The 57,671-nt window shown below is 67.5% G+C and carries 35 protein-coding genes (1 of these 35 running past the window's edge); 14 read left to right on the plus strand and 21 right to left on the minus strand.

The genetic code is table 11. The annotated features are described in order from the left end of the window. Positions 1-359: 359 nt before the first annotated feature. The 6 genes from AAHM44_RS07815 to AAHM44_RS07840 all read right to left on the minus strand — a co-directional run bounded on the left by AAHM44_RS07815 (position 360) and on the right by AAHM44_RS07840 (position 7,823). Positions 360-1,703: a Gfo/Idh/MocA family protein gene (locus AAHM44_RS07815; RefSeq protein WP_342249592.1), complete on the minus strand. Its 1,344-nt coding sequence runs from the start codon at positions 1,701-1,703 to the stop codon at positions 360-362. Between the two features lie 23 nt (positions 1,704-1,726). Beyond that, entirely contained in the window at positions 1,727-2,872 is a 1,146-nt protein-coding gene (locus AAHM44_RS07820) for a Gfo/Idh/MocA family protein (RefSeq protein WP_342249593.1), read from the minus strand. A gap of 29 nt (positions 2,873-2,901) precedes the next feature. After that, the gene (locus AAHM44_RS07825; RefSeq protein ID WP_342249594.1) at positions 2,902-3,345 is read right to left on the minus strand and encodes a cupin domain-containing protein; all 444 of its coding nucleotides are present in this window, start codon (positions 3,343-3,345) and stop codon (positions 2,902-2,904) included. Positions 3,346-3,423: 78 nt separating this feature from the next. After that, positions 3,424-5,364, minus strand: coding sequence for a glycoside hydrolase family 97 protein (locus AAHM44_RS07830; RefSeq protein ID WP_342249595.1), 1,941 nt, complete (start codon positions 5,362-5,364; stop codon positions 3,424-3,426). 146 nt (positions 5,365-5,510) lie between these two features. Beyond that, the gene (locus AAHM44_RS07835) at positions 5,511-6,233 is read right to left on the minus strand and encodes a GDSL-type esterase/lipase family protein (RefSeq protein WP_342249596.1); all 723 of its coding nucleotides are present in this window, start codon (positions 6,231-6,233) and stop codon (positions 5,511-5,513) included. A gap of 255 nt (positions 6,234-6,488) precedes the next feature. Next, on the minus strand, positions 6,489-7,823 hold the full coding sequence (locus tag AAHM44_RS07840; protein WP_269575598.1) for an MFS transporter: 1,335 nt from the start codon (positions 7,821-7,823) through the stop codon (positions 6,489-6,491). Between the two features lie 207 nt (positions 7,824-8,030). Between AAHM44_RS07840 and AAHM44_RS07845 the strand changes: the two genes are divergently transcribed. Together AAHM44_RS07845 and AAHM44_RS07850 are read left to right on the plus strand one after the other, a co-directional pair. Beyond that, positions 8,031-9,524, plus strand: a complete 1,494-nt coding sequence (locus tag AAHM44_RS07845; RefSeq protein WP_446745969.1) for a L,D-transpeptidase family protein — start codon at positions 8,031-8,033, stop codon at positions 9,522-9,524. Between the two features lie 20 nt (positions 9,525-9,544). Beyond that, positions 9,545-9,850 carry a hypothetical protein gene (locus AAHM44_RS07850; protein WP_221416224.1) on the plus strand — a complete coding sequence of 102 codons (306 nt, stop codon included), beginning with the start codon at positions 9,545-9,547 and terminating at the stop codon, positions 9,848-9,850. A gap of 127 nt (positions 9,851-9,977) precedes the next feature. Here AAHM44_RS07850 and AAHM44_RS07855 read toward each other — a convergent pair whose 3' ends face one another. From AAHM44_RS07855 to AAHM44_RS07885, 7 genes are all read right to left on the minus strand, one after another. Beyond that, positions 9,978-11,183, minus strand: a complete 1,206-nt coding sequence (locus AAHM44_RS07855) for an MFS transporter (protein WP_342249598.1) — start codon at positions 11,181-11,183, stop codon at positions 9,978-9,980. A 34-nt stretch (positions 11,184-11,217) separates the two neighbouring features. Next, a complete protein-coding gene (locus AAHM44_RS07860) occupies positions 11,218-12,273 on the minus strand; it encodes a LacI family DNA-binding transcriptional regulator (protein ID WP_342249599.1) in 1,056 nt (351 codons plus the stop codon). Next, entirely contained in the window at positions 12,273-13,826 is a 1,554-nt protein-coding gene (locus AAHM44_RS07865; protein WP_269575602.1) for a tryptophan halogenase family protein, read from the minus strand. The genes AAHM44_RS07860 and AAHM44_RS07865 overlap by 1 nt, the downstream gene beginning before the upstream one ends. After that, positions 13,823-15,373, minus strand: coding sequence for a tryptophan halogenase family protein (locus AAHM44_RS07870; protein WP_342249600.1), 1,551 nt, complete (start codon positions 15,371-15,373; stop codon positions 13,823-13,825). The genes AAHM44_RS07865 and AAHM44_RS07870 overlap by 4 nt, the downstream gene beginning before the upstream one ends. Positions 15,374-15,484: 111 nt before the next feature. Next, the gene (locus tag AAHM44_RS07875; RefSeq protein ID WP_269575604.1) at positions 15,485-18,601 is read right to left on the minus strand and encodes a TonB-dependent receptor; all 3,117 of its coding nucleotides are present in this window, start codon (positions 18,599-18,601) and stop codon (positions 15,485-15,487) included. Positions 18,602-18,690: 89 nt separating this feature from the next. Then, complete coding sequence (locus AAHM44_RS07880) at positions 18,691-20,976, minus strand: beta-glucosidase (protein WP_342249601.1); 2,286 nt, start codon at positions 20,974-20,976, stop codon at positions 18,691-18,693. A gap of 314 nt (positions 20,977-21,290) precedes the next feature. Continuing rightward, positions 21,291-22,172 (minus strand): transglutaminase-like cysteine peptidase, encoded by an 882-nt coding sequence (locus AAHM44_RS07885; RefSeq protein ID WP_342249602.1) that lies wholly within the window; start codon positions 22,170-22,172, stop codon positions 21,291-21,293. 414 nt (positions 22,173-22,586) lie between these two features. On the opposite strand from AAHM44_RS07885, the gene AAHM44_RS07890 reads away from it, so the two are divergent. The 5 genes from AAHM44_RS07890 to paoC all read left to right on the plus strand — a co-directional run bounded on the left by AAHM44_RS07890 (position 22,587) and on the right by paoC (position 40,158). Beyond that, complete coding sequence (locus AAHM44_RS07890; RefSeq protein WP_342249603.1) at positions 22,587-24,251, plus strand: ShlB/FhaC/HecB family hemolysin secretion/activation protein; 1,665 nt, start codon at positions 22,587-22,589, stop codon at positions 24,249-24,251. A gap of 80 nt (positions 24,252-24,331) precedes the next feature. Beyond that, the gene (locus tag AAHM44_RS07895) at positions 24,332-36,208 is read left to right on the plus strand and encodes a beta strand repeat-containing protein (protein ID WP_342249604.1); all 11,877 of its coding nucleotides are present in this window, start codon (positions 24,332-24,334) and stop codon (positions 36,206-36,208) included. Positions 36,209-36,367: 159 nt separating this feature from the next. Next, on the plus strand, positions 36,368-37,015 hold the full coding sequence (gene paoA, locus AAHM44_RS07900; RefSeq protein WP_269575609.1) for an aldehyde dehydrogenase iron-sulfur subunit PaoA: 648 nt from the start codon (positions 36,368-36,370) through the stop codon (positions 37,013-37,015). Next, positions 37,012-37,962: an FAD binding domain-containing protein gene (locus tag AAHM44_RS07905; RefSeq protein WP_342249605.1), complete on the plus strand. Its 951-nt coding sequence runs from the start codon at positions 37,012-37,014 to the stop codon at positions 37,960-37,962. The genes paoA and AAHM44_RS07905 overlap by 4 nt, the downstream gene beginning before the upstream one ends. Before the next feature lie 3 nt (positions 37,963-37,965). After that, on the plus strand, positions 37,966-40,158 hold the full coding sequence (gene paoC, locus AAHM44_RS07910; protein WP_342249606.1) for an aldehyde oxidoreductase molybdenum-binding subunit PaoC: 2,193 nt from the start codon (positions 37,966-37,968) through the stop codon (positions 40,156-40,158). A 220-nt stretch (positions 40,159-40,378) separates the two neighbouring features. On the opposite strand, the gene AAHM44_RS07915 is transcribed toward paoC, so the two are convergent. Both AAHM44_RS07915 and AAHM44_RS07920 read right to left on the minus strand, forming a co-directional pair. Next, complete coding sequence (locus AAHM44_RS07915; RefSeq protein WP_269575612.1) at positions 40,379-41,158, minus strand: alpha/beta hydrolase; 780 nt, start codon at positions 41,156-41,158, stop codon at positions 40,379-40,381. Between the two features lie 33 nt (positions 41,159-41,191). Continuing rightward, positions 41,192-42,022, minus strand: coding sequence for an alpha/beta fold hydrolase (locus AAHM44_RS07920; RefSeq protein ID WP_342249631.1), 831 nt, complete (start codon positions 42,020-42,022; stop codon positions 41,192-41,194). 285 nt (positions 42,023-42,307) lie between these two features. On the opposite strand from AAHM44_RS07920, the gene AAHM44_RS07925 reads away from it, so the two are divergent. Together AAHM44_RS07925 and AAHM44_RS07930 are read left to right on the plus strand one after the other, a co-directional pair. Then, positions 42,308-45,328: a sensor histidine kinase gene (locus tag AAHM44_RS07925; protein WP_342249607.1), complete on the plus strand. Its 3,021-nt coding sequence runs from the start codon at positions 42,308-42,310 to the stop codon at positions 45,326-45,328. Beyond that, positions 45,321-45,968: a response regulator transcription factor gene (locus tag AAHM44_RS07930; protein WP_342249608.1), complete on the plus strand. Its 648-nt coding sequence runs from the start codon at positions 45,321-45,323 to the stop codon at positions 45,966-45,968. The genes AAHM44_RS07925 and AAHM44_RS07930 overlap by 8 nt, the downstream gene beginning before the upstream one ends. A gap of 24 nt (positions 45,969-45,992) precedes the next feature. Here AAHM44_RS07930 and cydX read toward each other — a convergent pair whose 3' ends face one another. From cydX to AAHM44_RS07945, 3 genes are read right to left on the minus strand one after another with little or no spacing between them, the layout of a single operon-like run. Then, complete coding sequence (gene cydX / locus AAHM44_RS07935; protein WP_184165302.1) at positions 45,993-46,100, minus strand: cytochrome bd-I oxidase subunit CydX; 108 nt, start codon at positions 46,098-46,100, stop codon at positions 45,993-45,995. A gap of 12 nt (positions 46,101-46,112) precedes the next feature. Continuing rightward, positions 46,113-47,258, minus strand: coding sequence for a cytochrome d ubiquinol oxidase subunit II (gene cydB, locus AAHM44_RS07940; protein WP_342249609.1), 1,146 nt, complete (start codon positions 47,256-47,258; stop codon positions 46,113-46,115). Between the two features lie 27 nt (positions 47,259-47,285). Continuing rightward, on the minus strand, positions 47,286-48,860 hold the full coding sequence (locus AAHM44_RS07945; protein WP_446745968.1) for a cytochrome ubiquinol oxidase subunit I: 1,575 nt from the start codon (positions 48,858-48,860) through the stop codon (positions 47,286-47,288). A gap of 136 nt (positions 48,861-48,996) precedes the next feature. Between AAHM44_RS07945 and AAHM44_RS07950 the strand changes: the two genes are divergently transcribed. Continuing rightward, complete coding sequence (locus AAHM44_RS07950; RefSeq protein ID WP_342249610.1) at positions 48,997-50,520, plus strand: ABC transporter ATP-binding protein/permease; 1,524 nt, start codon at positions 48,997-48,999, stop codon at positions 50,518-50,520. Then, on the plus strand, positions 50,517-52,097 hold the full coding sequence (locus AAHM44_RS07955; RefSeq protein WP_342249611.1) for an amino acid ABC transporter ATP-binding/permease protein: 1,581 nt from the start codon (positions 50,517-50,519) through the stop codon (positions 52,095-52,097). Before AAHM44_RS07950 ends, AAHM44_RS07955 begins: the two co-directional genes overlap by 4 nt. Positions 52,098-52,489: 392 nt before the next feature. Here the strand turns inward: AAHM44_RS07955 and AAHM44_RS07960 are convergent, their stop codons facing one another. Then, positions 52,490-53,167 carry an OmpW/AlkL family protein gene (locus AAHM44_RS07960; RefSeq protein WP_342249612.1) on the minus strand — a complete coding sequence of 226 codons (678 nt, stop codon included), beginning with the start codon at positions 53,165-53,167 and terminating at the stop codon, positions 52,490-52,492. 125 nt (positions 53,168-53,292) lie between these two features. Between AAHM44_RS07960 and hemN the strand changes: the two genes are divergently transcribed. Next, the gene (gene hemN / locus AAHM44_RS07965; RefSeq protein WP_342249613.1) at positions 53,293-54,615 is read left to right on the plus strand and encodes an oxygen-independent coproporphyrinogen III oxidase; all 1,323 of its coding nucleotides are present in this window, start codon (positions 53,293-53,295) and stop codon (positions 54,613-54,615) included. A 24-nt stretch (positions 54,616-54,639) separates the two neighbouring features. Further along, the gene (locus AAHM44_RS07970; protein ID WP_342249614.1) at positions 54,640-55,386 is read left to right on the plus strand and encodes a Crp/Fnr family transcriptional regulator; all 747 of its coding nucleotides are present in this window, start codon (positions 54,640-54,642) and stop codon (positions 55,384-55,386) included. Here AAHM44_RS07970 and AAHM44_RS07975 read toward each other — a convergent pair. Then, complete coding sequence (locus AAHM44_RS07975) at positions 55,373-55,804, minus strand: hemerythrin domain-containing protein (RefSeq protein WP_269575621.1); 432 nt, start codon at positions 55,802-55,804, stop codon at positions 55,373-55,375. The genes AAHM44_RS07970 and AAHM44_RS07975 overlap by 14 nt on opposite strands. A gap of 186 nt (positions 55,805-55,990) precedes the next feature. On the opposite strand from AAHM44_RS07975, the gene AAHM44_RS07980 reads away from it, so the two are divergent. Then, positions 55,991-57,262, plus strand: a complete 1,272-nt coding sequence (locus AAHM44_RS07980) for a serine/threonine protein phosphatase (protein ID WP_342249615.1) — start codon at positions 55,991-55,993, stop codon at positions 57,260-57,262. Between the two features lie 66 nt (positions 57,263-57,328). On the opposite strand, the gene AAHM44_RS07985 is transcribed toward AAHM44_RS07980, so the two are convergent. After that, on the minus strand, positions 57,329-57,671 hold the final stretch of the coding sequence (locus AAHM44_RS07985) for a right-handed parallel beta-helix repeat-containing protein (RefSeq protein ID WP_342249616.1). Its footprint extends 16,508 nt past the window's final position; only the last 343 of its 16,851 coding nucleotides appear in the window; its start codon lies off the right edge, out of view; the stop codon is at positions 57,329-57,331.

Below are 57,671 nucleotides of genomic sequence, written 5' to 3' on the forward strand. Positions count from 1 at the left end.
TGGCGAACGCCATCACCGCCAGCCCCGCCGCCAAGCCCACCGCCCCCGCCGCCAGGAAGGGCTTGCGCCGCCTCCTCCGGTGCGCGAAGCGCCCCGCCCGCCCCCCCCCCCCCCCCCCGCCCCCCCCCCCCCCCCCCCCCCCCCCCCCCCCCCCCCCCCCCCCCCCCCCCCCCCCCCCCCCCCCCCCCCCCCCCCCCCCCCCCCCCCCGCCCCCCCGCCCCCCCCCCCCCCCCCCCCCCCCCCCCCCCCCCCCCCCCCCCCCCCCCCCCCCCCGGGGGTCACGAAGAGAGACATGCACCCCATGAACGAAGAAAAAGCGTGATCCCGACTCCCGAGCCAGGATCACGGAGGGGAGTCGTTCAGATGGCGTATTTCGCCCGCTGCGGCCGGCTGAGCATCGCGTTTGCCGCATCGTCCCCGATGAACTTCTCGGCCTTGGGATCCCATTTCAGGCGCCGCCCGGTCTTCATCGCGACATGATGGAGCAGGCAGGTCGAACAGGCGCGGTGGCCGATCTCGGCGGGCGCGCTGACCGGTACCCCTTTCAGGATCGCATCGAGCCAGTTCCGGTGCTGCTCGGGCGCCTTGTAGAGTTGCACCTCGTTCGGGCCGATCACGCTGTCGAGGATCTTCGCATCGCTCGCGCTGAGCGGCACGTCGGCGGGTTTGGATGGGTCGGACGAGGAGACCGCGCCGGTGCGCTGGACGAACACCCAGCCCTTGTCGCCGATGAACTTCACGCCATTGGGCAGCGCGCCCGAGATCGTCATCGTCACGCCATTGGCATAGCGGGCATGCGTCTCGAACGGACCGTGCACGTCCCACAGGCCGGATTTGGGGAATTCGGCGCTGCCCCAGATCTCGACGAGCCCCGAATGCTCCATGTCCATGCCCCAATGGGCGATGTCGACATGATGCGCGCCCCAGCCGGTGATCATCCCGGCGCCGAACTGCTCCATGCGCAGCCAGCCGGGGCGATCCTCGAAGCTGTTCTGCGGGTGGACGCGGATCTCGGTATAATATTGCTCGGACGTGGTCCCCAGCCAGGCGTCGTAGTTGAGGTTCGGCGGGATCGGCATCCGCGGCGCCTCGGGTCCCGAAGGATCGCCCGGCAAGCCGATCTCGACATGCCTGAGCTTGCCGACCCGGCCGTTGCGGACCAGCTCGCAGGCACGGTGGAACTGTGGCCAGGGGTCCTGCCCGCGCTGCTGCGAGCCGATCTGCAATATCCTGCCCGACTTCTTCACTTCGTCCGCCACCCGCCGACCCTCGGCGATGGTCAGCGAGGCGGGCTTTTGCAGATAGACATGCTTGCCCGCCTGCACCGCATGCACGGCGAGCGGCGCGTGCTGGTGGTCGGGGGTCGAGATCAGCACCGCGTCGATGTCCGTCGCGGCGAGTAACTCGCGATAGTCGGTATAGCCGCGCGTACCGGAGTAATTCTTCCCCGTGCTGGCGGCGTAACGGTCATCGACCAGCTGCATGCCCGCGCCCAGCCGCTTGGTGTCGACATCGCACACCGCGACGATCTGGGCGTCGGCGTGCTTGTGGATCTCCTTCATGTCATGGACGCGGCTGATCCGGCCGACACCGATCGCGCCCACCGCAACACGGTTGGAGGGAGCATTCCGGCCAAACACGCTGGACGGCACGATCATCGGCGCCGCTACCGCTCCGATCGCCTGGCGTCTGGAAAGCCGCATGCCCCTCTCCTCATCTTCGTGGTTCAGGCCGTGATGGGCCTCGTCGCGTTCTTCTGTGCGGTGAGCACCAGCTCGGCGGCGAGCAGGGCCTGATCCTGGTCCTGCGCCACGCTCGAGCGCTCGACGATGTCGGTGATGAATTGCGGGCCGAAGGGCAGCGGCATCTTCGAGCAGTCGATATAGCGCACGCCCTGCTTGTCGCAGATCAGCAGGTGGTTGCCGCCGGGGCGCCCGGAGATATCAACGTACTTGCGCAGCTCGATATAGCCCTCGGTACCGAGGATGAAGAGCCGGCCGTCGCCCCAGGTCGGCAGGCCGTCGGGCGTGTACCAGTCGACTCGGACATAGCCGGTGCCGCCGTCGCCGGTCAGCATCATGTCGCCGAAATCCTCGAAGCCCGGCTTGTCCGGCCATTTGAGGTTGCCGGTCTGCGCCGCGACGACATGCGCGGTCTTCGAACCGGTGTAGAACAGGAACTGCTCGGCCTGATGGCTGCCGATATCGGTGAGGATCCCGCCATAGCGGTTCTTGTCCCAGAACCAGTCCGGCCGCCCGGCCCCGACACGATGCGGCGCGAGGTTCACCGTCTGGATCACCTTGCCGATCCGCCCCTGCTGGACGAGCTCGCCGGCATGGACCGCGGCGCGAACTTCCAGCCGCTCGGAATACATGATCGCGAACTTGCGCTTCGTCTCCGCGATCGCCTTGCGAACCTCGGCAAGCTGCTCGAGGCTGGTGATCGCCGGCTTGTCGCCCAGATAGTCCTTGCCCGCGCGCATCGCCTTGATGCCCAGCGGCGCGCGCAGATCGGGGATCGGCGCGCCGACGATGAGCTGGATCGACTTGTCGCCCAGGATCTCGTCCTCGCTGCGGGCGAGCTTCACGGCATTGCCATAGCGCTTGCGGAAGGTGTCGACCTGCTTCGGATCGGCCGAGAAAAAGGCCCAGAGCACGCCGCCGCCGCGGATCATCGCGTCGGTCATCGAATAGATATGCGCATGGTCGAGCCCGATCACGCCGAAATCGACCCGGTGCTTCACCCCAGGCTCCGGCCCGGTAGGCGCGGCATTCTCGGACGGCGCATTGCCCGAGCTCTGCGACTGGGCGAGCACTTCGGGGGGCAGCATCGCGGCAATGCCGGCCATGCCGAGGATCGAACGACGGTCCATGTCACGCACTCCTGTCATTTCACCCCGCGTCAATTCGGCGGCGTCGCGGCGGTCTTCCAGTTGATAACGTGATAGGTCGCCGGGGTCCCGCCCGCATTGCGCAACGCATGTGGCGCATTCGACGCATTGAAGATCACCGAACCCGGCCCAAGCCGCTCCCATTTGCCGCCCGACAGCGTCTCGACGGTGCCGGTGTCGACGATCACCAGCTCCTCGTTCGGATGGGTGTGCGGCGGGTGCGAGGACAGGCCCGGATTGAGCGTGGTGACGTGCATCTCCAGCTCGGACAGCGTCGCGGTCGGCTGGCGGACGAGATTGCGGATCTCGCCGACATCGGTCTTCTGGACCGTGAGCTTGTTCCAGTCCCACACCGTCGGCCCAAGCAGGTCATGCTGCTGGGCAAGCGCGCTGGCACCCCATCCGCAGAGCAATGCCGTGCTTGCGACGAACACATCCCTTTGCGTGATTCGCATCACCACTCTCCTCGTCCGCGCGGTCGTTCGCCGCTTGGGACAAGGGAGTGATAACCGCAATTGTCCGAGTTTTGAACTCTATTTTTCGAACATGGCCACTGCACCGCCATGTGCCGCGAGATCGAGCGTCAGCGTCTCTCCGTCCGCCACTCGCTTCTCGGTGAGGACCGGTGCATCCGGCTGGGCGCCATCCGCCCAGAGCCGCATCACTCCACCCCTAGGCCCGAGAAAATCGAGCGACACAGTGACCTTGCGCGCGGTCTCGCTGTTCATCGCGCCGAGATACCAGGTCCGGCCCTTGCGGCGGGCGAGCACGATATACTCCCCCGTCTCGCCCGCCAGATAGCGTGTCTCGTCCCAGCTCGCCGGCACCGCCTTGATGAAGTCGAACCCCGCGGGACTCGCAGCATAGGTATCCGGGCTGTCCGCCACCGCGGCGACCGGGGACAGGAACACCACATACATCGCCAGCCCATGCGCCCGCGTCGTCTGGACGAACGGCAGGTCGTTCCGGATGCGGAAGGCCTCGGGCGTCACGTTGCGGAAGCCGCCCGGCGTATAGTCCATCGGGCCGATCAGCCCGCGGGTGAAGGCGAGCATGACGTTGTGCCGCGACGTCGCCCGCTTGCTCCACTTGTTGTACTCGGCCCCCATCACGCCTTCCTGCGTCATGAAGTTCGGCCAGGTGCGTGCCAGTCCGCGCGGCGGGAACGCGCCGTGGAGATCGACCATCAGGTGATGCCGCGCCGCCGCGCCGAGCAGCTTGGTGTACCAGTTGACCATCCACTGGTCGTCCCGGTCCATGAAATCGACCTTGATGCCGGCAACGCCCATCTTCTCGTAGAGCGCGAGCGCATCCTCCATCTGCTCGTCGAGCGCCTGCCAGTGCATCCACAGCCACAGCCGCACCTTCTTCGACTTCGCATAGTCGGCGACTTCCTGGAGGTTCAGCGCATCGGCCCATCTGGTGATGTCCACACCCGGGCGGCGCACCCCGCCCCCGCCGGCCCCGGCGTACCAGCCCTCGTCGATCATCGTATAGGGCAGGCCATTGGCGGCGGCGAAGTCGATCAGCGCCTTTGCGACCGCAGTGGTGCTGCGCTGGCCGGGGAGCGACGCGATCACCGGCCCGCTCCACCAGTCCCAGCTCGTCAGGCCCGGCTTGATCCAGCTGGTGTCCTCGATCCGGCTCGCGCTCGAGAGGTTGCTGACGAGATTGCTCTCGTTGAGCTTGCCGAGCTGGTTGGCGAGCATGACCACCCGCCACGGCGTGACGATCGGGCTACCGACACGGCTGTGCACCGCGATCCGGTAATCGTCAAGCGAGGGCGACAGCTTCACCTGCAGCCCCGCCCCGCCGTCCCCGCGCCCGGTCAGATACATGCCCGCAAAGTCGATCAGGTCCGCTTCGGTGATCGCGAAGGCGGCCTTGCCGCTCTCACAGGCAAAGGGGAGATCGAACAGATTATGGTCGCGCAGATGCGGCACGTCGACAGGGTCGAACTCGCCCTCATGGCTCGATCCGAATTTGCCGACATTGAAGCCCCAGCATTTGTAGCTGGGTGGGAAATAGAAGCCGGTGCGATCATAGCGGACGATCGCCGCCGCGGTCTGTGGCTGGACGGGAACGACCGTGCGGAACGCAACGCCGTCGTCATAGGCACGCAGCACGATGTCGAGCCTGCGCTTCGCCCCCGCCTTCTCCTGGAAGTGCACGGTGAGCTGGTTGTAATGGTCGTGCCCCTCCGAGGCGGTACCCGCCACGATCGGATAGCGCGCATCGGCGCTGGCCGTCTCCGATCCCGTAACCGCGAGATTATAGCCCAGCGTATCCGCATCGAGATCGAGCAGGATCGGCGACGGCGCGATCACGATATTGCCGGCGCGCGAGATCGCATAGACCGGCGTGCCCGAGCCATTGAGCTGGATCGAGATGCGGTTGCCGCCGTCGGGCGAGACGGCGGTGAGCAGCTGTTGCGCGGAAGCGGGCGTGATGGAGAAGAGAGCCGCGAGCGCCAACAGTACCCCCCTCCCTGCAAGGGAGGGGCCGGGGGTGGGTGGATGCACGCGATACGGCGCGATGAAGCCGGTGGAAGCAGGATCGCCATGACGCAACCCACCCCTGCCCCCTCCCTTGCAGGGAGGGGAATTGCGCAGGAACCGCATCACGCCTTGTGCGCCTTCAGCACCGGCGCGAGCACGGTCTCCATCGCGGCATAGCCCTGTTCGGTCGGATGCACCCCGTCATAGGCCATGCCGGGCTTCATCGCGCCCTCCCCGGTCGCCAGCACGCCGGTATAGTCGACATAGGTGGCGCGAGCACGGCGGGCATAGTCCGCCAGCCAGGCGTTGATCTTCCGGATGGGCTGCACCGTCTCGAGGCCTTGGCGCCACGGGAAATGATCCGCCGGCGGCACGGAGGCGAGCAGCACCTTGATACCGTTGGCCTGGGCCAGCTCGGTCATCATGCGGAGGTTGTCGCAGCTCTGCTGGACGGTCATCTTGCCGGTGTTGCCGGCGATATCGTTGGTCCCGGCCATGATGTGGATCAGGCGCGGCTTGAACGCGATCACGTCGGCCATCATCCGCAGCACCATCTGCGGCGTGGTCTGCCCGCTGATCCCGCGGCAGATCCGGCCGGGCGTGAAGAAGGCCGGATGCTTGGACTGCCAGCCCTCGGTGATCGAATCGCCCATGAAGACGATATCGACCTTCCGGCCCGAGGCGATCAGCGTTGCGTTGTCGGCGGCGTAGCGGCCGAGCCACGGCCAGTCTTCCTTGAGCTGGCGCTGATGCTTGTCCTCCCAGCTCTCCTGCGCCTGGGCGGCCCGGGCAACGGCGGGGAGCAGGAGCGCTCCGGCAAGGAAACCACGGCGGACGATGGGCATCGCGGCACTCTCCGGCATCGTTAGATACCGGTAACAGTAGCGCCGGCCGGGTGCGCAAGGAAGCGCCCGATGCAGGATCGGGCGCTCCGAAGAAAGGCACGCAAGTTCTGGCGAAACGGGCCGTTTAATGGATCGGCCCGGTGTTGTGCGCGGATATCGGCGTCGGGTCGGACAGCGTAACGCGCACCAGTTCGTTTCCTTGCCGCCGGAGGGGAGTATCCGGGGTCCGGCGGCAAGTGAACGAAGCTTCTCCGATCAGTGGATCGAAGCAGTCTCACCTTCGGCATTGACCACCGGCGCACGGCCGGCAGCGATCGCGAAGCCGCACAGCGCGACATAGCAGAGCGCCGGAACGATCAGCGCGAAGCTGTAGCCGTGCGAGCCCGAGACCAGCCCCACCAGCAGCGGCAGGATCGCGCCGCCGACGATGGCGGTGCAGAGCAGGCCCGACGTCGATTCGGCGCTCGCGGTCGAACGCTCCAGGGTGAGCGTGAAGATCACCGGGAACATGATCGAGTTGAACAGGCCGATCGCCAGCGCGACGAAGCCGGCGGTGACGCCGCCCACCGCGAAGACATAGAGGCACATCGCCGCGGCGATCGCCGTGAACAGCGCGAGCAGCTTGTGGGCCTTCACCACGGTGAGCAGGCCCGAGCCGATCGCGCGGCCGACCATTGCGCCAAGCCAGTAGAAGGCAACGGCCTTGCCGGCTTCCTGCAGCGAAACGCCGTGCACGCCGTCGCTACCCATCGCATAGCCGAGCAGCGGCACGCTGAACGCGGCGTCGGACTGGCCCCAGATCGCGTTCGAGTTGAGGAACAGCGCCATCTGAGTGCCGATCGACACTTCGGCGCCGACATAGAGGAAGATGGCGAGGCCGCCGAACAGCGCCCATTTCGACGAGAAGGCCGCGAACAGGCCGTCGCTGGTCGTCGCCGGCGCCGGAGCTGCCTCGGTGACGACACGGCGGCTGAGGAAGAAGAACACCGCCAGCGCGGCGATCAGGCCGCAGATCCAGAAATAGGCGGAGTCGATGCCCTGCAGCGCCTGGGCGCGGATCTCGGGAGTGATCGTCGTGCCTTCCTTCACCTCGACGCCCTGCAGGAACAGGTGCGCGCCGAGCAGCGGGCCGAGGAAGGTGCCGAAGGAGTTGAAGGTCTGGCTGAGCACCAGGCGGAAATGGCTGCCCTTCGGGTCACCGAGCGCGGCGGCGAGCGGATTGGCCGCCACCTGCAGCACGGTGATGCCGCTGGCCATCACGAACAGGCCGAGCAGCACCAGCCAGTAATTGGCGGCGTTGGCGGCGGTCAGCATGATCAGGCAGCCGGCGATCATCGTGACCAGCGCGGCGATGATCGAAGGCACTGCCTTCAGCCGCGAAACCAGTGCCGAGGCCGGGATCGAGACGACGAAATAGGCGAAGAAGAACGCGAAGGCGCTCGCCTGGGCCTGGAAATCGGTGAGCGTGAAGATGCCCTTCACCGCGGCGACCAGCGGGTCGACCAGCGAGGTGATGAACCCCCAGGCAAAGAACAGGGTTGTGACGGCGGCGAACGCCAGCGTCGTCTGTGTTGAACGTGTAGATGCCAAGAAACCTCTCCCTGCGGACGTCGCCCGCTCCTTGCCACGGCGGGCGTTTGAGGGAAACTGGTCCGACAACGTTGCCACTGTCAAGGCGCGTCGTCGCAAAGTATAAATTCGACGCTCGCCACGCGCGCCCGCTTTGGCTTAATAGCAGGTGGCGATTCAGGTCGCCCGGCCTCAGGGCGGCCGCGAAGGAGATTGCGAGTGACCAAAGTGTTTTCGGGCCGGGTGGCCCGCCGTGCCGCATGGACAGCGGTACTTGCCGGAATCGCGGCGCCTGTCGTCGCGCAACAGGTTGCCCCCGCGCCGCAGACAAACCCCTCGCAGACGCTGCCCGTCGTACCCGTGCCGCCGTTCGTTCCGAACGCGCCGGTGGTGCTGCCGGTGCTGAGCGCATCGCAGGCCGCCGAGCTCGCGCCGATCCTCACCGAGGCCGGCTTCGCCCAGGGCCTGCGTCGCGCCGGCGATCCGACGCCGAGCTTCAAGGACAACCAGGCGCTGGTCCGCGCCGCGCTCGATTATGCCCGCGCCGTCCATTCGGGCCGCCTTGCGGAGGCCGATTTCGACCCGAACTGGGGCCTGCGCCCTACTGCCTATGATCCCCTGCCCGCCTTTGCCGAGGCAGTGAAGCAGAACCGCGTCGGCGCCTGGCTGCGCGACCTGCCGCCGCCCTGGGCCGGCTATGACGCGCTGCAGGCCGGCCTCGCCACCTATCGCCAGATCGTCGCCAAGGGCGGCTGGCAGAAGCTCGCCGCCGGTCCCGACCTCGCCGCCGGCGCCAGCGGCGCCCGCGTCGCCGCCCTGCGCAAGCGCCTCTCGGTCGAGGACAGCCAGGTGACCGCCACCGGCGACAAGTTCGATGCCGAGCTCAAGGAAGCCGTCGTCCGCGCCCAGCGCCGCTACGGCCTCAACCCCACCGGCGTCGTCTCGTCGGGCACGCTCGCCGCGCTCAACGTGCCGGCCGAGGACCGCGTCGGCCAGATCATGGCGAACATGGAGCGCTGGCGCTGGCTGCCGAGCGAACTGCCCGCCAAGCGCATCCAGGTGAACATCGCCGCCGCCGTGCTCACCGTGTTCGAGGGCGACTCCCCGATCGCATCGATGAAGGCCGTCACCGGCCGTCCCGGCAACGAGACGCCGATGCTCCAGTCGAAGATCCACTCGATCGTGCTCAATCCGCCCTGGAACGTGCCGGCCGGCATCGCCCAGAAGGAGCTGTGGCCCAAGGGCGAGGCCACGCTCAAGGCGCAGGGCTACAAGATCATCGGCACCGGCGCGAACCGCCGCCTGCAGCAGCAGCCCGGCCCGAAGAGCGCGCTCGGCCGCTACAAGTTCGACTTCCCGAACAACTATGCCGTGTACCTGCACGACACGCCGTCGCAGTCGACCTTCGCCAGCTTCAGCCGGCTTGCCTCGCATGGCTGCGTCCGCCTGGAGAAGCCGGGCCCGCTCGCCCAGCTGCTGCTGCGCAACGATCCGAACTGGCAGCCCGAGCAGATCAACGCCGCGCTCGCCAAGGGCGACACGCTGCGCGTGAGCCTGCAGGACCAGGACCAGGTCTCGGTCTATCTGCTCTACTGGACCGCCTTCGCCAACGCGAACGGCACGATGAACTTCCGCGGCGATCCCTATGGCTGGGACAAGGATCTCGCGGCAAAGATCGAGAAGCGCTCGGCGATCACCGCCGCCGCCGTTTCCGCACGTTGATAACAAGGGGAATGAACCAGATGAAGATCCGCACCCTCGCCCTGATCGCCACCGCCGGCCTGGCGCTCGCCGCCTGCTCGGGCGGCAAGCCCGACGAGACCGCGAACGAGACCATCGTCGCGAACATCGGCGAGCCGGAGAGCTTCTCCAACGTCACGATCGACGAGCCGGTCGCCACCCCGGCGGTGACCAACGCCACCACGGCGGACACCGCCCCGTCGGCGCCGAGCCTCGCGCCGGACGAGCAGACCCAGGACGACGCCGACGCCACCGGCATGACCGCCAAGGTCGACCGCAATTCGAGCGCGGGCGAGCCGGTGCATTGAGTTCAAGCGCGGGCGGGTACCGCAGGTACTCGCCCGCTCCCATCCTGTCGCCAGTCAGGATGTGACAGCTGACTTGGCAGTTCCCCGGCCTTAGCCGGGGAACCTGGGCAGCTCATTTTCGACAGGCCTAATCCTGCGTCCGGATGCAGAGCGACACCGCGCCGCCGGCCAGCGTGCCGCCCGCCAGGATCAGCAGCCAGATCATGTAGCCGGTCTTCTCCGGCGCCAGCGCCAGCGCGAGCAGCGGCGCGACCATTGCCGGCAGGGTATTGGTCAGGTTGAGCACGCCCAGGTCGCGGCCGCGATGCTCCGGGTTGGGCAGCAGCTGCATCGCGATCGCCGAGTGGATCGCCAGGAACACGCTGAGCCCGGACAGCGCCAGCGCGTGCCCCGCCGCCGCCATGCCCCAGCTCTTGGCGAACGCCATCACCGCCAGCCCCGCCGCCATGCCCACCGCCCCCGCCGCCAGGAAGGGCTTGCGCCGCATCATCCGGTCCGAGAAGCGCCCCGCCAGCACCGTCAGCAGCACTGCGATGATCGTCGACGCCGTCATCGTCGCGACGATCGGATTGGCCTCGACGCTGGTCTTGCTGATGTCCTCGCGGTCGAGCACCGACAGGAAATAATAGAAGCCATAGGTCGACAGGCCATTGCCCGCGACCTGGAACAGGATGCGCGAGGTCCAGGCGAGGATGAAGTCGAACCGGCGCAGCTCGCGTTGCGGCGCGGGCGGAGGCGCGGGCAGCGCCGCGCCTTCGCGGGCGAGCAGCAGGAAGGGCGCGGTCAACGCGATGAAAAGCAGGCAGAGCAAGGCATAGCGGGTCAGGTCGCTGCCCAGCCCGGGGAGCGTGACCAGCACCGCCGACATCGCACCGATCGGATGCGCGATGCCGGTGAGCCCCGCCACCACGCCCTTCTGGTCGTCCGGTATCTCGTCCGCCATCACCGCGGCGATCGGCGCGAACATCATGTTGATGCCGATCTGGATGCAGAACACCGCGAGCAGCAGGCTCGCCGGGTCGGCGGAGACCAGCAGCACGCCATAAGCGGCGCAGAGCACGCCCAGCCCCACCGTTACCCACGGCCTGCGCGTGCCGTGGCGCAGGCGCGTGCGGTCGCTCAGCGCGCCGAACAGGATGTTGGTGATGCTCGCCACCGCCGCGCCGCCCAGCGCACCGGCACTGAGCAGCTGCACCGCATGCTCGCCCCCGGCCTGCGCCGCCTTGAGCGGCAACAGCACCATGACGAACGGCATGAAGCTGACGAACATGCCCGAATAGGCCAGCGCGTAGAGGAAGATGAAGCCGCGGCCGGGCGAGACGAAGCGTGGCATGGGCGGCGGACAATCGGCGCCCCCCGCGCCCAAGTCAACGCCGCGGCGGCGCGGTCGAGACACGTTCGACGAAATCGAAGGGCAGCAGGTGCCGCGCATAGTCGAGCGCTCCGCCCCGCGCCTTGCCCTCGATCAGCAGCTCGGCCGCGCGCGCGGTCATCGCCGCGATCGGCTGGCGGATCGCGGTCAGCGCGGGCACGCTCATCCGCACCGTCGGCGTGTCGTCGAAGCTCACCACCGAGAGGTCGCCCGGCACCGACAGCCCCAGCGGCCCGGCCGCGTGCAGCACGCCCAGCGCCATCTCGTCGCTGCTCGCCAGCACCGCGGTCGGCGGCACGTCGAGCGACGCGAGCGTGTTCAGCGCATCGACGCCCGCCTCATAGGTGAAATCGCCCGGCTGCAGATAGGCCGGCTCGACCTGGAGCCCCCGCGCCTCGATCGCGCTGGTAAAGCCGCGCAGCCGGTCCGGGCTCATCGCATATTCGGGATGACCCTGGACATAGGCGATGCGCGTGTGCCCCAGGTCGAGCAGGTGCTCGGTCGCCCGGCGCGCCGCCGCCTCGTCGTCCATATAGACCGCGAAGCCGGGGCCTTCCTGGTGCGAGCCGAGCCGCGCGAAGATCAGCCCGTTGCGGTGGAGCAGCTCGGTGATCCGCGGATCGTCGCTGTGCGGCGGCGTCAGGATCACCCCGTCGGGATGCAGCGCGGAGAGTGCCGCCTGCACCTGTGCCTCGAGCTGGTCCGAATGCGAATCCACCAGCTCGAACAGCATGCGATAGCCATGCTCGGCGCATTTGAGCATCCCGCCGAACAGCATCTGGTCGACCCAGTCATTGCCGCGCCGCGACTGCCAGCCCTCGAGCGTCGGCCGCTCGTCGTTGAACGCCAGGATCAGATAGGAGCGCGATCCGCCCAGCCGCCGTGCCGCCAGGCTCGGCACATAGCCCAGCTTGTCGATCGCCGCCTGCACGCGCGCCTGCACGCCGGCAGTGACGTTCGGCCCCTTGTTGATGACGCGGCTCACCGTCTGCAGCGAGACTCCCGCCTCGGCTGCAACATCCTTGATCGTGATCGCGCGTTTCTTCTGCATCAAACCCCGGCAGACATGGCAGCTTGGGCCGGCCGGCCTAGATCGACCTTCTCCGCGCGGCAATGCGCATCGATGAACTGCTGCTGGGTCGGCAACTGGCGTACGAAGCCGGCAAGCTGGTCGCGCGCCTGGGCCAAGCCCGCATAGAGCCCGGCCTCGTCGATCCGGTCGACCAGCGGATGATAGGTGCGCGGCAGCTCGCCCATCCCGTCGAGCACGGAGAACCAGCTGACCGATCGGAACAGCTCGTCCAGTCCTTCGCGCAGCGTGCCGTTCGCGCGGAACAGCTCCACCCGCTCCTTCAAACTGTCCGGCCATTCCATGTCACGGCACTTGCGCCAGAAGGGCGTGTCGTCGCGCGCTGTGGTGCAATAATGGAGCACGATGAAGTCGCGGATCTCGGTATAGTCCGCGATCATCCGCCGGTTATATTCCTCCGCCAGCGCCGGGTCGCAGTGGCGATCGGGCAGAAAGCGGAAGAAGAAGTCCATGCCGCGATAGATCAGGTGGATCGCGGTGCTCTCCAGCGGTTCGATGAAGCCGGAAGCGAGCCCGATCGCCAGCACGTTCTTGTGCCAGATCTGCTGGCGCACGCCCGTCTTGAACGGCACCACCATCGGCCCGGCGACCACCTCGCCCTCCACCTTGTCGAGCAGGATGCGCGTCGCCTCGTCGTCGCTCATGAATTCGGACGCGAAGACATGGCCATTGCCGGTGCGGTGCTGCAGCGGGATGCGCCAGCGCCAGCCGGCGTCCTGCGCCTCGGCCAGCGTATAGGGTTTGGGCGGACCGACATTCTCGGTCTGCGCGGCGATGGCGCGGTCGCAGAACAGATAGTTGGACCAGTCGGTATAGCCGGTGCCCAGCGCCTTCTCGATCAGCAGTGCGCGGAAGCCCGAGCAATCGATGAAGAAGTCCGCGTCGACGGTCCGCCCGTCCTTGAGCGTCAGCGTCGAGACGAAGCCGCGATCGTCGAGCGCGACATCGGTGACGATGCCCTCGGTCCGCTTCACCCCGCGCGCCTCGGCATGACCGCGCAGATATTGGGCGACGCGCTTGGCATCGACATGCAGCGCATAGGAAGCGCCGGCGATCGGCGTGCCCCGCGCCTTGAACGGCAGCATGAACTTGCCCGCATGCGCCATCACCGTGGCTGGCGCGAAATCCTGCAGCGCGAAGTCATGGCCGTTGAGCTTCGCCTTGCGCCACACCTGGTAGAAGTCGCTCAGCTCGATCCGCTGGCCGACATCGCCGAACGGGTGGAAATAGGTCTCGCCCTGCTTCCACCAGTCCTTGAACTCGATCCCCAGCTTGAAGCTGGCCTGCACCTCGCGGATGAATTCCTGCTCGTTGATGTCGAGCTTGGCGATCAGCTCGAGGAAGGGCGGGATCGTGCTCTCCCCCACCCCGATCGTGCCGATGTCGTCGCTCTCGACCAGCTCGATCTCGAAGAGCCTGCCCTTCATGTGGTGCGCCATCACCGCGGCGGCGATCCAGCCGGCGGTGCCGCCGCCGACGATGCAGACTTTGCGGAGCGCGTCGGGGCTGTTCATGCGGGCGTCCTTAGCGACTGGTTCCGGGGCTCGGCAGCGGCGCCGTCCACCGTCGCGAGAAACTCTTCATGCGTCGGCGTGTCGGAGACGGTACGGGCAACCGCGGCCCGCATCTGCTCCAGCGCCGGCGCCAGTTCGGCAACGCTCACCGCCGCGACGCCGGGATCGATCCGCTCGGGCAGATGCTCGAACCCGCCATAGATGGCCAGCCAGGATGCCGGGTGGAACATCTCCCAGCGATAGCGGATGAACGCGCCCCGCGCCCGCCACAGTTCCATCTTGGCGGCCAGCGTGTCGGGCAAGGTCATGTCGCGGCACGCCTGCCAGAACGGCCCTTCGCGGGTGCTGAGATTGTAGTGGAGGATGATGAAGTCGCGAACGCGCTCCATCTCCTCGGCGCACTGAATATTGTATTCGGCGATCACCGCCGGATCGAAGCCCTTGTCCGGGAAGAGCTGCTTGAGCCGTTCGATCCCGGTCTCGATCAGCGCGATGCTGGTCGATTCCAGCGGCTCGAGGAAACCCGATGCCAGGCCCAGCGACACGCAGTTCTTCGCCCAGGCGACCTCGCGCCGCCCCGGCGTGAAGCGCAGCCGGCGCGGCTCCATCGTCGGCTTGCCCGGCACATGGGCGAGCAGCTCGGCGCGCGCCTCGTCATCGCTCTGGAAACTGCTCGAAAAGACGATGCCATTGCCCTCGCGGGCACGCAGCGGGATGCGCCATTGCCAGCCGGCGGTGCGCGCGGTGACCGTGGTGCAGCTCGGCGGCAGGCCCACCCGCTCGCTCTGCACCGCAAAGGCGCCGTCGCAGAGCAGCCAGTGCGACCAGTCCTGGTAGCCGATGCCCAGCGCCTCGCCGATCAGCAGGCCGCGGAAGCCCGAGCAATCGATGAACAGGTCGCCCTCGACCTTCTCGCCGCTGCCCAGCGTCACGCTCTCGATGAAACCGGTCTCGCCATCCAGCGACACATCGGTAATCTTCGCGTCGATCCGCATGACGCCGCTGCGCTCGGCATAGTCGCGCATGTGCGCGGCGAACAGCGCGGCATCGAAATGCAGCGCCCAGTCGAACACCGAGAGCTGGCTCGGGGGGTTGGGCAAGGGCACGCTGGCATGGCCTTCGCGCGCGAGCATCGCGCCCAGCGAATATTCCTCCAGCGGCGCGGCCTGGCCGGCGGCGCGGGCCTTCGCCCAGAAATGATGGAAGTCGATGCCGCGCAGGTCCTGCCCGAAGCGGCCAAAGGGGTGGACGAAACTGGTGCCGGGCTTCCAGTCGACGAAGCGGATGCCCAGCTTGGCGGTCGCCTCGCAGGCGCGCATCACTTCGGCGTCGGTCATGCCAAGGCTGGCGTAGAAGCGCCGGATGGTCGGGATCGTCGCCTCGCCGACGCCGATCGTGCCGATTTCCGAGCTTTCGATCAGGGTGATCCGGGTGCCCGTCCCCGCCAGGTATGAACCCAGGGCTGCCGCCGCCATCCAGCCCGCGGTACCCCCGCCGACGATGACGACACGCTCGATCGCGCCGCTGGCCATTCCCCCATCCTTCATGATGTCATCTGATAGTCTTGGTAACGGTATCGCAAGCGAAACCGCCTGCCTCCGCTCCTGAAAAATGGGCCGGCAGCCCATGGGGACTGCCGGCCCAGGAGGGTTGGCTCGTTAGAAGCGGACGCGCACGCCGCCCGAGAAGCGCGGCTCGAACCGGTTCTGCGAGTGGTACTGCTTCGAGTCGTCGTCGAACTGGAAGTAGTAGCGCTCGCGCTCGCCGAAGATGTTCGAGCCGTTCACGTACACCGCGAAGGCGTCGTTGATGTTGTAGGTCACGTTGGCGTCCACATATTGCGCGGTATCCTGGTAGATGCCGATGCCGCCGAAGGTGGAGGCCAGGCGCGGCGTGCGGTAGTTGTACGCCACGCGCAGCTGCAGGTGATCGTCCTGGTACCAGCCGACCAGGTTGACCTGGCTCTTCGAGTTATCCGGGAACGGGAAGCGCGAACCGTCGAGTGCACGGCCGTTCTGCTTGCTGTCCGAATAGGTGTAGTTGGCGTCGATACCGAAGTTGCGGAAGAAACCGCTGCCGATCAGGTCGCTGAAGGCAAGCTTCGCCCCCACTTCGAATCCCTGCAACGACCCACCCGTCCCCTGTTCCGGCTGGGTGACCGGAACCGCACGACGGATCACGCCGTCGCCGTCCGCGAAGCGGCCCGCGCCCGGGGTGGTGCGGCTCTGGACGAAGCTGTTGATGTCCAGCTTGAACGCACCGATGTTGAACATCGAGGCGCGGCCCAGATAATATTCCAGGCTCACGTCATAGTTGTTCGAACGCCACGGGTTGAGGTTCGGGTTGCCGCTCGAGCTGGCGCCGGTGACCTGGCGCACGCCGCAGGGCGCGTCCGTCGGCCCCGGCGTGCCCGAACAGGGAGAGTCCGCGGTCGAGATGGTCAGGCCGCCGCCATAATTGCCCAGATCCAGCGGGATCATCGTCTTGGCGAAGGCCGCACGAACGCGAAGCTGGCGCGTGAAGTCGTACGACAGCGTGACGGTGGGCAGCCAGTCGAGATACGAGCGGCGCGAAACCACGTCGCCGGTATCGAGATTGGTGTCACCATAGGCGCGCGTGTCGCCGGTGAGGTTCTGCTTCACGGTCAGCTTGGTGTTGATGACGCGCAGGCCGAGATTGGCCTTGAACCCGCCCGTGGAGAAGGCGGTGTTCAGGTACGCGCTCTCCTCGACCAGGTCGACGTCATAGGTGTTGCCCGGGATGGTGACCTCGGTCGAGGGACCGAACACCTTGTCCTGGAACGCCTTCACATCGTCGAACGCCTTGGGATCCGCGACCCACAGGCCCGGCATGCCGTTGACCACGCCGCCCCAGTTGGTCTGGAAATAGACCGGGGTATAGGCATTGAGCTTGGTCGGGCGGTTGACCGTATAGCCCTGGAAGCAGGTCGGTGCGTTGGCCACGGTAGCCGCGGTGCAGTTCGACGGCGCGGTAGCCGCCGGCAGTGCCGCATTGTACCCCGGGTTGGAGACGAACTCGCCCGCCGAACACTGGGCGTTGTCCATAACAACGTCGATCGCCTTCCACTGCGCAAGGCAGCCTTCCGGAACCGCTGCGCCGTTGCCGCCGTAGAAGTTCGAGAAGAGGTGGAAGTTTCGGATCTGGGTCTGGCGGTCCGAACGGCGCACGCCGACATCGACACGGTTGAGCAGGCCGAACAGGCCGCCTTCGTCGAAATCATAGCTGCCGTCGGCGCGGAACACGCCCAGGCTCGCATGGTTCTCCTGGTTGCCCTCGGACGAGAAGGCCGCGACAGCATAGCTGTCGAGATTGGCCATATAGTCCTTGAGCGTCTTGCCGGCGCCCAGGCCGCCCGAGATGGCGGTGTCGAAGCCGCTGATCGCCGGGTTCGAGCCGCGCAGATCGAGATGGAGCTGCGGGTCCTGGCCATAGCCGAGCGGGTTCGGGTTGATGTAGCGGCCGCCGCGCGAGCCGACTACGCCGTTCGAATATTGCGACGCGGGATACTGCGACGCGATGTTCGCCGGGTAGAACGGACCACGGGTGCGGTCCGCGGCGTTGCGGAACAGCGTGAAGGCGCGGCCCGGCGCGTACTGCCAGTTGCTCAGGTCGCCCTGCACCTGGCCGTTCATGCTGCGCATGTTGGCGTTGGACTTCAGCGCGCGGGCACTGAACTTGAAGTTGTCCTTGTCGTAGTCGATCTGGAAATTGTAGTTGGTCGAGTGCTCGCGCGCGGTGCGGTTGACCGAGAACGAGTTGAACCACCAGACATTGAGATCATACTGGTTCACGTCCAGCCAGGGCTGGCCGTTGCCGGCGGTCTGGCCCGAGGGCGTGCTGTCGGTCGGCGTGGTCCAGCCAAGGCCGTTCCAGCGGTTCGAGATGTTGATGCCGGCGGCGCGGTTGTGCTCGACCAGCTCGGTGTGGAAGACTTCGCCGGTGACGGTCCAGTCGTCGTCGATCTTGAACTGGACGGCGCCGTTGATGCCGAAGCGCTGGCGCTCGACTTCGCGGTTGAAGAATTCATAGCCGTGCGGCGAGATCCAGTTGTTGCCGGAACCGCCCCAGTCATTGTTGCCGAACACGCCGCCGCCGATGCCGGCATAGCTGTTGCCCAGGCGGTTGCGGCTATAGGTCGCGCCGACCATCGCGCCGAAGCGGTCGCTGCGCCAGCTGGCCAGGCCGCTGAACAGATAGTCGTTATGCTTGGTGTTCGAACCCCGGGCATATTCGCCCTGCCCCGAGAACACGAAGCCTTCCTTCATGTCGAAGGGGCGACGGGTGCGCAGGTCGATCGTGCCCGAGATGCCCGACAGCGCGTTGCGCGTGTCCTGCGACTTGTAGACGACCACGGCGTTCATCAGCTGCGCCGGGATGTCGTTGAGGTTCGGCTGCGCGGTGCCGAGGTTGCCCGGGCTCAGATACTGCTCGCCGTTGAGCAGCGTGATGACCTGCGGCAGGCCGCGAATGTTGACCGTCGAGCCTTCGCCGGCGCTGCGCTGGATCTGGACGCCCGAGATGCGCTGCAGCGCATCGACGATCGTCACGTCCGGCAGCTTGCCGATGTCTTCCGACGAGATCGCATCGACGATCGCCGTCTCGTTGCGCTTGATGTCGACCGACTTGGCCTGCGACGCGCGGATGCCGGTGACGACGATCTCTTCACCCGCATCCTGCGTGTCCTGCGGCACCACGGCCGTATCCTGGGCCCATGCCGGCGCGACCATCGCGGTCGTCGCCAGCAAGCCGGCCATCAAACTGGATATTCCCTTCATTCCCTTCGTCCTCCCACTCTGTTCTGCACCCCGACGCATCTACGCGCGCCTCACCCGGTGCTGTCCCGTCAGGGCGCCAGACGGCGCTCCTGCAAATCCGCCGCGCCCGTGAGCACCGGTTGTCCGGCATCCCGCGAGATCGCGACGCGATAGGTTCCCGCCGCGACGTGCCAGCCCGGCTGGGCGGTGTCGTAGTCCGCGACGATGCGCGGCTCGGCGGTGAGCGTGATCCGGCGAGTCTCGCCGGGCTTGAGCGTCACCCGCTCGAAGCCCGCGAGGCGCAACGGGCGGGCGCCCGTGGCCGGAGTCACGTAAAGCTGGGGCACGTCGGCGCCTTCGCGCTTGCCGCGATTGGTGACGTCGAAGCTCACCGTCAGCGCGGCGCCCCCCTCCACCCTGAGGTTGGCATAGGCGAACTGGGTGTAGCTGAGCCCGTAGCCGAACGGGAAAGCCGGGCGCTGGCCCTGCTTGGCATACCAGCGATAGCCGACGTCGGAGCCTTCCTTATAATCGATCACGAACGGCTTGATCGCCCGCGCATCCTGCCCGCGATCGGGGGATGCCTTGACCTGGTCGAAGCCCGGCACCGTGGGGCGCGGCGCCTGGTCGATGGACGCCGGAAAAGTGATCGGCAGGCGCCCCGAGGGGTTCACCTCGCCGAACAGCACCCGCGCCACGGCCTCGCCGCCACGCTGGCCGGGATACCAGGCGGCGAGCACCGCCGGCACCTGCTTGAGCCAGGGCATCAGCACCGGGCCGCCGGTATTGAGCACCACGGCCGTCTTCGGATTGGCGGCGGCGACCGCGGCGATCACCGCATTCTGGTTGCCCTCCAGATCGATCGTCTCGGGATCCTCGGCCTCTGTGGTCCACTGGGTGGCCCAGACGATCGCCAGGTCCGCGTTCCTCGCCGCCGCAGCGGCAGCTTCGGGGTTGCTGCCATCGACGAAATCGACGCGCGCCTTGGGGGCCAGCGCACGGATTGCCGCAAGCGGCGAGGACGCATGCCAGGTCACGCGCACGAAGGACGCGGCCGGGCCGTTCTTGAGCGGGATCTCCAGCGGAATGCCGCCGGTCGAGCGGACCTGCGACGAGCCGCCGCCGGAGAGCACCCCGATATCGGCATGGCCGCCGATCAGCACGATCCGCTTCGCCGACTTGGCCAGCGGCAGGATATTCTTCTCGTTCTTGAGCAGCACGATGCCCGCCTCGGCCGCGCGCTGGGCGACCTCGGCATTCTTCGCGGTATCGATCGGCTGCGGCGTCTCGACCACCGGCGCGTCCATCACACCCGCCGAGAACATGCCGTTCAGGATGCGCCGCGCCATGTCGTCGAGCCGCGCCATCGGCAGCGCCCCGCTTTCCACTGCCTTGCGCAGGTCGGCCCGGAAGAAGGGATGCGTATCGAGCTCGCCGCCCGATTGCTGGTCGAGCCCGTTGCGCGCGGCCTTCACCGTCGAGTGCACCGCGCCCCAGTCGGACATGACATAGCCCGGATAGGCCCAGTCCTGCTTGAGCACGGTGTTGAGCAGGAACGCGTTCTCGCAGGCGAAGTCGCCATTGACCGACATGTAGGCGCACATCACCGAGCCCGGCTTGCCGCGCTCGATCGCCAGTTCGAAGGCGAGCAGATCGCTTTCCCGGAACGCCGCCTCGCCGATCTTCGCATCGCTGACGAAGCGGCCGGTCTCCTGCGCGTTCAGCGCGAAATGCTTGATCGTCGAGATGATGCGGTTCGACTGGATGCCCTTGATCGACTCGCCCGCAAGCGTGCCGGCGAGCAGCGGATCCTCGCCCAGATATTCGAAGTTGCGCCCACCCCAGGGATCGCGGGTCAGGTTGATGCCCCCGGCGAGCATCACGTTGAAGCGCTTGGCCCGCGCCTCGCTGCCGATCATCGCGCCGCTTTCATAGGCGAGCTTGGGATCGAAGCTGGCCGCCAGCGCCAGGCCCGAAGGGAGCGCGGTGGCGGTATCGCCCTTGCGCTGCTCGACCTGGTTGGCGACGCCGAGGCTGGCATCGGTCTCGCGAAGCGCCGGGATGCCCAGGCGCGGGATCGCCGGCTGCTGGCCGGCCGAGGGGATCAGGTCGGTCGGCGCGTCGGGCCCCTTCGCGAAGGGCGGGAACCATGTGTAGACGAGCGCCAGCTTCTCCTCGAGCGTCATCGCCGCGAGCAGCATTTCCGCACGGGCACCCGCGGGAAGCTTGGGATCGGCCCAGGGACGGGCGGAAGGATCGGCTTGAACCGGTGACGCGGCGGGTGCGACCTGCGCGTGCGCGGTCATCGTCCCGGCAAGCGCGGTGGTGGCAAGCAACGCCATGGAGCGCGCCACGTGCCGCAGGCTGAACAACATTCACCTCTCCCCTTCGGCGCATGCAACAGCGCCGCGCACGCCCGGGGGCGTGCCTGTTTATCCGATCCAACCTGGGGGAGGCTTATTCCGACAACGCTGTCGGATTCAGCGACAAACTAAGCCGACGACGCCTCGTGGCGCGCACGGCAGCCTGTTCCAACACCCCTCTATCGTTCGCGGAGTCTTGCGCTCCAATGGGGTGCTTAGAGCATAAATTGAGAGCGTTCTCAAGAACGTTCTCAATTTTGTTACAGCCATAGTGGCAGCTTATAGTCAAAGCGTTGTAATAACGTGATATTCTTGCAGGTTTACGGCTATTTCCCGGTGTAGCGGACCGCCATTTCACCGGCTCGAACAAGCTCGTCGCGCACCGATTTTTCGCTAATTTTGGAAGCGCTTTCAATCGCCTGACCCGGCGAGTCCCCGGCCGGCACGGCGGCACCCAGCCGTGCGATGCCCGCCGGAACAGGCCCGACAGCGGCAACCTCGACACGCGGCGCGCCCGCAGGCTCGATCCGATCGCGGCGGATCGGGCGCGTGCGCAGCACCAGCATCCTGCCGCCCCGGGCGGTGCGCAGGCGCGGCCCCTGCCCCGCGTCATCCGACACCGCAAGCGTCGCACCGTCGCGATTGACCGACCAGATCACCCGGTAGCGCCCGGCCAGCTCGGCCGCGGCCACCGGCCCGGCGAACTTGTTGTCGAGCACCCAGTTTTGCCCGTCCGCCTCGACGAACAGCACGGCATGCTGCTCGGCATCCCGATTGTCCCACACGATCGCCAGCCGCATCGCGGACTCGGCAAGCCCCAGCTCACGCAGCGCGAAATATTTGGTGAGCGCGAAATCCTCGCAGTCCCCGCCCCGCGCGAACATCTCGGCGGGCGTTTCCCAGCGATCGGCCATGCCCCAATTGGCGAGATCGGGAACATAGGGCAGCTTGTTGACCACCGACTGGACGCCGGCGACCCGATCGGCAACCGGCTTTCCCTGCAGCCCGGCAAAGGCGGCACGCCAGCCTGAGGGACCGCATTCGGCCGGCAGCTCGTCGGCGGGCATCATGCAATGAAGCGGGTTTCGAGCGGCCGGATCGCGTGCGGCGCGGGCAAGCACATCGGTCCAGCGCGGCGCATCCGCCAGGCGAAGCGCAATCACGCCCTCGCCCGCCGAATCACCCGCGGCCGCCATCGCGGCGGACACGGACTGCCCCCAGGCCAGTGCCGCACAGGCAAGCACCAGCCGCGATGAAGATACGCGACGCAAAGCCCCAAACCCCCGGTTTTACGGAGGCTGGGATACGCCCGGGCGCCCTAAGGCCGGGCTAACAAACCCCTAAGTATAAGCCACTGAGAATGGTTATTATTTATGGTTACGCATTGGTTTAATTCGCAGAACGCACAGTGAACGGAATCTATGCCCCATGATCTTTTCAGAAACAAAGCAGACATAAACAAATAGTCCCGTTGTGGATCAGTGCATTATTGCAAATATTGGCCAGTTAACGCCGACTCCATCTTCCTGAGTCCCACAAAGCCATTGTAAGACGCGACTCTAATGCAACCGATTCGGGGCATCGTTTCCGGTTGCACAAATCTCGGAGGGGGGACCGGGGCTATGGGACTTAACCGTCGCTGGTTGTTTATTATTGCTGCGGCCGCGATCGTGCCGATCGAGGCGGCGCACGCCCAGCAGACCGTAAATCCCGGACGGCTCGACGAGCGGCTGCGCCCGGCGGACAAAGTCCCCGATGCCCGCTCGGTCGATGTTCCCGAGCTTCCCCGCCAGCAGAGCACACCCGAGTCCGCCGTGCAGGTCCGCCTGACCGCGGTGCGCTTCGAAGGGGTGACCGCCGTACCGGTCGCCGCGCTCGATGCGATCGCCGCGCCCTATCTCAACCGCGACATGCCGCTCGCCGAGCTGTTCAAGCTCGCCGAGGAAGTCACCGCCGAATATCGCCGCCGCGGCTTCGTGCTGTCGCGCGCGGTGGTCGGCCCGCAGCGCATCGAGAATGGCGTGCTGACGATCCAGGTGGTCGAGGGGCATATCGGCGCAACCAGGATCGAAGGCGAGGCCGGTGGCTATGCGCCCTATCTGCGCGGCTATCTGGCAAGCGTCGCCGCCGAGCGGCCCACTTCGGGCGCCGCGCTCACTCGCGCGTTGCTGCTCGCCCGTGACCTGCAGGGCGTCGATGTCCGCGCGGTGCTCACCCCCTCCCCCAGCGAAGTCGGCGCCGCCGACCTGACGCTGGCCGTCGAGCGCAAGGGGATCGAGGGCTTTGTCGCCGCCGACAATCGCGGCTCGCGCTGGCTGGGCCCGGTCCAGATCTATGGCGGCCTGTCGTTCAACGACATGCTCGGCGCGGGCGAGCGCATCTCGATCACCGCGGTCAGCGCGCCGGTCCACAAGGAACTGGGCTTCCTGTCGCTCAGCTATGACCAGCCGATCGGCAATTCGGGCCTGCGCCTCACCGCGTTCGGCAGCTATGCCGCCACCCATCCGGGCGACGAGCTCCGCCTGCTCGATCTGCGCGGCCGCAGCGCCACCTATGGCGTCGCGCTGCGCTATCCGTTCGTGCGCAGCCGCGAGACCAATCTGTTCGGCCGGCTGGTGTTCACCGGCCGCGACAGCAGCTCGCGCAACATCGTCATCGATCCGATCTTCGACGATGCCACCCGCACCGTGCAGGGCGAACTCTACGGCAATTATGCCGCGCCCTGGGGCGGGATTCTGAACGTGCGCGCCTCGGTCACCCAGGGGTTCGACGCGCTGGGTGCGACGGTACGCGGCGATGCGAACAAATCGCGCGCGACCGGCTCGGGCGTGTTCACCCGGCTGAACGCCGAAGTCTCCTTTGCCTATGGCGTGGGCCGCGGCCTCTATTTCCAGGCGAGCGGCGCGGTCCAGTATAGCGGCCAGAGCCTGCTCGCGAGCGAGGAATTCGGGCTGGGCGGCGAGCAGTTCGCCCATGCCTATGACCCGTCCGAAGTGACCGGCGACAAGGGCGCCGCCGGCCGGATCGAGATGTTCTACGCCGGCAATTTCCAGGGCGGCACGGTCCAGCCCTATGGCTTCTACGAAGCCGGCAAGGTCGCGCAGAACCGCCCGCTGCCGGGCGAGCCGCTCACCGCCTCGCTGGAATCGGCGGGCGGAGGCATCCGTATCGGGCTGCGGCCCGGCATCAACGGATCGGTCGAATATGCCAAGCCGATCAACCGGCCCGTCGCCTCGCGCGGCGACAAGGATGGCCGGGTCTTCTTCTCGCTGAGCATGTCGTTCTGATCGGCCCTGCCGGTCGCGTGCGTACCTGACTGAGAATTGCGGGCTGGCCACCCCGAAGCGGCCGAACAGGGATGAGGGATATGAGCAAGCTGCACCGCGCCAAGGCCGCTATTGCCTCGAGCCAGGCCTCGCGCCGTCTGAAACGATCGAGCCTGCTGGTCTCGGCGGCGGTCGCGGCGATCATGCTTGCCAATCCGGCACATGCCCAGCTCGCTTCCAACGCCCTGCCCACCGGCGGCGACGTCGTCGCAGGATCGGCGACGATCGGCACCCCCACCCCGTCGAGCATGACGATCAACCAGAACACCGATCGCGCGGTGATCAACTGGAACACGTTCGACATCGGATCGGGCGCGAGCGTCACCTTCGTCCAGCCTTCCTCCACCTCGATCGCGGTCAACCGCGTGATCAGCGGCGCGGCGCCGTCGGAGATTGCCGGCCAGCTCAATGCCAACGGCCGGGTGGCAATCCTCAACCCGAACGGCGTGCTGTTCTCGGGCACCGCCAACGTCAATGTCGGCAGCCTGATCGCCTCGACCGGCGATATCGACCAGGCCGCCTTCATGGGCGGCGGCAATCTCGACATCACCGGCGCCACCGGCGGCGAGATCGTCGTCAACGGCAACATCAACATCACCGCCGGCAATCTCGGCCTCGCCGCGTTCGTGGCGCCGACGGTGCGCAACAGCGGCGTGATCACCGCCACTGCCGGCCGCGTGCAGCTGGGCGGCGGCACCGCCTTCACGCTCGACCTCGCCGGCGACGGCCTGCTCAGCATCGGCGTGCCGGCGAGCAGCGCGCTGGTCGAGAATAACGGCCAGATCTTCGCCGAGGGCGGCCGCATCCAGATGTCGGCGAAGAGCGCCGGCGCCGCAGTCGACAATCTCATCAACACCGGCACGCTCAGCGTCGATTCCGCCACGATAGACAATGGCACGATCGTGCTCGAAGCGGTCGGCGGCAGCGCCAACCTGCGCGGCACGGTCGCGGCGAACGATCGCGCCAGCATCAGCCGGAACATCCTGATCAGCTCCGATCAGGCGGTGAACATTTCGGGCAACCTCAGCGGCGCCTCGGGCACGGTCAATATCACCGCGCCGCACATCTACGGCGTGGGCAAGGTCAGCACCGCCACCGCGCTGAAGCTGAACCTGAGCAACAACGGCACCGACACCACCGGCCTCGGCAACTATATCAACGATGCGCTGGGTGTGATCGGCACCACCGGCTTCGGCACCACGATCCGGCTCGGCGCCGGCGTCTACAAGTCGGGCGTCCGCATCGACGCGAGCGACGTGACGATCGACGGCCAGGGCGTCGCCAGGATCGGCTGGACCAGCGGCATCGAGAACGCGATCGACATCTGGGGCGACTATGTCAGGATCCAGAACCTGGAGATCTCGGGCCCGGCGACCAGCGCCTATACCAGCTATGCCTGGGGCAGCACCAATTCGCGCGGCATCTTCGTCAATCGCTATGCCGACAACGTCCAGCTGCTGAACAACAACATCCACGACATCCGCACCGGCATCATCGTCGATGGGCGGAACGTGAACACCTATTTGCTCAACAACATTATCGACAACACCAAGTCGGCGATCTCGATCCAGTATACCGACGGATCGAACGTCACGATGACGGACAATCACGCCAGCACCTATGGCAATGAGTGGGGCATCAACCTCCACCTGAACGGTATCCTCCAGGCCGACGGCGTCACCATCCTGCCCGCGGCCGGTTCGCTCGGCGCCAACACGCCGCTCGCCGAGCAGCAGCGCCTGCTCGCGCTACGCGCCGCCAATGGTGGCATGGAAGTGCAGAACCAGGCCTACTCGGCGTCGAACCGCACTGCCGTCTATGTCTCGACCAGCGGCAGTGACAGCAACCAGGGCAGCCGCCTCGGCACGCTCGCCAGCGTCCAGGCCGGCGTCAACGCCGTGGTCACCGGTGGCACCGTCAACGTCGCCGACGGTACCTACAACCTGTCGAACACGCTGTTCATCCAGAAGAGCCTGACCCTGCTCGGCGCCAGCGAGGCGGGCACCATCTTCAACGCCTCGGGCCTCGGCGTCTACGGCATGCGCGTCCATGCCGATAATGTGTCGGTGAGCAACTTCACCCTGCTCGCCCCCAGCGCGGTGTCGAGCTCCACCTATGGCATGAAGGTCGAGGTCGGCGCGGGCGACGCCAACGGCAATGCCCGGATCGACAATTTCGCGATCAGCAATGTCTCGATCAGCGGCTCGCGCAAGACCGGGCTCGACCTGAATTCGGTGATCGGCGCGACGATCGACAACGTCAATGTGACGGGCGCGCTCGCCGGCAATGGCATCTCGATCACCGACAGCGCCGATGTGCTGGTCAGGAACAGCAGCACCTCGGGCAATGCCTGGGGCGGCCTCGCGCTCTACCAGGCGAACGGCGCCACCGGCAGCAACCAGCAGCTCACCGGCATCACGATCGAGGGCAACAACGCCTTCTCGGAATCGAACGGCCTGTACCTGCAGGACAGCTCCGCCATCAACGATGTCGGCACGCTGAGCATCGCGGGCTATGACTATATCGTCCGCAACACGGCGTTCCGCGCCGAGGGCAACCAGTTCACCTTCTTCCGCACCAGCCTGAGCGACGCGACCGGCTATGCGCTGTCGCTCGCCACGCCGGCCAGCAGCTCGATCGAGGGCTGGAACGGCAGCGCGGGGACTAACGTCTTCACCGTGACGGGCGGCCTCGGCATCGGCGCGGCGGTGCGCGATGTCCGCGCGGGTGGCAGCATCAATGTCGGTGCCGGCACCTATGCCGAGAATGTCCTGATCAACAAGGCCGGCATCAGCCTGATCGGCGCCGGCCGCGACGTGACCACGATCAACGGCATCTCGAATGTCGGCGCGCTCGGCACGGTGACGCTGGCGGCGGGCTCGAGCAACACCATTCTCAGCGGCTTCACGATCAACGGCATCGAGAACGGCAACCCGGGCAGCGAGACCGCGGCGGTCTATCTCCAGCAGACCAACACCGGCTCGCGGATCACCGGCAACCGCATCGTCGCCGCGGGCGATCTCGGCCTCGTCTCCGAATGGGGCTATGCGATCACCGGGCTGGTCGTCGACGGCAACATCATCACCGGCAAGACCTATGTCGGCGCGGCCCCCGCGACCGGCGACCAGTTCACCGTGCCCAACGTCTCGCGCCAGCTCGTAGCACTCGGCGGCGGCGGCGTGGGCGGCGGGATCAGCTTCACCAACAATGTGGTCAACGGCGATTCCGGTCTGAACACCGGCGTGACGATCGACTCCGCCGGCTCGACGATCACCGGCAACAGCTTCGCCACCACCACCGGCGGCTTCGGCGCGATGCTGCGCGTGCGCGGCGCGGGCGCGCCCCTCACCGGCAACAGTTTCGACATGGCCGGCGTCGCCTACACCGCCAACGGCCTCTATGTCAGCGACGCGGCGCTGGGCACCGCCAGCTTCGCCGACCTGCTCGCCGCCAACACGCTGACCGGCGCCGGCGCCTGGTCGAACAGCTCGGCGACCGGCTATCACACGTTCAGCCGCAACATCCAGGCGGCGGTCAACGAAGCCGCCCCCGGCGCCATCGTCACCATCCGCCCGGGCGACTATCTCGAAGGCGTCACCGGCGTCGGCTACTACGGCGATGCCGGCGCGCAGAGCTTCGGCCTCTACCTCTACAAGGACAACATCACCCTGCGCGGCGTCGATGCCGCCGGCAACGCGATCACCGACGCAGACGATGTCGCCGCCTTCGTCACCGCCCGCTACCAGGCCGGCTTCGGCGCGCAGCACTTCATCTCGGGCAATGGCGTCACCATCGAGGGCCTGGGCTTCAAGCCCGCCGCCGCCGGCGACAACAAGACCGTCGAAGTGATCGGCAACGCCTTCACCCTGCGCAATTCGGTGATCGACAACAGCGGCAACGAGACCGCCGCCAACCTCTATATCGACGACTTCAACGATCCGGCGCGCACCCGGCTCGAGAGCTTCACGATCACCGGCAACAAGTTCCTCGGCGGCGCCTATGCCAGCGCGATGGTTGTCGTCGCCAGCGGCGCCGGCCGCAGCACCGACGTGTCGAACCGGATCTTCGCGAACAACAGCCTGAGCAGCAGCCTCACCGGCATGCGCGGCTTCCAGATCCAGGGCTATATGCCCAACACGCCGTGGCAACAGCTTTACGCCGGCGCGGTGACGGTGACCGGCAACAGCTTCGACGTCGACATCCCCGTGCGCACCGTCGGACTGCTGAGCAGCGCCTTCGCCTGGGACGATGTGTTCCGCAACAACGGCAACAGCTTCGTCCGCGGCGGCGTGCTGACCTATGCCGGCAGCGGCACCACCGCCCGCGCCACCACCACCGCCGGCGGCGATCCGGACATCCGCATCACCAGCACGATCGACGCCTCGCTGGCCCGCGCCCAGGCCGGCGACACGGTCCGCATCCTCGACGGCACCTATGTGCTCGGCTCGCAGCTCTCGATCACCACCTCGGTGAACCTGGTCGGCCAGTCGCAGGCCGGCACGATCCTCGACGGCCGCACCGTCAACAATGGCGGCGGTCTCGGCACGATCGGCGTCTATGCCGACAACACCAGCCTCGCCAACTTCACCCTGCTCGGCAGCACGCTCTCGGGTGGCAATTACGGCATAAAGGTCCAGCCGAACCCGGTCAGCTATGCGCCGAGCCAGCGCATCAGCAACGTCACGATCAGCGACGTGACCGTGAAGGGCTCGCGCCGCGCCGAGCTCGACATCAACGGCGCCGTGGGCGTCACGATCACCAACTTCACCGCCGACGGCCAGAACACCGACGGCGCCGGCGTCCAGATCACCGACAGCGCGAACGTGACGCTGAACGGCGTCCATACGCTGAACAACAACTGGGGCGGCGTCGCGCTCTACCAGACCAACCGCGCGGGCGGCTATGACGGCCAGACCACCAACATCAACATCGACGCCGCGCAGAACAATTTCGAGGAATTCAACGGGCTGTTCTCGCAGCTGGAATCGACGACGCAGGGCTTCGGCCAGCTCAACCTGACCGGCTATGGCTATGCCCTGCGCAACACCGATCACCGCGCCAATGGCGGCCAGTTCACCTATTTCCGCACGACGCTCCAGGACGCGACGACGTTCGGGCTCAGCCTCGGCTTCGGCTACAGCACCTCGCTGGAAAACTATACCGGCACCGGCTTCAGCAACATCTTCACCGTCGTCCCCGGGCTGACGATCAGCGCGGCCGCGCGTGACGTCCGCACCGGCGGCACGATCAACGTCGCCGCCGGCACCTATGGCGCGAACGCGTTGATCACCACCAACGGCGTGTCGCTGATCGGCGCGTCCGGCGCGAAGATCGACGCGAGCGCCAATGGCAGCAACGGCATCACGATCAACGCCGACGGCGTCACCGTCTCCGGCTTCGAGATCTTCGGCCCGGCCGACCAGAGCTATGTCACCTATGCCTGGCCGACGATCACCCGCGGTATCGTCATCGCCAACGGTGCCGACAATGTCACCGTCACCGGCAACACCATCACCGGCGTGCGCAACGGCATCCTGATCGACGGCCGCAACACCGGCACGTCGCTGACCGGCAACGTCATCGACAACACCAAGAGCGCGATCTCGGTCCAGTATACCGACGGCTCGAACCTCAACATCGCCGGCAACAGCGAAGGCGCGTTCGGCAACGAATGGGGCATCATCACCTATCTGAACGGCATCTGGAACGGCACGACGATCACGCCTTCGGCCGGCGCGCTCGGCCCGAACACGCCGCTCAGCGAACAGGCCCGCCTGCTCGCGCTCTCGGCCGCAAATGGCGGCATGGCCGTCTACAACCAGGGCTATAGCGCGGCGAACCGCACCCGCGCCTATGTCACCACGAGTGGCACCGCCGGCGCCCAGGGCAGCCAGCGCACCCTGCTCAACCTGCAGGGCGGCCTCGACGCCGTGGTCTCGGGCGGCACCGTCTATATCGGCGGCGGCGCCTATAACGAGAATGTGACGCTCGACGCGCTGCGCGTGCTGAGCATGAACAGCCCGATCACGGTGAACAGCCTGAGCTTCGGCGCGGGCGCCGCCGGCACCAATATCGGCACCAGCATCACCGCCACCGGCGCGCTGAGCTTCGCCACCGGCCCGGTGCTGACCGGCGATACCGTGCTGACCGGCGACACCGTCTCGGTCGGCGCGATCACCTCGGCCTATGGGCTCACGCTGAACGGCACGACCAGCGTGTCGATCGGCCTCGCCAACCTCGCCAGCCTGACCGTCAGCGGCGGCTCGATCGTCACCGCCGGCGCCACCACCAGCGGCCTGCAGAGCTATACCGGGGCGACGACGCTGAACGGCGCCTACACCGCCGCCGGCTTCACCGTCGCCGGCGCCTCGACGCTGGGCGGCACCACCAGCGTGACCACGACCGGCGGCGGCAACGCGACGCTGGGCGCGATCACCGGCGCCGGTGGACTCACGATCAACGCGGGCGCGGGCAATGCCGCGCTCGGCGCGGTGAGCGGCCTGTCGTCGCTCGCGGTAACCGCCGCCAACATCGCCACCCTGGGCGCCTCGACCAGCGGTGCCCAGAGCTATACCGGCGCGACCACGCTGGGCGGCACCTACACCGCAGGCGGTGCCTTCACCGTGAACGGTGCGACGACGCTCGCCAGCGTCACGCAAGTCGATACCAGCCCGGGCAATGCCAATATTGCGCTCGGCACGATCACCGGCGCGACCGACCTCACGCTCCGCGCGGGCAGCGGCAACGTCGTCATCGGCCTCGCCAGCGGCCTCGCCAACCTGTCCGTCTACGGCACCAGCATCACGACCGTGGGCGCCACCACCAGCGGCGCGCAGCTCTACAGCGGCAGCCTCATCTCGCTGGGCGGAAACTTCACCGCCGGCAGCAGCCTCACCTTCGGCGGCGCGACGCAGCTGACCGCCGACGCCAATGTCGACGGCAATGGCAGCGACACCGGCTTCAACGTCGGCTTTGGCACGATCGCCGGCAACGGACACAATCTCGTCGCCACCGCGCATGGCGGCCAGCTGCGCTTCGGCACCGTCTCCAATGTCGGCACGCTCACCGGCACCGGCGGCATGATCCTCTCGCAGGGCGCCAGCACCAATGGCGCGCAGACCTATAATGGCGGCGGCTCGTTCTCGGGCACCTATGCCACCAATGGCGGCGCATTCACGCTCAACGGCTCGGCCACGCTCGTCGGCACCTACAGCACCGGCGGCGGCGCCTTCGCGGTCAACGGCACTTCGATGCTCGGCGGCGGGATGACGGTCACCACGGCGGGCGGCAATGCCAGCTTCGGCAATTTCGCCAGCTTCGGCTTCTCCAACCCTCTCACCGTGAACGCGGGCACCGGCAATATCACCCTCGGCACCGCGACCGGCATCAGCACCTTCACCGCCACCGGCGCGGCGATCACCACCGCGGGCATGACCAGCACCGGCGCGCAGACCTACACCGGTGCGACGACGCTGGGCGGCACCTACACTGCGGGCGGCGCCTTCACCGTGAACGGCGCAGCCACGATCGGCGCGAACACCGCCGTCACCGCGGGCGGGAACGTCGGCTTCGGCAGCATCGGTGGCACCGGTTCGCTGGCGATCGATGCGGGCGCCAACGCCGTCACGCTGGGCGCGGTGACCGGCCTTGCCTCGCTCTCCGCAACCGGCGCGACGATCGCCACCTCCGGCGCCTCGACCAGCGGCGCCCAGAGCTACACCGGCGCGACCACACTGAACGGCAGCTACGCAACCAATGGCGCCGCCTTCACCGTCGCCGGCGCGGCAACCACGGTCAACGCGGTCAGCGTCGCGACCTCGGGCGGCAATGCGAGCCTTGGCACCGTCGGCGGTGCCGGCGGCCTCGGCGTCAACGCGGGCACCGGCAATGTGACGCTCGGCGCGGTCAGCGGCATCGCCTCGCTCTCGGCGACCGGTGCGAACATCGCCACGGCGGGTGCCACCACCATCGGGGCACAGAGCTACACCGGTACGACCACCCTCGCAGGCAGCTACGCGACCAACGGCAGCAGCTTCGCAGTGAACGGGGCAAGCACGCTCGGCGGCAACACCAGCATCGCCACGGCGGGCGGCAGCGCCACGCTGGGCCCGGTCGGCGCGACGGGTACCGGCAACAGCCTCTCGGTCAACACCGGCATCGGCAGCCTGACCCTGGGCGTCGCCTCGGGCCTCGGGGCGCTGACCGCGACGGGCGGGTCGATCACCACCGCCGGCGCAGCCACGTCCGGCGCGCAGAGCTACACCGGTTCGACCAACCTCAACGGCAGCTACGCGGCCGGCGGCGCCTTCACCGTCAACGGCGCGACGACGCTCGGCGGCAACGCCAGCGTCACGGCAGGCGGCAATGCCGTCTTCGGCACGATCGGCGGTGCGCGCGCGCTCACCCTGGCAGCGACCGGCAGCGTCACGCTTGGCGCGGTCAACGGCCTGACCGCACTCTCGGTGACCGGCGCCGGCATCGTCACCAATGGCGCCAACACCACCGGCGCGCAGAGCTACACCGGCGCGACCCTGCTGCGCGGCAACTACACCACCAATGGCGGCACCTTCACCGTCACCGGCACTTCGACTCTCGCCCTCGGCGCCACCAACGTGACGACGCAGGGCGGCAATGCCAACTTCCGCGCCATCGTCGGGCCGAACAGCGCGCTGAACCTCAACGCCGGCACCGGCAATGTGACGCTCGGCGCGGTCAACGGCATCACGTCGCTCACCGTCACCGGCGCGACGATCACCACGGCCGGCGCCGCGACAATCGGTGGCCAGACCTATTTCGGCGAGACCCGGTTCGGCGGCACCTACAGCGCGAGCAACTTCAGCGTGCTCGGCAACGCGATCCTCACCAGCTCGACCGTGATGAACACCAATGTCGATGGCAGCATCGCCATGGGTTCGGTGATCGGCAACGGCAGCACCAGCTTCTCGGCCAATGCCGGCGGCAACGGCACCGTGCTCGTCCGCTCGGTGACCGGCGTCACCGATCTCTCGCTCACCGGCCGGGTCGTGAACAATTATGGCGCGGTGACCAGCGGGTCGCAGAGCTACACCGGCTCGGTCAGCCTGGCCGGCGAGCACAGCGCGGGCGGTGACTTCACCGTCAACGGCGCGACCGACCTGGCGGAGGACACCAGCGTCACGGCCGGCGGCGATGCCAGCTTCGGCGGCCCGATCACCGGCGCCCAGGCGCTCACGGTCGGCGCGGGCGGCAACGTGACGCTGGGCGCCGTGAACGGCCTTACCGCGCTCTCGGCGACCGGCAGCTCGATCGTCACCGCCGGCGCCTCGACCAGCGGCGCGCAGAGCTACACCGGCGATATCGTGCTGAACGGCAGCTATGACGCCGCCAGCTTCAGCGCGGGTGCAGCGACGCTGGCCGGTGCGACCAGCATCACCACCACCGGCGATACTGCGCTCGGCACGATCGCAGGCGGCGGCAATGCGCTGACGGTGAGCGGCGGCAGCGTATCGCTCGGCGCCGCTTCGGGCCTGGCTTCGCTCGCCGCCACCGGCACGACGATCGCCACCTCGGGCGTGAGCAGCACCGGCGCGCAGAGCTACAATGGCGCGACCAGCCTCAACGGTGCGTACAGCACCGGCGGCGGCGCCTTCACGGTCAACGGCGCGGCGGGCACGGTCAACGCCGTGAGCGTCGCCACCGCGGGCGGCAGTGCAAGCTTCGGCACGATCGGCGGTGCGGGTGGTCTCACCGTCAATGCCGGTACGGGCAACGTCACCCTCGGGGCGGTGAATGGCATTGCTTCTCTGGCGGTTACCGGCGCGAACATCGCCACCGCCGGAGCCGCTACTCTCGGCGCACAGAACTATATGGGTTCGACCAGTCTGAACGGTGTGTACGCCAGCAGTGGCGGATTCACCGTCAGCGGCGCCGCCACGCTGGCCGGCGCCACCACGGTTACCACCCAGGGCGGCAACGCCGTGCTCGGCGTAAGCACCGGTCTGAACGCTCTGGTCGTCAATGCTGGCGCGGGCAATGTGACGCTTGGCGCGGCATCGGGCCTCGCCTCGCTGTCGGTTACCGGCGGCACGATCGTCACTGCCGGCGCTTCGACCAGCGGCGCGCAGAGCTACACCGGCGCCACCGTGCTGGGCGGCGCCTATGCTGCCGGCAGCTTCGCGGTGAACGGCGGCACCAGCCTGGCCGGCGCTACTACCGTGACCACCACCGGCGGCAGCGTTTCGCTGGGCAATGTCAGCGGCAGTGCAAACTTCGGCGTGAACGCCGGTACGGGGACTGTCTCCGTCGGAGCCGTCACCGGGCTGGCCGGCCTGACCCTTTCCGGCGCAACCATTGCAACCAACGGCGTCTCAACCGTCGGTTCCCAGAGCTACACCGGCGCGACCAGCCTCAATGGCGCCTACACGACCGGCGGCGGCGCCTTCTCCGTCAGCGGCGCCACCAACCTGGCGGGCAACACCAGCGTGACCACCGCCAACGGCGCGATCACGCTGGGCACGGTCGATGCGGCGGTGGCCGGCAGCCAGGGCCTGGCGCTCAACGCCGGCACCGGCTCGGTGGCGCTGGGCAATAGCGGCGCCACCCGCCGCCTCGGCACGACCACGGTCAATGCCGGCAGCACCGTGCTCAACGGCGGCACCTATGCGGCGAACAGCCTCGCCTTCACCGGTTCGAGCGTCCGACTGACCCAGGGCAGCACGACGTTCAACACCACCTTGCCCGGCGGCGCCGGCGGCGCGATCAGCATCCAGCCGGACCTCGTCGGCACGGTGAACGCGCAGCAGAACGTCACCTTCACCGCCGGCAACGGCCTGACAGCGAACAGCGGCGACGTGACGATCGGCAATGCCGGCACCGACGCGATCCGCCTCGGCACGATGAGCGTGACCGGTCACGACTTCACGGGTGCCACCGTGAAGCTCGCCGGAACCTTCACCTCGGTGTTGAGCGGCTCGCAGGCGTTCAGCGCCAACACGCTGGACACGCTGGGCAATGTCAACGCGCGGGTGGCCGGCAATGAGAGCGGACCGATCCGCGCCGGCGGCTCGGTGACGATCAACGCAGGCGGCACGGGCAGCGGCTCGATCATCGCCGGCGGCCCGGTCGACCTCGACTATGGCAGCTCGGTCAGTCGCGCGATCACCGCGCAGAGCAACGTCTCGGTGAGCAGCACCGGCGGCGCGATCACCGGCCCGATCACCGCAACCGGCGCGGTCGAGCTGGTGACCACCACCGGCGCGATCAGCGGCAGCGTCAACGCCGGCGGCGCGGTCACCGCCAGCACGACCAGCGGCAGCATCACCGGCCCGATCACCTCGGGCGGCGCGGTGTCGCTCGCCACGACCAGCGGCGCGATCGCCTCGACCGTCACCAGCGGCGGCAGCGCCTCGCTCACCTCGCAGAGCGGCGCGGTGGGCGCCACGGTCACCGGCAATGGCGGCGTCTCGGTCGCCACCAACGGCAACCTCACGGGCAGCTACACCAGCCCGGGCGCGATCACGCTGACTTCGCTCCGCCCGATCGACGTCACGGTGAACGGCGCGGTGGTGACGGTGACCGCGCCGAGCGGCACGGTGACCGGCGTGTTCAGCGAGATCCACACCAACAACACCGGCACGCTGTTCGTGAACGACCAGCCGGTGATCGGCACCGGCACCACCGATGCCCGCCAGATCATCATCGATACCTTCGTGATCCCGGCGGGCGGCAGGGTCGCGGCCAATGGCGAGATCCAGCTGCCGACCGGCCTCGCCCTCGGCCTGATCGCGCCGGCCGGCGACGGCAAGAGCAACCAGCGCCCGCCGGTGGTGGTCAACAGCGTCAGCCGACTCGGCGAGCTGCTGCGCGTCGGCTACACCGCGATCATCATCCAGCTCGACGACAGCAACCTCGAGGTCGAGGAAGAACTGGCCGGGCAGTAATCCGTCACGTCCCATCGTGTACGAAGGAGGCCGGGGGGAAACTCCCGGCCTTTTCATCACCTGCGCCCACCCGGAACGGAGCAAAGCTTTGCGGTCCTCGTTCTGGAGGTCTAGGATCGGGAGCTTCGGGATCGCCAGTCGCAGGGAGCAAGGGCCAAGATGCATGGACCGGGTGAATTCGAATTGTCGCGGCGCGGCATATTGGTCGGCGGCGCGGCGTCCGTGGCGATGACCGCCGCACCACCCATCGCCGAAGCGCAGGAGGCGGCATCCGCCGGCGCCGGTGCGCCGGTGCTGGCCAGGGTCACGCTCAAGGTGAACGGCAAGCCGCACACGCTCGAGCTCGACACCCGCACCACCCTGCTCGACGCGCTGCGCGAGCACCTCCAGTTCACCGGCACCAAGAAGGGTTGCGACCACGGCCAGTGCGGTGCCTGCACGGTGATCGTCGAAGGGCGGCGGATCAACTCCTGCCTCAGCCTGGCGGTGATGCACGAGGGCGACAGCGTCACCACGATCGAAGGCCTGGGCACGGCCGAGAAGCTCCATCCGATGCAGGCCGCCTTCGTGAAGCATGACGGCTATCAGTGCGGCTATTGCACCCCCGGCCAGATCTGCTCGGCGGTGGCGGTGCTCGACGAGATCCGTGCCGGCATCCCCAGCCACGTCACCGGCGATGTCGCGGGCAAGCCGGCGATGAGCGCCGAGGAGATCCGCGAGCGGATGAGCGGCAACATCTGCCGCTGCGGCGCCTATTCGAACATCGTCGAGGCGATCAGCGAAGTCGCTGCCCGGAGGAAGGCATGAAGGCTTTCACCTATGAGCGCGCGGGCTCGCCCGCCGAGGCCGCCGCGATCGTCGGCCGCACCCAGGGCGCCCGCTTCATCGCGGGCGGCACCAACCTGCTCGACCTGATGAAGCTGCAGATCGAGACGCCCACCCACCTGGTCGACGTCAACCATCTCGGGCTCGATCGGATCGAGGCGACGCCGGAGGGTGGGCTCAGGATCGGCGCGCTTGTCCGCAACACCGATCTCGCCGCCGACAAGCGCGTCCGCAAGGATTATGCCCTGCTCTCCCGCGCGCTCGTCGCGGGCGCCTCGGGCCAGCTGCGCAACAAGGCGACAACCGCGGGCAATCTGCTCCAGCGCACCCGCTGCCCCTATTTCTACGACACCAACCAGCCCTGCAACAAGCGCAAGCCCGGCAGCGGCTGCGCGGCGATCGGCGGGATCAACCGCAGCATGGCGGTGATCGGCGCCAGCGACGCCTGCATCGCCACCCATCCCAGCGACATGGCGATCGCGATGCGCGCGCTCGACGCGGTGGTGGAAACGGTCCGCGCGGACGGCGCGACCCGGGCCATCCCGATCGCCGAGTTCCACACGCTCCCCGGCGACACGCCGAACGTCGAGAACACGCTGGCAGCCGGTGAACTCATCACTGCGGTGACGCTGCCCAGGCCGATCGGCGGCACGCATATCTACCACAAGGTCCGCGACCGGGCTTCCTATGCCTTTGCGCTCGTCTCGGTCGGCGCGATCCTGCAGAAGGACGGCAGCGGCCGGGTCGCGTTCGGCGGCGTCGCGCACAAGCCCTGGCGGGTCGAAGCGGCGGAAGCCGCGCTGGCACAGGGTGCGAAGGCAGCCGCCGCTCTCGCCTTTGCCGGTGCCAAGCCCACCGAGCAGAACAAGTTCAAGCTGGTGCTGGCCGAGCGCACGCTCGCCGCCGCAATTGCCGAAGCGAGGGCCTGAGCCATGAAGTTCACCACCCCCGCCGGCACCAATCCGATCGACCAGGGCAAGTTCGTCGGCAAGCCCACTCCGCGCATCGACGGCCCGCTCAAGACCAGCGGCGGCGCCCGCTATGCCTATGAGCATGGCGAGGCCGTCAAGAACCCCGCTTATGGCTATGTCGTCGGCTCGGCGATCGCCAAGGGGCGGATCTCCGCGATCGACCTGCGCGATGCCAAGGCCGCGCCCGGCGTGCTGGCGATCATCACCGCCGACAATGCCGGCAAGCTGAACAAGGGCAGCTTCAACACGGCAATGCTGCTCGGCGGCCCGGAGATCGAGCATTATCACCAGGCCGTCGCGCTGGTTGTCGCCGAGACCTTCGAGCAGGCGCGCGCCGCCGCGGCTTTGGTCCGCGTCGACTATGCCCGCGAAAAGGGCGCCTATGATCTCGCCGCCTCGGTGGACAGCGCCGTGAAGGCGGGCGGCAACAACGCCAAGGTCGGCGATTTCGACGGCGCCTTCGCCGCATCGCCGGTGCAGTTCGACCAGCGCTACACCACGCCGGATCACGCCCATGCGATGATGGAGCCGCATGCCTCGATCGCCGCCTGGGACGGCGACAAGCTGCAGATCTGGACCGCCAACCAGATGATCGCCTGGGGCAAGGGCGACGTCGCCAAGACGCTCGGCATTCCCAAGGAAAATGTCAGGCTGATCTCGCCCTTCATCGGCGGGGGCTTTGGCGGCAAGCTGTTCGTCCGCGCCGATGCGATCCTCGCCGCGCTCGGCGCCAAGGCAGCGGGCCGGCCGGTCAAGGTCGCCCTGCCCCGCCCGCTGATGTTCAACAACACCACGCACCGGCCGGCAACGATCCAGCGGATCCGCATCGGCGCGGGGCGCGACGGCAAGATCAGCGCGATCGCGCATGAGGAATGGTGCGGCGACCTGCCCGGCGGCGGCGGCGAGAACTCGGTCGCGCAGACCCGCCTGCTCTATGCCGGCGCCAACCGGCTGATCGGCCAGAAGCTCGCGGTGCTCAACCTGCCCGAGGCGAATGCGATGCGCGCGCCGGGCGAGGCGCCTGGCTTGATGGCGCTCGAGATCGCAATGGACGAGCTCGCCGAGAAGCTCGACATCGACCCGATCGAACTGCGCGTGATCAACGATACCCAGGTCGATCCCGAAAAGCCGGAACGCCCCTTCTCGCAGCGCCAGCTGATCGAGTGCATGCGTACCGGCGCCGACAAGTTCGGCTGGGCGAAACGCAATCCGAAGCCGGGCCAGGTCCGTGACGGGCGCTGGCTGGTCGGCATCGGCATGGCAGCGGCCTTCCGCAACAACATCAACATGAAGTCGGCCGCACGCGTCCGGCTCGACGGCTCCGGCATCGTCACGGTCGAAACCGACATGACCGATATCGGCACCGGCACCTACACGATCGTCGCGCAGACCGCGGCCGAGATGATGGGCGTGCCGCTCGACAAGGTGAAGGTGAAGCTTGGCGATTCCAGCTTCCCGGTCTCGGCCGGCTCGGGCGGGCAATGGGGGGCGAACAGCGCCACCGCCGGCGTCTATGCCGCCTGCGTGAAACTGCGCGAGGCGGTTGCCCAGAAGCTCGGCTTCAATTCGGACGACGCGGTGTTCGCCAGCGGCAAGGTCCGCGTCGGCAAACGCAGCGTGCCGCTCGCCGACGCCGCCAGGGCCGGCGAGATCGTCGTCGAGGATGTGATGGAATATGGCGATCTGGGCCGCAAGTTCCAGCAATCCACCTTCGGCGCCCATTTCGTCGAGGTGGGCGTCGATATCGCTACCGCCGAGATCCGCATTCGCCGCATGCTCGCGGTGTGCGCGGCGGGCCGCATCCTTAATCCGGTCTCGGCACGCAGCCAGGTGATCGGCGCGATGACCATGGGCGCGGGTGCCGCGCTGATGGAGGAACTGGTGGTCGACAAGCGCTTCGGCTTCTTCGTCAACCACGACCTCGCCGGGTACGAAGTCCCGGTCCATGCCGACATCCCGCACCAGGAAGTGATCTTCCTCGAGGAGACCGATCCCACCACCTCGCCGATGAAGGCCAAGGGCGTGGGCGAGCTCGGTATCTGCGGCGTCGGCGCGGCGGTTGCCAATGCGATCCACAACGCCACCGGCGTGCGGGTGCGCGACTATCCGGTCACGCTCGACAAGCTGCTCGAGGGCATGCCCGCGTTCGCCTGAACCCGGCTTGCAATGCAGGATTTCGCATGATTGCCTCAGGCGGTCGGGTTCGCAGCCCGGCCGCTCCTTGAGGCTGTTGGTGAAATAGGATCAGGCGCACGCAACAATGTTGCGAGATGCGGCGCGTTTCCGTTGAGAAGGTCAAAATTCGAAGCCGAAAAACAGCTCTTGGCCTCTACTTCGTGTACTTTGGCGCGTCGGCCCCGCCCCGGCTGTAGGATCAGCGCCCCGCCGCCGTCCGCGCCCAGGAAAGTGCCCGGTCGGCGACTTCCTCCCAGCCATCCTCGTTGCACAGCCAGTGCGAACGACCGGGGAATTCGTGGAACATGGTGTCGACCGGCGAGCGCAAATGCTTGCGGTAATTGGCGCGGACCATCGGCGCGGGCACGGTGCGGTCCTTCGCGCCGGCGATCAGCATCAGCGGCGGCCGGTCGGGGTTGTCCCAGCGCACCCGGGCGCCGATGCCCAGCACCGCCTGGAAGAACACGCGCCCCGGCGTGGGCACGATGAACTTCTCCCAGGCATAGGGCTTCTCGGCTGCCGGCAGCGTCTGGGCGAAGCCGGCGGCGAACTCGCGCTCGCTCATCCGCAACGCCCGGTTCCAGCCGTTGAACGCCGTGAACACGCAGAGGGAGGTCCATACCGCCAGCGGATGCGCGGGCACGCCGAAGGGCGGTGTCGGGTCGATCGCCACCGCCGCGGCGCCCAGCCCGCGATCGGCGAGCAGCTGGACGATCAAGCCGCCAAAGCTGTGCCCCATCAGGATCGGCGGATGCGGCATCGCTTCGATCAGCGCGGCATAATGATCGGTGATCTGCCTGAGGCCAAGCTTGCCCAGCCGCGGATCGGGCGCCCGGCGGAGCTCGTCCACCGGGCGATCGAGATAGGGCCAGGGCGGCGCCACCACGCTCACGCCCGCCGCCTCGAAGCGCTGGCGGAAGCGGTCCCACGAGCTTGGCGTAAGCCAGGCACCGTGGATGAGCATGACCGTGGGGGCCATCCGATACTCCGAACTGGGACCCGGGCTGGCCGGTCAGCCCTTGATGAAGGCGAGCAGGTCCGGGTTGATCACATCGGCATGGGTGGTCGCCATGCCGTGCGGGAAGCCCTTGTAGGTCTTGAGCGTCGCGTTCTTGAGCAGCTTGGCCGAAAGCGGGCCCGAGTCCGCATAGGGCACGACCTGGTCGTCATCGCCGTGCATCACCAGCGAGGGCACGGTGATCTTCTTGAGGTCCTCGGTGAAGTCGGTCTCGCTGAACGCCTTGATGCAGTCGTAATGGGCCTTGATCCCGCCCATCATGCCCTGGCGATACCAGTTGTCGATGATGCCCTGGCTGATCTTCGCGCCCGGCCGGTTGAAGCCGTAGAACGGGCCGGTCGGGAAATCGATGTAGAGCTGGGCGCGGTTGGCGAGCACGCCGGCGCGGATGCCGTCGAAAACCTCGATCGGCAGGCCGCCGGGGTTCTTCTCGCTCTTGACCATCACCGGCGGCACCGCGCCGATCAGGACCATCTTGGCGACGCGGCCCGGCTTGGCGCGGGCGACATAATGCGCCACTTCGCCGCCACCGGTCGAATGGCCGACATGGATCGCGCCCTTCAGGTCGAGATGGTCGGTCAGCGCCGCGACATCGGCGGCATAGGTGTCCATCTCGTTGCCCGTATCGGTCTGGGTCGAGCGGCCATGCCCCCGGCGGTCATGCGCGATGACGCGGTAGCCCTGCATCAGGAAGTACATCATCTGGCTGTCCCAATCGTCCGCCGTCAGCGGCCAGCCGTGATGGAACACGATCGGCGTGGCGGTCTTGGGACCCCAGTCCTTGTAGAAGATCTCCGTGCCGTCGGCGGTCTTGATCGTCGCCATGGTCTTTTCTCCTGCGTGGGATGCCGCCCCGGCCAGGGCGGGAATGGGTAATGCCGCCGCTGCGGCGATCGCCGCGGCGCCTGCCACGAACTCGCGGCGCGTGGTTTCGAGACGCTCGCTCATGCTTTCCTCCTGCCGAACCTGCGCCAGCTCAGTCCCACAGGTGTCCGCAGCCGCAAATCTCGTGCCGGTGCCTCGCCTAACTCTTTCGGGCTACTCCCGCGCGGCGATGTTTCTGTGCTACCGTGCGCGCTTTCGGAAGCGTCGCGTGAGAAGGGGATCGTCTTGCGACTAGCCTTGCTCATCGCCGGGTTCATCGCGCTGTGCTTCGGGGGCACGGCGACCGCAGACGCGCCCGGCCAGGGCATCGGCCGCTATCTTCATGCGACCTGGACGAGCAAGGACGGCGTGCCCGCCATGGTCCAGGCACTCGCCCAGGGGCCGGATGGCTATATCTGGGTGGGCACCGGCAACGGCCTGTTCCGGTTTGACGGAGTGACCTTCGAATATGTCCCCCCCGCCCCCGATCACCCCCGCGGCGCGATCCCGATCAGCGCGCTGCTCGTCACCCGGCGTGGCGAACTCTGGGCCGCCTATGTCGGTGGCGGCGGGGTCGAGATCTATCGCGGCGGGCGCATGGTCAGCACCGGCATGCACGATGCCGCCGGCGAGATCACCGAGCTTCGCGAGGACAAGGAAGGCGCGATCTGGGCCGTGGGCGGGCGCACGCGCAAGGCGCTCAAGCGCTACCGGGACGGCGCCTGGGAGACGATCGACCAGCGCTGGGGCCTGCCCGACAAGGATTACGTCTCGAGCCTGGCGACCGGGCGCGACGGATCGATCTGGGTCGCCACCGACAAGCAGCTCTACCTGCTGCGCCACGGCACCCGGCGGTTCGAGGCGGTGGGCGTGGAGCTCGGCTTCGGTGCCAATCTCGCGCTCGATCCCGAGGGTAATATGTGGCTGTCCGACGCCCATGGCACCCGCATGCTGCCCGATTATCCGGCCGGTGCTCGCGAGCCGAAGAACTCCGTGGTCTTTCCCTTTTCGGGGCCAGTCCGGCGCACCGCGATCCTGTTCGACCGGGACGGCAATCTCTGGGGTTCGAGCTTCACCAGCGGCATCTTCCAGATCGAGCGGGCCGCGGACAAGGCAAGCGCCGAGGGCAATATCTCGCTCTACCGCACCGAGAACGGGCTGACCTCCAACCAGGCCGTGTCGCTGCTGCAGGACCGCGAGGGCAATATCTGGGTAGGCACCGAGCTGGGGCTCGACCAGTTCCGCCCCGCCAGCCTGTTCCGCGTCGAGCCGCCGGCGGACGGCGCGGCGGAGGGCTATATGGTCGCTGCCGATGACGCCGGCACGATCTGGCTGGCGAGCGGCCCGTCGCTCTATCGCGCCCTGCCCGGCCAGGACCCCAGCCTCTTCTCCACCCAACCGGGCGACATTCAGGCGCTGTGCCGCGGCGGCAACGGCTCGGTCTGGCTCAGCACCGCGCGGCGCATGGTCCGGATGCGCGGCGGCCAGGTAGCCGAGACGATCGACCTGCCCGGTGCCGGCGAGACCTATGGCTGCGCGGAAGATGGACTCGGCCGGCTTTGGGTAGCGCGCTTCCAGCACGGCGTGCTCGTCCGCCGTGGCAATGGCTGGCACCAGGCCAACCTCCCTTTGCCGGGCCGGCCGCAGGACATCGTCATCGACCGGGACGGCAACCCGGTGATCATCCTGGATCGCAAGGGCATCGTCCGCGTCGTCGGTACCACGGCGCGCGGCTGGACCAACGACCAGATCGGCGTTTCCGGGCTCACCGGCGTCTATGCCGGGCGCGACGGCATGCTGGTGGCGGGCGGTGAAGGCCTGGCCCTATGGCGGAACGGCCGGTTCGACCGGCTGTCGATCGCCGACCACCCCTGGCTGCGCGGCGTGCGCGGCCTGGTCCAGACGGCGTCGGGCGAGACCTGGATGGTCAACAATATCGGCCTGCTGAGGATTCACACCGTCGATCTCGATCGCGCCTTCTCGCACCCCCGCGTGCCGATCCCCCACGACCTGTTCGACGAGCAGGACGGCTTTGCCAGCCGCACACAGCGCGCGGACGGCCCGCAGATCGCGGCGGGCGGCGATGGGCGGTTGTGGTTCCTGACCCGGCAGAGCGTGATGCGGATCGACCCGGGCAAGCTTTCCCGCAACGCCGTCGTGCCGCCGGTGGCAATCCGCGCGCTGGTCGTGGATGGCAAGCGCTTCGTCGATCCATCGCGGATCACCCTGCCCCGCGGCGAGTCCAACCTGTCGATCGAATATACCGGCCTCAGCTTCTCGGTGCCGAGCCGGGTCCGCTTCCGCTACATGCTGGAGGGCGTGGACCGCACCTGGATTGATCCCGGCACGCGCCGCCAGGCATTCTACACCAATCTCGAGCCGGGCTCCTATCGCTTCCGGGTGATCGCTTCGAACAATGACGGGATCTGGAACCCCACTCCGACCACATTGGAATTCACGCTACCGCCGACCTTCTTCCAGAGCAGGTGGTTCACGCTTCTCTGTGCCCTGGGGGCGATCGGCCTGTTCTGGCTGTTCTACCAGGTGAAGGTCCGTGCCCTGGCCGCGCAGATGCGCGATCGCATGCGCGAGCGACTTGGCGAGCGTGAGCGGATCGCGCGCGAATTGCACGACACGCTGCTGCAGGGCGTGCAGGCGCTGGTCCTCCGCTTCCAGCTCGTCGCTGACGATATCTCGCCCGAGAACCCGGCGCGCCGCGAGCTCGAGGAAGCGCTGGACCGCGCCGACAATGTCCTTGCCGAGGGACGCGACCGGGTGCGCGACCTGCGCCTGATCGGCGGCGCCGATGATATCGAGCACATGATCCTGGAGATCGCCCGCAAGCAGGTCTTCTCGCCCTCCACCCAGATCTCGGTGGTAAGCGAGGGCGAGCCCCGGCCGCTCGACCCTCTGGTGTGGGATGAAGTGGCACGGATCGCCAACGAGGCGCTCTTCAACATCTGGCGCCACGCCCATGCGCGCCAGATCGCGATCCGCATCGGTTTCCAGCCCGATTGCTTCAGCGTCCGCTTCCGCGACGATGGCGTGGGGATTACCGACGAGGTATTGCGCGACGGCAAGCGCGACGGGCATTTCGGCCTGCCGGGCATGCGCGAGCGTGCGGCCAAGATCCAGTCGCGCCTTGTGGTGCAAAGGCCGCCTGCGGGCGGTACCGAAATCATCCTGATCGTCCCCGCGACGATCGCCTATTCGAATACGCGGCGCCGCAAGTGGCGCGCGCTGGTCACAGGAGGCCGAATTGGTTGAGGCAGCATTGGCGACGCGCGCGAAGACCGTCCGGGTAATGGTGGTCGACGATCACCCGATGCTGCGCGAAGGCATCGTCGCAGTGGTCGAGCGCCAGGCGGACATGGAGATCGTCGCGGAGGCCCAGGGCGGTGCAGAGGCGGTCGAGCGGTATCGCGAGGTCCAGCCCGACGTGACGCTGATGGACATCCAGATGCCGGGCATGGACGGCGTGGAGACGATCGAGGCGATCCGCCGCGAATTCCCCGCCGCCCAGTTTGTGGTGCTCACCACCTATCCGGGCGACACGCATGCGCTGCGGGCACTGCGCGCCGGGGCGACCGGCTATCTGCTGAAGAGCTGCATCCGCAAGGACCTGCTCGATACGATCCGCGCGGTGCATGAGGGGCGCCGGGCGATCGCCGCGGATGTCGCCCAGGAAATCGCCCTTCACGCGTTCGACGACCGGCTGAGCGAGCGCGAGACGGACATCCTCCGCCTGGTCGCGGAAGGACATCCCAACAAGCAGATCGCCTGGCGCCTGTCGCTCTCCACCGACACGGTGAAAGCGCATCTCAAGAACATCTTCGCCAAGCTCGACGTGGCCGATCGTACCCACGCGGTGATCATCGCGGCACGGCGCGGCTTCATCGAGATCTGAAGCCGCGCCGCACGCTCTCCGGGCCTAGATGACCCCGTCCTCGGTTTCCGAGCGGAACTCGTGCCACAGGCCGTTGAGGATGCCGAAGCCGACGGCGAGGCCGACACCCAGGATCCAGGCAAAATACCACATGGGAACTGCTCCTCAGTAGAAGTCGGGGTTGGTGCGCACGTCCTGCTCGGTCACCCGGCCGAACATGATGCGGTAGGCCCAGGCCGTGTAGGCAAGGACGATCGGCAGGAAGATCGCAGTGACGATCAGCATGGTGAACAGCGTGCCGTGGCTCGACGAGGCGTTCCACACCGTCAGGCTCGACAGCGGATCGATCGAGCTCGGCAGAATGTACGGGAACATCGACAGGCCAACCGTGGAGATGATCCCCACATTGGCGAGCGACGAGCCCGCGAACACCAGCACGTCATTGCGGCCGCGGATGCCGAGCAGCGCCAGCACCGGGCCAACAAAGCCGAGCAAGGGGGCCATGAGCATCCAGGGATGCGCGCCGTAATTGGCCAGCCAGGCGCCGCCTTCCGCAACCGTGGTCGAGAAGCGCGGATTGGACGGACCGCCTGCGTCGACCAAGCCATCCAGCCGGTAGCCAAGACCGCCATAGGCGACGAACAGGCCGCCGACCGCGAACAGCACGATCGCCAGCACGGCAGCTACCTGGCCGAAGCGACGGGCACGCTCGAGCACCACGCCTTCGGACTTGAGGCTCAGCCAGCCCGCACCATGCAGCACCAGCATCGCCACCGAAAGCAGGCCAGTGACCAGCGTGAACGGGGTGAAGAGGCCGAGAAGCGATCCGTCGTAGAAGGCGCGCAGGTCGCCATCGAGGCGGAAGGGAATGCCCTTGAGCACATTGCCCACTGCGACACCGAAGACGAGCGCCGGCACGAAGCCGCCGACGAACAACGCCCAATCCCAGCGATAGCGCCATTTCAGGTCCGGGTGCTTCGAGCGGTACTTGAACCCCACCGGCCGCAATATCAGCGCCGACAGCACCAGGAACATCGCCAGGTAGAAGCCGGAGAAGCTTACGGCATAGACGAAGGGCCATGCCGCGAAGATGGCGCCGCCGCCGAGGATGAACCACACTTGGTTGCCTTCCCAGGTTGCGCCGATGGTGTTGATCACCATCCGACGCTCCTCGTCGGTCTTCCCCACGAACGGGAGCAGTGCTCCCGTCCCCAGGTCGAAGCCGTCGGTCAGTGCGAAGCCGATCAGCAATACACCGAGCAACAGCCACCAGATGATGCGTAGCGTTTCAAAATCGAGAGGGATGGACATGGTCTGTCTCCAAAACCCTGGTTCGGCTCATTCGGCCGGAACGGCGTGGAAATCGGGGCCCGCGGGCGCCGGCGCGGTCGCCGGACGATATTCCTCCGGCCCCTTCTTGATCGATGCGAGCATCAGCCGCACCTCGATCACCGCCAGCGCGCCATAGAGCGCGGTGAAGCCGATGATCGTCAGCCACAGCTCGGGCACGGTCAGGCTCGATGGTGCCAGGAAGGTCGGCAGCACGCCCTCCACCGCCCAGGGCTGGCGACCGACCTCGGCCACGGCCCAGCCCACTTCCGCGGCGATCCACGGCAGCGGCATCACGATCAGCGCCAGCCGCAGGAACCAGCGGGCGTCGAACTTGCGGACGGTCGAATAGTAGAAGGCAACCGCGAAGAAGGCGATCATGCCGAAACCAATCCCGGCCATGATGCGGAACATCCAGAAGATCGCCGGCACGTTCGGCACGGTGCTCCACGCCGCCTTGTCGATCGTTGCCGCGTCCGCGGTGCGCGGATCGGCCACGAAGCGCTTGAGCAGCAGCGCATAGCCCAGATCGTTCTTGGTCTTCTCGAACGCCTCGCGCGCAACCAGGTTGTTACGATCGACCTTGAGCTTCTCCACCGCGTCATAGGCAGTCAGCCCATTGACGATACGGACCTTGGCGCGCGCAACCAGCGGGAAGATGCCATTGACCTCACCGGTCAGGCTGCGCGTGGAGATCAGGCCCAGCACATAGGGGATCTTCACCTCGTACCTGGTCTCGCGACCGCTGTTCGAAGGGACGCCGAAGATCGCGAGGCCGGCGGGCGCAGGCTCGGTGTGCCACATGCCCTCGATCGCGGCGAGCTTCATCTGCTGGTTCTCGGTCAGCGCATAGCCGCTCTCGTCGCCCAGCACGACGACCGACAGCGACGAAGCGAGGCCGAAGGCCGCCGCCACCGTGAAGCTGCGCTTGGCCAGCTCCAGATGCTTGCCCTTGAGCAGGTAGAAGGCCGAGACGCCGAGCACGAACACGCTGGCCATGACGTAGCCCGCGCTCACCGTGTGGACGAACTTCGCCTGGGCGACCGGATTGAAGATCACCGCCGCGAAGTCGGTGACTTCCATGCGCATCGTCTCGGGGTTGAACACCGACCCGGTCGGGTGCTGCATCCAGCCATTGGCGACGAGAATCCACAGCGCCGACAGGTTGGAGCCGAGCGCCACCATGAAGGTGGTGAACAGGTGCGCCTGTTTCGACATGCGATCCCAGCCGAAGAACATCAGCCCGACGAACGTCGCTTCCAGGAAGAAGGCCATCAGGCCCTCGATCGCGAGCGGGGCGCCGAAGATGTCGCCCACATAGTGCGAGTAATAGGACCAGTTGGTCCCGAACTGGAATTCCATGGTGAGGCCGGTGGCGACGCCAAGGACGAAGTTGATGCCGAACAGCTTTGCCCAGAAACGGGTGATGTCCCGCCAGATCGGGCGGTTGGTCATCACGTACACGCTCTCCATGATGACGAGCATGAACGAGAGGCCGAGCGTCAACGGCACGAACAGGAAGTGGTAAAGCGCAGTCAGCGCGAATTGGAGCCTCGATAGCTCCACGACTGCCATGCTGATCATCGCAGGAAATCCCCCTACGCAAGAGTCTGCGCCCAACGGGTTTGGTCGCGTCCTCATTGTCCCTAGAAGCGGTCCCCGAAGGCGACTTTGACCATGAACAAATACGCGGCGAACGCAACTCCGGCTAAGGGATGATATGATCTGGCTCCTGGATGTACCCGGTGCCGCGCTTTTCGCAGGGGGCATCGCGCTGGCGGTGAGCGCCCTTGCTGCGGGTGACGGCATCTCCCTGCTCGCTGCCTGCATGATCCTGGCAGGCGGGCTGATCCGTGGCGGGGCAGCGTTGCTGGTCCATGCCACCGCGATCCGCGCCGCCCAGCGCGTGGTTGTGGCATGGCGCTCCCATCTGTTCCCGCGCCTGCTCGCCGGCCGCCTCGCTCGCCCACTCCTGGCCGGTGAGAGTGCTGCCCTGGCGATCGACCATATGGCGACGATCGAAGCCTATCAGGCGCGCTTCAGGCCCGCGCGCGCCGCCTCTGCCGCAACGCCGTTGCTGGTTGCCGCAATAATCGCCTTCGCGAGCTGGGTGTCGGCCGCGATCCTGGTCATCACGCTGATCCCCTTCGCACTCGGCATGATCCTGGCCGGTACCGCCGCGCGTCGAACCTCGGAGCGCCAGCTGGCCGCGCTCGCCCAGCTTTCCGGCCTGTTCGTCGACCGCGTCCGCACCCTGCCCGTCATCCGCCATTTCGGCGCCGAGGACCGGATCACCCGCCAGGTCGGCATCGCCACCGGCGAAGTCGCCGAGCGCACCGTGGCGGTACTGCGCGTCGCTTTCCTTTCCGGCGCAGTCCTGGAGTTCTTCGCGGCGCTCTCGGTCGCGCTGGTCGCGGTCTATTGCGGGTTCAGCCTGCTCGGCCTGCTGCCCTTCCCCGCTCCCGAAAAGCTCACGCTCGGCCAGGCGTTCTTCGCGCTGGCGATGGCACCGGAATTCTACCTGCCGATGCGTCGCCTGGCCGCCGCCTATCACGAGAAGCAGCTGGGCGACGCAGCGAGCGCCGCATTGACCGCAGTCGAGGCCGAAACGCCCGCGCCACCCATCTCGGCGCGCTTCGACGGGCTGCAGGTTACCGGTCTCGTGATCCAATGGCCGAACCTGCATATCGGCCCGGTCAGCTTCGCGCTGGCACCGGCCGATATGGTTGCGCTGACCGGCCCGACCGGCAGCGGCAAATCGAGTCTGCTCGCCTCGGTTGCCGGGCAGATCGTTCCCGCCGCCGGCGCGGTGCGCATCGCCGGCGGCGGGGCTCTCGATCCCGGCGACATCGCCTGGGCGGCCCAGACCCCGTTGCTGCTTCCCGGCACCCTTGCCGAGAACATCGCCCTTGCCCGGCCGGACGCGACTATCGAGGCGATCGGTCAGGTCGCTTCGCTGGTGGGCCTGGATACCCTGCTCGCCGCACGCGGCGGGCTGGGACTGGCGCTCGACCATCGCGGCTCCGGCCTGTCGGGCGGCGAGCGGCGGCGGATCGGACTGGCGCGGGCTATCCTTTCGGGCCGCCCATTGCTGCTCTGCGACGAGCCCACTGCCGACCTCGACGCCGAAAGCGCTGCCGAGATCATCGACCTGCTCAAGACGCTTGCCCGCGACCGCGCGGTCCTGGTCGTGACCCATGATCCAGCCCTCGCCGCCGCGGCACGTCTGGAGGTGGCGCTGTGAACGTCTTCACCCTCGACCCGACCGGGCGCCGCTGGCTCCGACGCGCGAGCATCGCCGCGGTCGTTGCCGCGCTGGCCGGCATATTGCTGCTGGCGGTGTCGGGCTGGTTCCTGACCAGCGCGGCGCTGGCGGGGGCCGCCGGGCCGGTCGTCGCGCTCGGCTTCAACTATCTGATCCCCAGCGCCGGCATCCGGTTGCTGGCGATCCTGCGCACCGTGTCACGCTATGGCGAGCGGCTGTTCTCGCACCAGGCGGCGCTGGGCGCGATGGCCGGGATGCGCGGCAGCCTGTTCGGCAGGCTCGCAGCACAGGATGCCCGCACCGGCCCCGACCTTTCCGGCGGCGACGCCAGCGCCCGGCTGATCGGCGATATCGACGCGCTCGAGGACCTGATCGTCCGCAAGCCCACCCGACCCGCCAGCCTGGTCGCGGCGGGCATCGGGGTGCTGCTCGCCGCGTTCGCCGGCTGGGCATCGGCACTGGCACTGCTCCTGCTGCTGGCCGCGCTACCCTTGCTGCTCGATCGTGCCGCCCGTCGCCTGACGAAGCAGCCTGCCCATGACGCAGCCGAGGCGCTGGGCGCGCTGCGCACCCGCTATGTCGAATATGCCGCCGCCCGCGCCGAGATCGCCGCCTATGGGCTGGCCGACCGGGTGACGCAGGACCTGGTACCGCTCACCGAGGCGCTCGACACCGCCCGGGCGCGGCTGAACCGGGGCGAAGGGGCGATCGCGGCACTGCTCGCCGGCTATACCGGGCTGGCCGTGGCGATCGTGCTGCTGCTCTCCAGCGGCCCCGCCCCGCAGGTCGCGCTGGCACTGCTCGCCACCGCCGGGGCGCTCGAGGCGATGGCCGGGCTGGCCCGCACCGCCTTCCGCCAGGCCAGTGTCGGCGAGGGCCTGCGCCGGCTCGAGGCATTGCTGACCCTGCCCGAACCCGCGCCCCCCCAGGCGGATGGCACGCCGCTGCCGCTTCGGCTCGGCACACTGCGGCTCGAGCCCGGCAGCCGGGTTGCCGTCACCGGGCGCTCGGGGTCCGGCAAGACGCTGCTGCTCGAAGCGCTGGCCGGCATGCGCGCCGTTGAGGTCGATGCCGCGATCGGCGAGCAACCGCCCATCGCCCAGCCTGGCGTGCTGCTGCGCAGCCAGTTCGCGCTGTCCCCGCAGGACGCCGCGCTGATCGCCGGGACGATCGGCGACAATCTCCGACTAGCCCGACCCGGGCTCGATAATGCCGCGATGTGGGCCGCGCTCAAGGCCGTGGTGCTCGACGATCGCATCGGCAGGATGCCGGCCGGGCTCGACACAAGGCTGGGCGAAGCCGGCGGCACGCTTTCGGGCGGCGAGCGCAAGCGGCTGTCGCTGGCGCGGGCGCTGCTCGCCGGACGGCCCTGGCTGCTGCTCGACGAGCCGACCGAAGGGCTGGACGCCGCCACCGAGGCCGAGCTGGTCGCCCGGCTCGACCAGTGGCTGCGCGGGACCGCGACCGGACTGGTGCTGGTCTCGCATAGGCCGGCACCGCTTTCGCTTGTCGGGAGCAGCGTGGCGATCGAAGGGCTGGCGCCTCGGCCGGTTTAGGTTCCTGCTCCCACTATAGCTCCCCGGCGAAAGCGGGGCCCAGAATCACAAGCCACAGAGCAGAGAAACCCAGGACCCAGGCTCTCGCCGGGGCTCAGTGCGGGTTCCAGGCATGGCCTAATCCTACGCCCTCACGGCATCGACTCGCGAAAGTACACAAAGTACAGGCCAAGAACGGGTTTTTGGCTCGGCAATTTTGAGCTTCTTTACGGGAACGCGCGGCACCTCGCACGATTGTTACGTGCGGCTGATCCTATTTCACCAACAGCCTCAAAAAGCGGCTGAGCCCAAGTCCGACCGCCCGAGGCAAGCAGGCGAAATCCTACATTGCAAGGCCGCACAAAAAGGGCCGGCATCGCTGCCGGCCCTTCCCCGTCAGCGGGTGTACGGGTTCAGAGGCGGACCCCAAGCCCCACGCCGAACACCAGCGGGTTCACCTTCACATGGGTGCGCTGCGTGCCGATCGCGGTGGTATCGAGCCGGGCGTCCGTGGTGATGTCGATGTATTTCACGTCGAGGTTCAGGAAGACCTTCCTGGTCAGGTCGACATCGACACCAGCCTGCGCCGCCCAGCCGAAGCTGTCCGACATGCGCACCCTGGTCTTGCCCACGGCCCCCTGCAGGCCGCTCGATGCCTTCTCGTCCCAGAAGATCGTGTAGTTCACGCCGGCGCCGACATAGGGGCGGATCTTGCCCCGCGAATTGAAGTGATATTGCGCGGTAAAGGTGGGCGGGAGCACCCAGGTCGAGCCAAGCTTGCCGATCGAACCGGTGGTGCCGGTGGTGCCACCGAAATTATGCTTGGTGGTCGAGGCGATCAGCTCGAAGCCGATATTGTCGGTGACCATGTAGGTCGCATCGATTTCCGGCATCACGGCATTGTCCAGGCTCACCTTCTCGGTGGGGAAAGCCGGCTTGATGCCGTTCGATTTCTCGTTCGGGGCCACCACGATCGTGCGCAGGCGAACCAGCACGTCGCCGGCGCGGATGCCGGTTTCGTCGCTCGTCTGGGCGCTGGCGGGGACGGCGACCATCAGGCCAGCTGCGGCCAGAGCGATCAGGGTCTTCATTGTTACCTCCACTGTTGACCCCATTGCCAATGCCCCCCGCCAAACCTCGCCGCATTGCAGCAACGCAAACGGGGATTTGACTGGTGTCAAAGCCGCCCGGAGCCCGTGCCCGCAGACAGGATGGCATGTGGACCTATCACCCCGAGCTGCTCGCCACGCCGGTGCCCCGCTACACCAGCTTCCCCACCGCAGCGGAGTTCGGTGACGATGTCGGCCCGGCCGACATGGAGCATGCGCTGGCGCGGGTGCGCGAGGACGAGCCGATCTCGCTCTATCTTCACGTCCCCTATTGCCATGAGATCTGCTGGTATTGCGGCTGCAACACCGGCGCCGCCAACCGCACCAGTCGGGTCGCCGCCTATGTCCAGCGGCTGGGCGAGGAGATCGACCTGATCGCCCGACGGCTCGACGGGCGCGGCAAGGTCGCCCGGATCGCCTGGGGCGGCGGCAGCCCCAATGCGCTGGCGCCATCGCAGTTCGATGCACTAATGCACCGGGTACGCGCTGCCTTTGCCTGCAGCGAGGCGACCGTATCGGTCGAACTCGATCCGCGCGGCTTCGACTGGGGCTGGGCCGATTGCTTCGGGCGCAACAAGGTGACGCGCGCCAGCCTGGGCGTGCAGACCTTCGCGCCGCATATCCAGCGCGCGATTGGCCGCATCCAGCCGACCGAGGAGATCGCCTGCACCGTCGGCCGCCTGCGCGCCGCCCGGGTTGAATCGATCAATTTCGATCTGATGTATGGCCTGCCCGGGCAGTTTGCCGAGGATCTCGACGAGACGCTGCGCATCGCGCTGTCGATGCGGCCGGAGCGGTTCGCGGTGTTCGGCTATGCGCATGTGCCGCATTTGCTGCCGCGCCAGCGCCGGATCGATGCGACCCGCCTGCCGGGCGCCGCGGTCCGGTTCGCGATGGCGCAACAGGCGCATCGCTTGCTGCGCGGCGGCGGCTATGACGCGATTGGCTTCGATCACTTCGCGATGCCGCACGATGCCATTGCCCGCGCTGCCCGCAACAAGACGCTGCGCCGCAACTTCCAGGGCTTTACCGAGGACCCGTCCGATGTGCTGATCGGCCTGGGCGCCTCCTCGATCAGCGCCTTCCCCGGCGCGCTGCTGCAGAATGAGAAGAATGCCGGCCGCTACCACCTGCGCATCGGCAATGGCCAGCTTGCCACCGCGCGCGGCATCCGCCGCAGCGCCAGCGACCGGCGGCGCGGCGCGATCATCGAGGCTTTGCTTTGCCGTAATGAGGCGGAGTGCACCGGGCTGCCCGACCTGGCCGATATCCGCGAGCGGCTGGCGCCGTTCGAGGAATACGGGCTGATCGCCTGGGCCGGCACGCGCCTCCTGCTCGACCAGGGCGCGCTGCCCTATGCCCGCAGCATCGCCGCGACCTTCGATCCCTGGCGCGCCGCCAGCACCACGCGCTTCAGCAGCGCCGTCTGACCCTCCAGCCGAAAGCGTCCCCTCATGCTCACCGACGCCCTGCTCCTCGATCGTACGCCCACCGTTCCCGGTTGCGCGCCTGCCCGCTGCCAGGCGTGCAAGGCGCGCGGCAATTCGCTTTGCGCGGCGATGGGCGATGGCGAGATTTCGGCACTGCATGCGATCGGTCGCCGCCGCAGCCTGCCTGCGGGCCAGGTGTTCAACTGGGCCGGTGACCAGAACAATCACTGCGCCACGGTGGTAGAGGGGATGCTCAAGGTGACGGCCTCGACCGAGGACGGGCGCGAGCAGATCGTCGGGTTGCTGTTCCCGGGCGATTTTGTCGGCGAGCTGTTCGAGGAGGACGCGACGCTGACGGTCTCCACCCTGTGCGACACCGATCTGTGCACCTACCCCCGCGCGGCGTTCGAACGGACGCTCGAGGATCATCCGCGCATGGAGCGGATGCTGCTCCGCCGGACGCTGGCCGCCCTGGGCGATGCACGCAGCCGGATGCTGGCGCTAGGCCGCCGCAACGCGAAGGAACGGATCGCCGGCTTCCTGCTCGACCTGGTCGAGCGCACGGGGCAGCCGGCCGGCAATGGCGGGGTGCTGATCGCGATTCCGATCAGCCGCGGCGAGATGGCGGATTATCTGGGGCTGACGATCGAGACGGTGAGCCGCCAGCTCTCGCAGCTCAAGGCGGCGGGCATCCTCGCCTTCGCCAAGGGCGATCGCGGTTGCACGGTGCTGGGCGAAGAACGGCTACGGGCAATCCTCAACCCGGCATGAGCCCGCGCCGGGCGATCTCGATCCCGCTCTCCTTGAGCGCGATCGCCCGGCGGCAGCCATCGAAGAAGCAGCGCAGCATGTAGGAGAGCTTGCCGACGTCACGCTCGCCTTCCGGCTCGATACTGTGCCACAGCTCGCTGGCCAGATCCTCGCCGTGCATCCGATCAAACTGGTGCATCTCGTGCAGCGCCGAGAGGAAGGCGGGCCCGGGACGGTGCGCGAGCGGCAGGTCCGCGAACAGCCGCTCGGCGCGGTTGAAGTGCGTGGCGGTCACCCGCTGGATCGACTTGCACAGCCGCAATATCTCGTCCGCCGCCGGCAGGGACGGCAGGCGATCGGCGACGATCTCCAGCTCGTGGCACAGGCTGCGCTGCACGACGTGGTCGTCTTCCAGTATCTCGAACGTCGAAATGTTCATGGGCACATCGAAGGGCGAAGGGGGGACCGTCATGATGTGATCTTTCGCATCTGGCCCGATCTAGCCCGTCGCCGGCGATCGCAACTTGACGGACGTCAAAAGGCTCCGGACGCCCGTCGCAACCGGCGCTCGCCTGGCGCCGCGGGTGGTGATAGCCAGCGCCTGCCCAGCCCCAGTGAGGTCCAGATGAAGCGCTTCCGATTTGCCGCCGGCACCGCCCTTGCCCTGCTCGCCTCCACGACGGCGATGGCCCAGTCCAAGTGCGGCCAGTTCACGATCGCGATGATCCCCGACACGCAGAACTATACCGACTACACCCACCAGAAGGCGGCGGGCTATCCGCTCGATGGCGTCGAGCTGTTCTATGAGCAGATGCGCTGGATCGCCGCGAATGCGCGCAGCGCCGGCGGCGACATCGTCTTCGCCACCCAGGTCGGCGATGTCTGGCAGCATTATTCGGAATGGACCGACCCGGAGCATGAGGTGCGCGGCTTCAGGGCCATGCCCAATTCGGGAAGCTCGGAAGTCGCCGAGGGGCCGCGCAAGGAAACGCGCGCATTCGAGATTCCGGCAGCGATCAGGGGCTTCGAGATCCTCAAGGGCAAGCTTCCCTTCTCGGTGGTGCCCGGCAACCACGATTATGACGCGCTGTGGACCGATCCCGCCTATCCGCCGCAGCCCGAGCGCAAGGACTCGCTGAGGATCGGACTGCGCCACCTGGGCGGGCTGGACGGATTCCGCTCGGCCTTTTCGGACCAGTCCGAGTTCTTCAAGGGGCAGCCCTGGTATGTCGATGCGCATGACGGCGGCGCGGACAGTGCGCAGCTCTTCACCGTCGGCAAGTGCCGGTTCCTGCATATCGGCCTGCAGTTCGATGCCCCCGATGCCTCGCTAGCCTGGGCGAAGCGCGTGCTGCATCGCTTCCCCGACGTGCCGACGATCGTCAGCACCCACAAATACCTCGATCGCGACGGATCGCATGCCGATACCCCGGCGCTCGACCAGAGCATCCTCGATCACCGCGACAACAACCCGCAGATGGTGTGGGACAAGCTGATCAGCGAGAACGACCAGATCTTCCTGGTGTTGAGCGGCCATATCGGCGGCCAGGGCTATAGCGTCGACCACAACCTGGCCGGGCACGAGGTGCACCAGATGCTCGCCGATTATCAGGGGCGCTGGCAGGTTGCGAAGGAGCTGGGCTGGAAGAACGCCAACGCTACCCTGGGCGACGGCTGGATGCGCCTGCTGACCTTCCGGCTCGACGGACCGAAGCCGAGCGTGCAGGTGCGCACCTGGTCGACCTTCTACAAGAAGTTCAGCACCGAGCTGCCCGACTATGCCGCCTGGTACAAGGCGCATGAGGGCATGGCAAAGCTCAGCGACGCCGAATATCTGAAACGCGACGATTTCAGCTTCGAACTGCCCGACTATCGCGCGCGGTTCGGGCGCAAATAGCACCCTCCCCAATTCGGAACGGCAAGAAAGTAGCGCGACGGGGATGCCCGCCGCGCTCTTTCCTTATCAGGGCAGCGGCACCGAGGCCGGCGGCTGGGTCGGCGCCGGCTGGCCATAGTTGAACGTGCCGGTGCCGATGCTGATCTTGGTCGTGTCGTTGAAGCCGTTGGCGTCATCGAGCTCGCTGGCGATCGCGCTGGCGGTCGCCTGACCCTGGGTAACGTTGATCGTGCCACCACCGCTGGCGGAGAGGCGCAGATACTGGCCGTTGCCCGCCTGGCCTGCGATGCCCGAGAAGCTGTTGCCCGAGACGCTGACATTCACCGTCGGGAAGCCACCGGTATTCTGGTTGTTGTTGATCACGAGCCCGCGGCTGCCGTTGATGTTGCGGATCGTGTTGTTGAGGATG

It is taken from the genome of Sphingomonas sp. OTU376 (assembly GCF_038440415.1).
GTDB classification, from domain to species: domain Bacteria; phylum Pseudomonadota; class Alphaproteobacteria; order Sphingomonadales; family Sphingomonadaceae; genus Sphingomonas; species Sphingomonas kyeonggiensis_A.

What these genes read in the sequence shown, in the direction of transcription:
- AAHM44_RS07820 (WP_342249593.1), bottom strand. Translation starts at nt 2,872, where the DNA reads ATGGACCGTCGTTCGATCCTCGGCATGGCCGGCATTGCCGCGATGCTG.
- cydX (WP_184165302.1), bottom strand. Translation starts at nt 46,100, where the DNA reads ATGTGGTATTTTGCCTGGATCCTGGGTGTCGGCCTCGCCGTCGGCTTC.
- hemN (WP_342249613.1), top strand. Translation starts at nt 53,293, where the DNA reads ATGTGGACCTATCACCCCGAGCTGCTCGCCACGCCGGTGCCCCGCTAC.
- AAHM44_RS07970 (WP_342249614.1), top strand. Translation starts at nt 54,640, where the DNA reads ATGCTCACCGACGCCCTGCTCCTCGATCGTACGCCCACCGTTCCCGGT.
- AAHM44_RS07835 (WP_342249596.1), bottom strand. Translation starts at nt 6,233, where the DNA reads ATGCCCATCGTCCGCCGTGGTTTCCTTGCCGGAGCGCTCCTGCTCCCC.
- AAHM44_RS07915 (WP_269575612.1), bottom strand. Translation starts at nt 41,158, where the DNA reads ATGGCCCCCACGGTCATGCTCATCCACGGTGCCTGGCTTACGCCAAGC.
- AAHM44_RS07825 (WP_342249594.1), bottom strand. Translation starts at nt 3,345, where the DNA reads ATGCGAATCACGCAAAGGGATGTGTTCGTCGCAAGCACGGCATTGCTC.
- AAHM44_RS07920 (WP_342249631.1), bottom strand. Translation starts at nt 42,022, where the DNA reads ATGGCGACGATCAAGACCGCCGACGGCACGGAGATCTTCTACAAGGAC.
- AAHM44_RS07875 (WP_269575604.1), bottom strand. Translation starts at nt 18,601, where the DNA reads ATGGCCGGCTTGCTGGCGACGACCGCGATGGTCGCGCCGGCATGGGCC.
- AAHM44_RS07880 (WP_342249601.1), bottom strand. Translation starts at nt 20,976, where the DNA reads ATGTTGTTCAGCCTGCGGCACGTGGCGCGCTCCATGGCGTTGCTTGCC.
- cydB (WP_342249609.1), bottom strand. Translation starts at nt 47,258, where the DNA reads ATGTCCATCCCTCTCGATTTTGAAACGCTACGCATCATCTGGTGGCTG.
- AAHM44_RS07980 (WP_342249615.1), top strand. Translation starts at nt 55,991, where the DNA reads ATGAAGCGCTTCCGATTTGCCGCCGGCACCGCCCTTGCCCTGCTCGCC.
- AAHM44_RS07950 (WP_342249610.1), top strand. Translation starts at nt 48,997, where the DNA reads ATGATCTGGCTCCTGGATGTACCCGGTGCCGCGCTTTTCGCAGGGGGC.
- AAHM44_RS07850 (WP_221416224.1), top strand. Translation starts at nt 9,545, where the DNA reads ATGAAGATCCGCACCCTCGCCCTGATCGCCACCGCCGGCCTGGCGCTC.
- AAHM44_RS07890 (WP_342249603.1), top strand. Translation starts at nt 22,587, where the DNA reads ATGGGACTTAACCGTCGCTGGTTGTTTATTATTGCTGCGGCCGCGATC.
- AAHM44_RS07870 (WP_342249600.1), bottom strand. Translation starts at nt 15,373, where the DNA reads ATGAAGGATGGGGGAATGGCCAGCGGCGCGATCGAGCGTGTCGTCATC.
- AAHM44_RS07855 (WP_342249598.1), bottom strand. Translation starts at nt 11,183, where the DNA reads ATGCCACGCTTCGTCTCGCCCGGCCGCGGCTTCATCTTCCTCTACGCG.
- AAHM44_RS07960 (WP_342249612.1), bottom strand. Translation starts at nt 53,167, where the DNA reads ATGAAGACCCTGATCGCTCTGGCCGCAGCTGGCCTGATGGTCGCCGTC.
- AAHM44_RS07905 (WP_342249605.1), top strand. Translation starts at nt 37,012, where the DNA reads ATGAAGGCTTTCACCTATGAGCGCGCGGGCTCGCCCGCCGAGGCCGCC.
- AAHM44_RS07975 (WP_269575621.1), bottom strand. Translation starts at nt 55,804, where the DNA reads ATGAACATTTCGACGTTCGAGATACTGGAAGACGACCACGTCGTGCAG.
- AAHM44_RS07860 (WP_342249599.1), bottom strand. Translation starts at nt 12,273, where the DNA reads ATGCAGAAGAAACGCGCGATCACGATCAAGGATGTTGCAGCCGAGGCG.
- AAHM44_RS07895 (WP_342249604.1), top strand. Translation starts at nt 24,332, where the DNA reads ATGAGCAAGCTGCACCGCGCCAAGGCCGCTATTGCCTCGAGCCAGGCC.
- AAHM44_RS07815 (WP_342249592.1), bottom strand. Translation starts at nt 1,703, where the DNA reads ATGCGGCTTTCCAGACGCCAGGCGATCGGAGCGGTAGCGGCGCCGATG.
- AAHM44_RS07865 (WP_269575602.1), bottom strand. Translation starts at nt 13,826, where the DNA reads ATGAACAGCCCCGACGCGCTCCGCAAAGTCTGCATCGTCGGCGGCGGC.
- AAHM44_RS07945 (WP_446745968.1), bottom strand. Translation starts at nt 48,860, where the DNA reads ATGATCAGCATGGCAGTCGTGGAGCTATCGAGGCTCCAATTCGCGCTG.
- paoC (WP_342249606.1), top strand. Translation starts at nt 37,966, where the DNA reads ATGAAGTTCACCACCCCCGCCGGCACCAATCCGATCGACCAGGGCAAG.
- paoA (WP_269575609.1), top strand. Translation starts at nt 36,368, where the DNA reads ATGCATGGACCGGGTGAATTCGAATTGTCGCGGCGCGGCATATTGGTC.